General features: G+C 67.7%; 47 protein-coding genes (1 of these 47 running past the window's edge). 19 read left to right on the forward strand and 28 right to left on the reverse strand.

Annotated elements, in window-relative coordinates; all coding sequences use genetic code 11:
* The first annotated feature begins 541 nt into the window (after positions 1–541).
* From OEJ36_RS23200 to OEJ36_RS23220, 5 genes are all read left to right on the forward strand, one after another.
* Entirely contained in the window at positions 542–3,010 is a 2,469-nt protein-coding gene (locus OEJ36_RS23200) for a TonB-dependent receptor plug domain-containing protein (RefSeq protein ID WP_263403537.1), read from the forward strand.
* Between the two features lie 452 nt (positions 3,011–3,462).
* Positions 3,463–4,026: an FMN reductase gene (gene msuE, locus OEJ36_RS23205; RefSeq protein ID WP_263403538.1), complete on the forward strand. Its 564-nt coding sequence runs from the start codon at positions 3,463–3,465 to the stop codon at positions 4,024–4,026.
* An 11-nt stretch (positions 4,027–4,037) separates the two neighbouring features.
* Positions 4,038–5,186, forward strand: coding sequence for an FMNH2-dependent alkanesulfonate monooxygenase (ssuD, locus tag OEJ36_RS23210; protein WP_263403539.1), 1,149 nt, complete (start codon positions 4,038–4,040; stop codon positions 5,184–5,186).
* Positions 5,187–5,251: 65 nt separating this feature from the next.
* Positions 5,252–6,436 carry an acyl-CoA dehydrogenase family protein gene (locus tag OEJ36_RS23215; protein ID WP_263403540.1) on the forward strand — a complete coding sequence of 395 codons (1,185 nt, stop codon included), beginning with the start codon at positions 5,252–5,254 and terminating at the stop codon, positions 6,434–6,436.
* Positions 6,433–7,557 (forward strand): sigma-54 interaction domain-containing protein, encoded by a 1,125-nt coding sequence (locus OEJ36_RS23220; protein ID WP_043245788.1) that lies wholly within the window; start codon positions 6,433–6,435, stop codon positions 7,555–7,557. The genes OEJ36_RS23215 and OEJ36_RS23220 overlap by 4 nt, the downstream gene beginning before the upstream one ends.
* 268 nt (positions 7,558–7,825) lie before the next feature.
* Here OEJ36_RS23220 and OEJ36_RS23225 read toward each other — a convergent pair whose 3' ends face one another.
* The 3 genes from OEJ36_RS23225 to OEJ36_RS23235 form a co-directional block, all read right to left on the reverse strand.
* Positions 7,826–8,539, reverse strand: a complete 714-nt coding sequence (locus OEJ36_RS23225; RefSeq protein ID WP_263403541.1) for an ABC transporter ATP-binding protein — start codon at positions 8,537–8,539, stop codon at positions 7,826–7,828.
* A gap of 2 nt (positions 8,540–8,541) precedes the next feature.
* Complete coding sequence (locus tag OEJ36_RS23230; RefSeq protein WP_263403542.1) at positions 8,542–9,378, reverse strand: ABC transporter permease; 837 nt, start codon at positions 9,376–9,378, stop codon at positions 8,542–8,544.
* Between the two features lie 79 nt (positions 9,379–9,457).
* The gene (locus OEJ36_RS23235; protein ID WP_263403543.1) at positions 9,458–10,468 is read right to left on the reverse strand and encodes an aliphatic sulfonate ABC transporter substrate-binding protein; all 1,011 of its coding nucleotides are present in this window, start codon (positions 10,466–10,468) and stop codon (positions 9,458–9,460) included.
* Positions 10,469–10,904: 436 nt separating this feature from the next.
* On the opposite strand from OEJ36_RS23235, the gene OEJ36_RS23240 reads away from it, so the two are divergent.
* From OEJ36_RS23240 to OEJ36_RS23250, 3 genes are all read left to right on the forward strand, one after another.
* The gene (locus OEJ36_RS23240; protein WP_263403544.1) at positions 10,905–11,558 is read left to right on the forward strand and encodes a gamma-glutamylcyclotransferase; all 654 of its coding nucleotides are present in this window, start codon (positions 10,905–10,907) and stop codon (positions 11,556–11,558) included.
* 470 nt (positions 11,559–12,028) lie between these two features.
* Positions 12,029–14,014, forward strand: a complete 1,986-nt coding sequence (locus OEJ36_RS23245; RefSeq protein WP_263403545.1) for a TonB-dependent receptor plug domain-containing protein — start codon at positions 12,029–12,031, stop codon at positions 14,012–14,014.
* Positions 14,015–14,016: 2 nt separating this feature from the next.
* A complete protein-coding gene (locus OEJ36_RS23250) occupies positions 14,017–14,559 on the forward strand; it encodes a molybdopterin-dependent oxidoreductase (protein ID WP_263403546.1) in 543 nt (180 codons plus the stop codon).
* 544 nt (positions 14,560–15,103) lie between these two features.
* Here the strand turns inward: OEJ36_RS23250 and OEJ36_RS23255 are convergent.
* From OEJ36_RS23255 to OEJ36_RS23315, 13 genes are all read right to left on the reverse strand, one after another.
* Positions 15,104–16,636 (reverse strand): YdgA family protein, encoded by a 1,533-nt coding sequence (locus OEJ36_RS23255; protein WP_263403547.1) that lies wholly within the window; start codon positions 16,634–16,636, stop codon positions 15,104–15,106.
* 163 nt (positions 16,637–16,799) lie between these two features.
* On the reverse strand, positions 16,800–17,873 hold the full coding sequence (locus OEJ36_RS23260; protein ID WP_263403548.1) for an AI-2E family transporter: 1,074 nt from the start codon (positions 17,871–17,873) through the stop codon (positions 16,800–16,802).
* Positions 17,874–17,948: 75 nt separating this feature from the next.
* Positions 17,949–18,773, reverse strand: coding sequence for a DUF4892 domain-containing protein (locus OEJ36_RS23265; protein WP_411861045.1), 825 nt, complete (start codon positions 18,771–18,773; stop codon positions 17,949–17,951).
* 2 nt (positions 18,774–18,775) lie between these two features.
* Positions 18,776–19,438, reverse strand: coding sequence for a glutathione S-transferase family protein (locus tag OEJ36_RS23270; protein WP_043246303.1), 663 nt, complete (start codon positions 19,436–19,438; stop codon positions 18,776–18,778).
* A 50-nt stretch (positions 19,439–19,488) separates the two neighbouring features.
* Positions 19,489–20,352, reverse strand: coding sequence for an alpha/beta fold hydrolase (locus OEJ36_RS23275; protein WP_263403550.1), 864 nt, complete (start codon positions 20,350–20,352; stop codon positions 19,489–19,491).
* Complete coding sequence (locus OEJ36_RS23280) at positions 20,349–21,170, reverse strand: alpha/beta fold hydrolase (RefSeq protein ID WP_263403551.1); 822 nt, start codon at positions 21,168–21,170, stop codon at positions 20,349–20,351. The genes OEJ36_RS23275 and OEJ36_RS23280 overlap by 4 nt, the downstream gene beginning before the upstream one ends.
* A gap of 109 nt (positions 21,171–21,279) precedes the next feature.
* On the reverse strand, positions 21,280–22,089 hold the full coding sequence (locus tag OEJ36_RS23285; RefSeq protein WP_263403552.1) for an AraC family transcriptional regulator: 810 nt from the start codon (positions 22,087–22,089) through the stop codon (positions 21,280–21,282).
* 61 nt (positions 22,090–22,150) lie between these two features.
* Positions 22,151–22,594, reverse strand: coding sequence for a hotdog fold thioesterase (locus tag OEJ36_RS23290; RefSeq protein ID WP_021220684.1), 444 nt, complete (start codon positions 22,592–22,594; stop codon positions 22,151–22,153).
* A gap of 55 nt (positions 22,595–22,649) precedes the next feature.
* Entirely contained in the window at positions 22,650–24,317 is a 1,668-nt protein-coding gene (locus tag OEJ36_RS23295; protein ID WP_263403553.1) for an AMP-binding protein, read from the reverse strand.
* A gap of 770 nt (positions 24,318–25,087) precedes the next feature.
* Entirely contained in the window at positions 25,088–25,522 is a 435-nt protein-coding gene (locus OEJ36_RS23300; RefSeq protein WP_263403554.1) for a hypothetical protein, read from the reverse strand.
* A 24-nt stretch (positions 25,523–25,546) separates the two neighbouring features.
* A complete protein-coding gene (gene sixA, locus OEJ36_RS23305; protein WP_263403555.1) occupies positions 25,547–26,011 on the reverse strand; it encodes a phosphohistidine phosphatase SixA in 465 nt (154 codons plus the stop codon).
* A complete protein-coding gene (locus tag OEJ36_RS23310) occupies positions 26,008–26,355 on the reverse strand; it encodes a DUF4389 domain-containing protein (RefSeq protein WP_263403556.1) in 348 nt (115 codons plus the stop codon). Before OEJ36_RS23310 ends, sixA begins: the two co-directional genes overlap by 4 nt.
* A 30-nt stretch (positions 26,356–26,385) precedes the next feature.
* Positions 26,386–27,408, reverse strand: a complete 1,023-nt coding sequence (locus tag OEJ36_RS23315) for an NAD(P)H-dependent glycerol-3-phosphate dehydrogenase (protein WP_263403557.1) — start codon at positions 27,406–27,408, stop codon at positions 26,386–26,388.
* Between the two features lie 374 nt (positions 27,409–27,782).
* Here OEJ36_RS23315 and OEJ36_RS23320 point away from each other — a divergent pair, with 374 nt between their 5' ends.
* From OEJ36_RS23320 to OEJ36_RS23335, 4 genes are all read left to right on the forward strand, one after another.
* On the forward strand, positions 27,783–29,711 hold the full coding sequence (locus tag OEJ36_RS23320; RefSeq protein WP_263403558.1) for an ATP-binding protein: 1,929 nt from the start codon (positions 27,783–27,785) through the stop codon (positions 29,709–29,711).
* Positions 29,712–29,921: 210 nt separating this feature from the next.
* On the forward strand, positions 29,922–30,437 hold the full coding sequence (gene fabA, locus OEJ36_RS23325; protein WP_021220691.1) for a 3-hydroxyacyl-[acyl-carrier-protein] dehydratase FabA: 516 nt from the start codon (positions 29,922–29,924) through the stop codon (positions 30,435–30,437).
* Positions 30,438–30,448: 11 nt separating this feature from the next.
* Positions 30,449–31,666, forward strand: a complete 1,218-nt coding sequence (fabB, locus tag OEJ36_RS23330) for a beta-ketoacyl-ACP synthase I (RefSeq protein WP_021220692.1) — start codon at positions 30,449–30,451, stop codon at positions 31,664–31,666.
* Between the two features lie 275 nt (positions 31,667–31,941).
* Positions 31,942–33,504: a methyl-accepting chemotaxis protein gene (locus OEJ36_RS23335; protein WP_411861046.1), complete on the forward strand. Its 1,563-nt coding sequence runs from the start codon at positions 31,942–31,944 to the stop codon at positions 33,502–33,504.
* Between the two features lie 146 nt (positions 33,505–33,650).
* Here OEJ36_RS23335 and OEJ36_RS23340 read toward each other — a convergent pair whose 3' ends face one another.
* The 7 genes from OEJ36_RS23340 to OEJ36_RS23370 all read right to left on the reverse strand — a co-directional run bounded on the left by OEJ36_RS23340 (position 33,651) and on the right by OEJ36_RS23370 (position 44,257).
* A complete protein-coding gene (locus OEJ36_RS23340) occupies positions 33,651–34,382 on the reverse strand; it encodes a hypothetical protein (protein ID WP_263403560.1) in 732 nt (243 codons plus the stop codon).
* A gap of 91 nt (positions 34,383–34,473) precedes the next feature.
* Positions 34,474–37,299 carry a PAS domain S-box protein gene (locus OEJ36_RS23345; protein ID WP_263403561.1) on the reverse strand — a complete coding sequence of 942 codons (2,826 nt, stop codon included), beginning with the start codon at positions 37,297–37,299 and terminating at the stop codon, positions 34,474–34,476.
* Positions 37,300–37,488: 189 nt separating this feature from the next.
* Positions 37,489–38,223, reverse strand: coding sequence for a response regulator (locus OEJ36_RS23350; protein ID WP_263403562.1), 735 nt, complete (start codon positions 38,221–38,223; stop codon positions 37,489–37,491).
* 125 nt (positions 38,224–38,348) lie between these two features.
* Positions 38,349–39,719, reverse strand: a complete 1,371-nt coding sequence (locus tag OEJ36_RS23355; RefSeq protein ID WP_263403563.1) for a DUF1329 domain-containing protein — start codon at positions 39,717–39,719, stop codon at positions 38,349–38,351.
* 55 nt (positions 39,720–39,774) lie between these two features.
* A complete protein-coding gene (locus tag OEJ36_RS23360) occupies positions 39,775–41,730 on the reverse strand; it encodes a DUF1302 domain-containing protein (RefSeq protein ID WP_263403564.1) in 1,956 nt (651 codons plus the stop codon).
* 480 nt (positions 41,731–42,210) lie between these two features.
* Positions 42,211–42,675 carry a DUF3859 domain-containing protein gene (locus OEJ36_RS23365; protein ID WP_043246178.1) on the reverse strand — a complete coding sequence of 155 codons (465 nt, stop codon included), beginning with the start codon at positions 42,673–42,675 and terminating at the stop codon, positions 42,211–42,213.
* Between the two features lie 550 nt (positions 42,676–43,225).
* A complete protein-coding gene (locus tag OEJ36_RS23370) occupies positions 43,226–44,257 on the reverse strand; it encodes an amidohydrolase family protein (RefSeq protein ID WP_263403565.1) in 1,032 nt (343 codons plus the stop codon).
* Between the two features lie 94 nt (positions 44,258–44,351).
* Here OEJ36_RS23370 and OEJ36_RS23375 point away from each other — a divergent pair, with 94 nt between their 5' ends.
* The 4 genes from OEJ36_RS23375 (at position 44,352) to OEJ36_RS23390 (ending at position 48,186) form a co-directional block, all read left to right on the forward strand.
* On the forward strand, positions 44,352–45,239 hold the full coding sequence (locus OEJ36_RS23375) for a substrate-binding periplasmic protein (protein WP_263403566.1): 888 nt from the start codon (positions 44,352–44,354) through the stop codon (positions 45,237–45,239).
* Positions 45,240–45,476: 237 nt separating this feature from the next.
* Positions 45,477–46,757 (forward strand): methyl-accepting chemotaxis protein, encoded by a 1,281-nt coding sequence (locus OEJ36_RS23380; protein WP_411861047.1) that lies wholly within the window; start codon positions 45,477–45,479, stop codon positions 46,755–46,757.
* Between the two features lie 78 nt (positions 46,758–46,835).
* Entirely contained in the window at positions 46,836–47,255 is a 420-nt protein-coding gene (locus OEJ36_RS23385) for an OsmC family protein (protein ID WP_263403568.1), read from the forward strand.
* Between the two features lie 67 nt (positions 47,256–47,322).
* The gene (locus tag OEJ36_RS23390; RefSeq protein ID WP_263403569.1) at positions 47,323–48,186 is read left to right on the forward strand and encodes a pirin family protein; all 864 of its coding nucleotides are present in this window, start codon (positions 47,323–47,325) and stop codon (positions 48,184–48,186) included.
* On the opposite strand, the gene OEJ36_RS23395 is transcribed toward OEJ36_RS23390, so the two are convergent.
* Positions 48,183–48,983, reverse strand: a complete 801-nt coding sequence (locus tag OEJ36_RS23395; protein ID WP_263403570.1) for an AraC family transcriptional regulator — start codon at positions 48,981–48,983, stop codon at positions 48,183–48,185. The two genes, OEJ36_RS23390 and OEJ36_RS23395, sit on opposite strands and share 4 nt — an antisense overlap.
* An 85-nt stretch (positions 48,984–49,068) precedes the next feature.
* On the opposite strand from OEJ36_RS23395, the gene panB reads away from it, so the two are divergent.
* Complete coding sequence (gene panB, locus OEJ36_RS23400; RefSeq protein WP_263403571.1) at positions 49,069–49,899, forward strand: 3-methyl-2-oxobutanoate hydroxymethyltransferase; 831 nt, start codon at positions 49,069–49,071, stop codon at positions 49,897–49,899.
* A gap of 57 nt (positions 49,900–49,956) precedes the next feature.
* Here the strand turns inward: panB and OEJ36_RS23405 are convergent, their stop codons facing one another.
* The 3 genes from OEJ36_RS23405 to OEJ36_RS23415 form a co-directional block, all read right to left on the reverse strand.
* Positions 49,957–50,964 carry an HD-GYP domain-containing protein gene (locus OEJ36_RS23405; protein WP_263403572.1) on the reverse strand — a complete coding sequence of 336 codons (1,008 nt, stop codon included), beginning with the start codon at positions 50,962–50,964 and terminating at the stop codon, positions 49,957–49,959.
* Between the two features lie 5 nt (positions 50,965–50,969).
* Positions 50,970–54,656, reverse strand: a complete 3,687-nt coding sequence (locus tag OEJ36_RS23410; protein WP_263403573.1) for a PAS domain S-box protein — start codon at positions 54,654–54,656, stop codon at positions 50,970–50,972.
* A gap of 153 nt (positions 54,657–54,809) precedes the next feature.
* Positions 54,810–55,535, reverse strand: coding sequence for a dienelactone hydrolase family protein (locus tag OEJ36_RS23415; RefSeq protein WP_263403574.1), 726 nt, complete (start codon positions 55,533–55,535; stop codon positions 54,810–54,812).
* A 264-nt stretch (positions 55,536–55,799) separates the two neighbouring features.
* Between OEJ36_RS23415 and OEJ36_RS23420 the strand changes: the two genes are divergently transcribed.
* Together OEJ36_RS23420 and OEJ36_RS23425 are read left to right on the forward strand one after the other, a co-directional pair.
* Complete coding sequence (locus OEJ36_RS23420; protein ID WP_263403575.1) at positions 55,800–56,402, forward strand: hypothetical protein; 603 nt, start codon at positions 55,800–55,802, stop codon at positions 56,400–56,402.
* Positions 56,399–56,986: a hypothetical protein gene (locus tag OEJ36_RS23425; protein ID WP_263403576.1), complete on the forward strand. Its 588-nt coding sequence runs from the start codon at positions 56,399–56,401 to the stop codon at positions 56,984–56,986. Before OEJ36_RS23420 ends, OEJ36_RS23425 begins: the two co-directional genes overlap by 4 nt.
* 197 nt (positions 56,987–57,183) lie before the next feature.
* Here the strand turns inward: OEJ36_RS23425 and htpG are convergent, their stop codons facing one another.
* Positions 57,184–57,671: the 3' portion of a molecular chaperone HtpG gene (htpG, locus tag OEJ36_RS23430; RefSeq protein WP_263403577.1), read on the reverse strand. Its footprint extends 1,411 nt past the window's final position; 488 of the gene's 1,899 nt are visible here — the last part of the coding sequence; its start codon lies beyond the right edge, outside the window; it ends in the stop codon at positions 57,184–57,186.

Below are 57,671 nucleotides of genomic sequence, written 5' to 3' on the forward strand. Positions count from 1 at the left end.
CAGTGCGGCCCGAAGGGCGAGCGTAGCGAGTAACGGCGATGGAGTGAGGGAACCCCGGCGAAGCCGGGGCCGGATGATGGGGCAAGCCCTTTTGGTTCCTTTTCTGGCGACTGAGAAAAGGGACTCGCCCGGGTGGGCGAAACCAGAAGCACCAACAAAACTCGGCAATCAGCTGGGCTCAATTCTTCTAGCAACACTTAACGCAGATAGAGCCAATCCATTTCCGTAGGTCGGGTGAAACCCGACGCCCATGCACGCGCCACACGCGGGTTTCACTCGCCCTACCCATGCCGCCCATTGCTGCCCCGTTGCGGGTCCGCTGTTGCGCCTCCAGCAGCCCCCGTGCAAGGGCCGCAACACCGCCCCAAAACAAGCCATAACCCATTGATTCAACTGGATTTTAAATAAACGAAAAACCACGCAACCCCTGGCACAACCGTTGCTCTGGAGGAACGGAGAAAGAGGCGCAGGAAGGGAAAACCCATAAGCGCCCGGGAAACGAGAAACGCCAATACGTCCTTCCTGAACAGGGGTAAACCAGATGTACCGTCCTTCCCTTCTGGCCAGCGCCATCGCCCTGGCCACCAGCAGCCTTGCACTTCCCGGCCTCGCCGCAGAATCCGCCACAAAACCCACCGCCAACGGCGAACGCCTGGACACAGTGGTGGTGGTCGGCACCCGCCGCAGCGACCTCACCGCACTGGAAAGCGCCGCACCGGTGGATGTGCTCAGCGGCGAACAATTGCAGGAGACCGGCGCCCAGGACCTTTCCGGCGCCCTCACCGCGCTGTCGCCGTCCTTCAGCTTCCCGCAGGCGCCCCAGGGTGCCTTCTCCGGCTCCATCGCCCAGGGCGCCTCGCTGCGCGGGCTGGCCTCCGACCAGGTGCTGGTGCTGGTCAATGGCAAGCGTCGCCACACCAGCGCCAACGTTACCCGCCAGGGCCTGGTCAACGGCCGTGGCGCGGCGGCAGTGGACCTCAGCCTGATCCCCCTGGCGGCCATCCAGCGCGTGGAAATCCTCCGCGACGGCGCCGCCGCCCAGTACGGCTCGGACGCCATCGCCGGGGTGATCAACATCGTGCTCAAGGAGAAGGACGACGGCGGCAACATCGGTTACCGCTTCGGCGGCTACGACAAGGGCGACGGCCTGCAGCGCAAGCTCAGTGGCTGGAAGGGCTTCGCCCTGCCCAACGACGGCTTCGTCACCCTCGCCTTCGACGCCGGCAGCCAGGACCCGGCCAGCGACACCAACCCGGACAACCGCCTGTTCTACCCCGGCTCCACCAGCATCAATACGCCCCTGGAGCAGAACAACCCCAACCGCACCTGGCGCTGGGGCTCGGGCAACGTCTCCGACCAGTACAACTTCACCCTCAACAGCGAGATCGGCCTGGGCCAGGGCCTGACCGCCTACGGCTTCGCCAGCTACGCCCACAAGAACACCGACGCGGAAAGCTTCTTCGATCCGCCCACCGCCCTGCGCAACAACTACGGCAGCGTGGCCCTGGCGCGCTTCCCCGATGGGCGCATCCCCATCACCCGCTACACCCTGGAGGACTACGCGGCGACCGGCGGCCTGCGCTACGAGGACGAGGTCCTGGGCAAATTCGACCTGGCCCTCAACCACGGCGACAACTCGGTGAAATCCACCGACCGCAACGCCATCAACCCCAGTTGGGGCGCCAGCAGCCCGGAGAAGATCTACACCGGCGAGCGCGAGGCCGACCAGACCAACCTGACCCTGGACTGGACCCGCGACTTCCCCACCGACCTGCTGTACAAGCCGCTGACCCTTTCCGCCGGCCTCGCCTGGCGCAAGGAGAACTACGAGCTCAGCGCGGGCGAGGCGGCCGGCTGGCAGAACGGCGCGCTGTTCAACACCCTCGACCCGGTCACCGGCCGGCGCATCCCCGGCTACTACTCGGGCATCACCAACGTCGACGCCGTGTCCCTGGAACGCAAGGTCTGGGGCGCCTACCTCGACGTCGAAGGCCAGGTCACCGAGCAGTTCCAGGCCGGCATCGCCGCGCGCACCGAGCACTACTCGGACTTCGGCGACACCACCAACGGCAAGCTCTCGCTGCGCTACGACTTCACCCCCCAGGTCGCCGCCCGCGCCACCGCCAGCACCGGCTACCGCGCACCGTCCCTGGTGCAGAGCGGCCTGTCGTCGTTCAGCGTGCAGGTGGTCGAGCAGCCCTCGGGCAGTGGCAACTGGGTGGAGGTGCAGCAACGCACCCTGCGCGCCGACAGCGCCGAGGCCCGGCTGCTGGGCGGCAAGGCGCTGAAGCCGGAGGAGTCCACCAACTACTCCCTGGGCCTGGTCTGGCGGCCGCTGGACAACGCCTCCTTCACCGTCGACGCCTACCGCATCGACATCGAGAACCGCATCACCCTGTCCGACCAGCTGCCCGCCACCGTGGTCGGGCCGATCTTCGCCGGCACGCCCTACGCCAACATCCAGAGCGCGGCCTTCTACACCAACGTCGCCGACACCCGCACCCGCGGCATCGAGTTCACCGGCAACTACCAGTGGGACCTGGAACAGGCTGGGCGCCTCAACCTCAGCGCCGGCTACAGCCGCAACCGCACCGAGATCACCAAGCTGCGCGACGTCGGCAGCATCCGCGGCTCGCAGATCGTCGGGCGCAACACCCAGGGCCTGATCGAGGAAGGCACCCCGGACGACAAGCTCACCCTCAGCGCCAACTGGCTCTACGAGGGCTGGGGCCTGACCCTGGCGCAGCGCCGCTACGGCGAATGGAAGTCGCTCAACGCCAGCAACCCGGCCCTGGACCAGACCTTCAGCGCGCAATGGGTGACCGACCTCGACCTCAGCTACAGCTTCCAGCAGGGGCTCAAGGTCTCGGTGGGCGCGATCAACCTCTTCGACAGCCACCCCGACAAGCTCGAAGGCGCGCAGCTCTACGGCGTCTCCAAGTACAGCATCACCTCCCCCGAAGGCGCCCAAGGAGCGTTCTACTACACCAGCGTCAGCTACGACTTCTGACCCAACGCAAGGGCCCCACGCGGGGCCCTTCCTTTAGAGGCGAACTCATTCGCCCCCCCCAACCACCCACCCCGCAAGGAGCACCCGTAGGATGGCGTAGAGCGCAGCGAAACCCATGCTGCCGACGTCGCCCCGAACGCCGCACGGAGGAGGTAAAAAGCGACCTCCACCCTACACAGCCCCCTGCTCCATCCCTGTAGGAGCGAATTCATTCGCGATGGCCACGTGCAAGGGCATCGGGTTTCACCCGGCCTACGCCGCCATTCATTCGCGATGCCCGCAACCCCGCAAAGTGTTTCCACAGCAACACCCGATCAGCAGAAGTGTTGCCCACCTGGCAGGTTTTCCTGCGGCCAACCCGCCCAACTGCCCTGTTTCCGCACACTTCGGCTCTTGGTACGGCCCTTGCTCTGTCCCTCTGTACATAGCGCAACATCACAAGGGACAACCCCATGAGCAACGCCATCAACGTGGTCGCCGTCTCCGGCGGCACCTTCCGCCCCTCGCGCACCCTGGTGCTGACCCAGGCCCTGGTGGCCGAGCTGGGCAAGCACCTGCCGGTCAACGTGCGCATCATCGAACTCGGCGATATCGCCCGCCCCGTCGGCGGCGCGCTGTCGCGCAAGGAGCTGCCGGAAACCGTCGAGCACGAGCTGCGCGCCATCGAGACCGCCGACCTGCTGGTGGTGGCAGCGCCTGTCTACCGGGGCTCCTACCCGGGCCAGTTCAAGCACCTGTTCGACCTGATCGACATGAACGCCCTGATCGACACCCCGGTGCTGCTCGCCGCCACCGGTGGCAGCGAGCGCCACGCGCTGGTCATCGACCACCAGCTGCGCCCGCTGTTCAGCTTCTTCCAGGCCCTCACCCTGCCCATCGGCGTCTACGCCTCCGAGGCCGACTTCGTCGATTACCAGGTCACCAGCGAGCCGCTGAAGGCCCGTATCACCCTGGCCGCCGACCGTGCCGCCAGCCTCTTCGGCAGCCGCGCCGACGCCCTCAAGAAGATCGCCTGAAGGACAGCCCCATGAACGTGTTCTGGTTCCTCCCCACCCACGGCGACGGCCACTTCCTCGGTACCAGCCAGGGCGCACGCCCGGTGTCGCTGCCCTACCTCAAGCAGGTGGCCCAGGCCGCCGACAGCCTCGGCTACTACGGCGTGCTGATCCCCACCGGCCGCTCCTGCGAGGACTCCTGGGTGGTCGCCTCGGCCCTGGCGCCGCTGACCGAGCGCCTGCGCTACCTGGTGGCGATCCGCCCCGGGATCATCTCGCCCACCGTCTCCGCACGCATGGCCGCCACCCTCGACCGCCTCTCCGGCGGCCGCCTGCTGATCAACGTGGTGACCGGCGGCGACCCGGACGAAAACCGTGGCGACGGCATCCACCTCAGCCACGCCGAGCGCTATGAAGTGACCGACGAATTCCTGCGCATCTGGCGTCGCGTGCTGCAGGGCGAGTCGGTGGACTTCGAGGGCAAGCACCTGCAGGTGCAGAACGCCAAGGCGCTCTACCCGCCGATCCAGAAGCCCTACCCGCCGCTGTATTTCGGCGGCTCCTCCGACGCCGCCCACGACCTCGCCGGCGAGCAGGTGGACGTCTACCTGACCTGGGGCGAACCACCGGCCGCCGTGGCCGAGAAGATCGCCGACGTGCGCGAGCGCGCCGCCCGCAATGGCCGCACGGTGAAGTTCGGCATCCGCCTGCACGTGATCGTCCGCGAGACCGCCGACGAGGCCTGGCAAGCCGCCAGCAAGCTGATCGAGCACATCAGCGACGAGACCATCGAGGCGGCGCAGAATTCCTTCTCGCGCTTCGACTCCGAAGGCCAGCGGCGCATGGCCGCGCTGCACAACGGCCGCCGCGACAACCTGGAGATCGCCCCCAACCTCTGGGCCGGCGTCGGCCTGGTACGCGGCGGTGCCGGCACCGCGCTGGTGGGCGACCCGCAGCAGGTGGCCGAGCGCATCAAGGAGTACGCGGACCTGGGTATCGAAAGCTTCATCTTCTCCGGCTACCCGCACCTGGAAGAGGCCTACCGCTTCGCCGAGCTGGTGTTCCCGCTGCTGCCCGAGCCCTACGCCAGCCTCGCCGGCCGGGGCGTCACCAACCTCACCGGGCCCTTCGGCGAAATGATCGCCAACGACGTGCTGCCGACCAAGGTCGCCGCCCACTGAACCGCCCGCCCCTCCCCGTGCGGAGGGGCGCACCCGACAAGCCCCCATCAGAAGAGGACCCGAGCGTGAATGCCCCTCAGCATCTCGCCACCCCCACGCCGCTGCAGATCGCCCGCGAGCTGGCCGCCGGCTTCGCCGTCAGCGCCGCCGAACGCGACGCCCAGGGCGGCACCCCCAAGGCCGAGCGCGACGCCATCCGTCAGAGCGGCCTGCTGTCGCTGGTGATCCCCGGCGAATACGGCGGCCTCGGCGCCGACTGGCAGACCACCCTCGCCGTGGTCCGCGAGTTCGCCCGGGTCGACAGCTCCATCGCCCACGTCTTCGCCTTCCAGCACCTGATGCTGGCCACCGTGCGCCTGTTCTCCCGCCCCGAGCAGTGGCAGCCCTGGTTCGAACTCACCGCACGCAACCGCTGGTTCTGGGGCAATGCCCTCAACCCGCTGGACACCCGCACCACGGTGCGTCGCTTCAACGGCTACCGCGAATTCTCCGGCAAGAAGAGTTTCTGCTCCGGCGCCCTGGATTCGCAGATGCTGATCGCCTCCGGCCTCGACGAAGAAAGCGGCAAGCTGCTGATCGCCGCCATCCCCACCGCCCGCAGCGGCATCAGCCTGGCCGAAGACTGGGACAACATGGGCCAGCGCCAGACCGACAGCGGCAGCGCCACCTTCGAACGGGTGCGGGTGGAGGAGAACGAACTGCTGCTGGAGCCCGGCCCGCTGAGCACGCCCTTCGCCTGCCTGCGCCCGCTGATCGCCCAGCTGATCTTCAGCAACATCTTCCTCGGCATCGCCGAGGGCGCCTTCGAGGAAGCCCGCGCCTACACCCTGCGCGAAGCCCGCCCCTGGTTCCGCTCCGGTGTCGAAAGCGCCAGCGAAGACCCCTACGTGCTGGCCCGCTACGGCGACTTCTGGGTGGGCCTGGAAAGCGCCCGCGCGCTGATCCAGCGCGCCAACCAGCTGCTGGACGCCGCCTGGAACCAGGGCACCGCCCTGGGCGAGGCGCAGCGCGGCGAGCTGGCCCTGGCCATCGCCACCGCCAAGGTCGCCACCACCCGCAACGGCCTGGAACTGTGCAACCGCATGTTCGAGGTCACCGGCGCCCGCTCCACCCACGCCGCCCTGCGCCTGGACCGCTACTGGCGCAACCTGCGCACCCAGACCCTGCACGACCCGGTGGACTACAAGGTCCGCGAGCTGGGCGACTGGGCCCTGAACCAGAACCTGCCACAGCCGACCTTCTACTCATGAAAGCACCCCGTCCGAACGGCTCCGGCCTGCTCACCCTGCCCCCCTCCCCGGCCCTGGCCACCTCGGTGCGTGCCACCGCCCAGGTGTTCGAGGACCCGAAATCCCAGGCCCTGCTCGAACACCTGCAGCAGGTGGCGCCAAGCGAGGCCAGCGTGCTGGTGATCGGCGAGACCGGCACCGGCAAGGAGCTGGTGGCCCGCCACATCCACAACCTCAGCGCGCGCCGCGACGGCCCCTTCGTGGCGGTCAACTGCGGGGCTTTTTCCGAATCGCTGGTGGAGGCCGAGCTGTTCGGCCACGAGAAAGGCGCCTTCACCGGCGCCCTGGCGGCCAAGGCCGGCTGGTTCGAAGCGGCCAACGGCGGCACGCTGTTCCTCGACGAGATCGGCGACCTGCCCATGCCCATCCAGGTCAAGCTGCTGCGGGTGCTGCAGGAGCGCGAGGTGGTGCGCCTGGGCTCGCGCAGCAGCATCCCCATCGACGTGCGCGTGCTCGCCGCCACCAACGTGCAACTAGAAAAGGCGATCAACGCCGGGCACTTCCGCGAAGACCTCTACTACCGCCTCAACGTCGTCAGCCTGGAACTCTCGCCGCTGCGCGAGCGCCCCGGCGACATCCTGCCGCTGACCCGGCACTTCATCGGCGAATACAGCCGCCGCCTGGGCTACGGCCAGAGCGAGCTCAGCCCCGAGGCCGCACAGAAGCTGCGCACCTACTCCTGGCCCGGCAACATCCGCGAGCTGGAGAACGTCATCCACCACACCCTGCTGATCTGCCGCGACGGCGTGATCCAGGCCGACGACCTGCACCTTTCCAACCTGCGCATCGAACGCCCGGAAGAACCCCGCGGCCACGACGGCTCGGCCGAGGCGCAGATGCTCCACGCCTTCCAGCGCCTGTTCGAGGAACAGGGCGGCGACCTGCACCAGAAGGTCGAAGACGCCCTGCTGCGCGCCGCCTACCGCCACTGCCACTGCAACCAGGTGCACACCGCCAACCTGCTCGGCCTCAGCCGCAACGTCACCCGCAGCCGCCTGATCGCCATCGGCGAACTGGTGGTCAACCGCCGCGGCAACGACGCCCGAATCGATGGCGAGCGGGTGGTGCAGCTCACCGTCTAGCCACCCGGCAACGCCCGGCTCATGCAGCCGGTGCGTTGCCATGTTTCGGGATGCTCCCATCGCGAATGAATTCGCTCCCACAGGGTGGCGGCGCTGCGCACCGCTGGGCGAATGAATTCGCCCCTACACAAACACCCGAGCGTGCTGTCGTGGGAGCGGATTCATCCGCGATTGTGGGTGGACCGAAGCGGGTGGTCACAAGGAGCGACCTGTAGGGGCGACTTCAGTCGCCAAGCAGCCCGAAGGGCTGCCAAGCCCGGCCCCCTCCTCAAATCACATGCGCCAGATGCAGCTCGGTCAGTGCCTCGGCCTTGAGCCGTGCCAGCTCCGGGTCACGCCGGTCGCGGGGGCGCGGCAGGGGCACGGCGAGTTCCTGGCGCACGTTGCCCGGGCGGGCGCCCATCACCAGCACGCGGTCGCCCAGGTAGAGCGCCTCGTCGATGTCGTGGGTCACCAGCAGCAGGGCGATGGCATGGCGCTCCGCCAGTTGCAGCAGCAGGTCCTGCAGCTTCATGCGGGTGAAGGCGTCCACCGCGCTGAAGGGCTCGTCCAGCAGCAGCACGCGGGGCCGCGAATAGAGGCCACGGGCGATGGCCACGCGTTGCGCCATGCCGCCGGAAAGCTGCTTGGGCAAGGCGTCGGCAAAGCCCTCCAGGCCGACTTCGCGGATCAGCCGCGCCACGCGCTCGCGGTCATAGCCACGGTCGTCGGCGAAGCCGATGTTCTGCGCCACCGTCAGCCAGGGCATCAGCCTCGGCTCCTGGAACACGAAGGCCACCTCGCCCTCGCCGCGCAGGGTGCGCCCGACGTAGTCGCGCTCCAGCCCGGCGACGATGCGCAGCAGGGTGCTCTTGCCGCAGCCACTGGGGCCGAGCAGGCTGACCACCTCCCGCGCCTGCAGCTTCAACTGCACGTTCTGCAGCACGGTGTGGCCGGCGAACTGCTTGCGCTCGACCTGGATATCCAGCAATGCGTCACTCATGTTCAACCCTCCCCGCCCTGGCCGGCGAAGGCGTCACGCCAGGCCAGCAGCCGTGTTTCCAGCGCCGCCAGCAGGCCGTCGCTGAGTTTGCCCAGCAACGCCAGGACGATGATCGAGGCCAGCACCAGGTCGGGTCGCGAGGTTTCGCGGCCGTCGGTGAGCAGGTAGCCCAGGCCCTTGGTGGCGGCGATCAGCTCGGCGGCGACGAGGAACATCCAGGCCAGGCTGAGGCCGCTGCGCAGGCCGGTGAACAGCCCCGGCAAGGCCGCCGGCAGGAGGATGCGCCAGGCCAGGCGCGCCGGGCCGAAGCCGTACATCTGCCCCACCTCCACCAGCTTGCGGTCGATGTTGCGGATCGCCGCCACGCCGTTGAGGTAGACCGGGAAGAAGGCGCCGATGGCGATCAGCACCACCTTGGAGGTTTCGTCGATGCCCAGCCAGAGCAGCAGCAAGGGCACCCAGGCCAGGCTGGGGATGGCGCGCAGGGCAGCGAAGGTGGGTTCGAGATAGGCCTCGGCCTCGCGGCTCAGGCCAACCCAGGCGGCAACGCCCAGGGCCAGCACCGCGCCGATGGCGAAGCCCGCCGCCACCCGCGCCAGGCTGACGCCTATGTGGCTCCACAGGGAGCCGGTGGCGAGGTCGCGCAGGGTGAGGAAGATCTCGCTGGGCGCGGGCATCTGGTAGGACGGCACCCAGCCGATGCGCACCAGCACCTCCAGCAGGGTGAGGGCCAGCAGCGGGATCGCCAGGCCCTTGAGGCGCCGCCGCAAGGCAACGCCGGAGAAGGTCGGTTTCCAGGGGCCGACGGCGAGCGCCGGCAGGGTCTTGCTCTTGCTCATGTCTCTGCTCCCGGCGCCGGGGTGGTCCCGCAGGCGCCAATGCCGGGGCGGCTTGCGCACACCCCGGCGGACGTGCGGATCACTGCCTGGCGATGGCCTGGGCGCTGAAGGCCGGGTCGATCAGCTGGTCCACCACCTGCTCGACCTGCACGCCACGGCGCACCAGTTCCTCGGTGACCAGGATGGGCGCAGCGGCCTTGAGTGCGGCGATGTGCTCCGGGCCCGGCTGAGCGTTGGAGAAGTCGGTGCGCGACAGTTGCAGGCGCGCCACCTCCAGCGGCAGGCCGGATTCCTTGGCCAGCAGCTGGGCCAGCTCCTCGGGGTTCTCCCGGGCCCACTTGCGGGCTTTCTCGTAGGCGCCGAGCACGGTGGCGATGGCCTGCGGGTGCTCCTTGGCGAAGCGCTCGGTGACGCTGAGCACGCCGTAGCTGTTGAAGGCGACGTTGCGGTAGAGGATGCGCGAGCCGGCCTGCACCTGGCTGGCGGCCAGGTGCGGGTCGAGGCCGGCCCAGGCGTCGACGTCGCCCTTCTCCAGGGCCACGCGGCCATCCGGGTGCTGCAGGTGCACCAGCTCGACGTCGTCCTTGCTCAGGCCGGCCTGCTCCAGGCTGCGCAGGGCGAACAGGTAGGGGTCGGTGCCCTTGGTGGCGGCGATCTTCTTGCCCTTGAGGTCGGCGACGCTCTGGATGGGCGAGTCCTTGCGCACGGCGAGCGCGGTCCATTCCGGGCGGCTGGCGATGTACACCGTCTTGATCGGGCTGCCGTTGGCGCGGCTCAGCACGGCGGCAAGGCCGGCGGTGGAGGCGAAGTCGATGCTGCCGCCGTTGAGGTATTCCAGCGAGCGGTTGCTGCCCTGGCTGAGCACCCAGCTGACCTGGGTGCCGGCGCCCACCTCCTGTTCCAGCCAGCCGAAGTGCTTGAGCACCAGGCTGGTGGGCGAGTAGTAGGCGTAGTCGAGGCGCAGCTCCTTTGGCAGGGCTTCGGCCTGGGCGGCGGAGGGGCCGAAGGCGAGGGCCGCCGAGGCGCCGAGCAGGCCGAACAAGCGGGCCAGTTTGCCGGGCTTGCGGGCCCGCGAGGTGAAGGTGTGCATGGTGTCGCTCCTTGCCGCTGGATGGGTGGGCTCGGCGCGCCGTGCTTATTCTTTCGAGTAAGGTCCGACTACGCTTTCGCTTTCTGCAAGGAATATTGCAGCACTCGTGCCAGCAGGCCCGGTGCCCGTCCCACGGGGCTTGGCGACGTGCCCCGCAGCGCCCCACTGTCGCTGCAGCGACAGCCTGCTGATCACCTGTTCGCCCAGCAACAGTTGCCCCTTTCGCTTATGCACCCTGGTTATCAAGGCATCGCTATTCATTCCTTTGTAGCAGGGATAAGCGCGTGTTTAGCTGACCCGGCAGCAACAGCGGCCCTTGCCGACGAAAAAATCACGCCCAGGCGACGATTGCCCGTTCCTCCGCAGGCCCCGCAACTGGTACAACGAAGGCGCGGCCCCAGCAGCGTCGCGCACCACCGAGAGATACGCGTCATCCATGTCAGTCCAGCACGATATTCACCCGCCCTACCCGCCCCAGCTGGATCAGCCGGTGCGGTTGACCCCCGGTGAATTGCTGGCCTCCCTCGAAGCGACGATGAAGGCCCACCGTGGCGGGCCGGTCTGGCTGTTCGCCTACGGCTCGCTGATCTGGCGCCCCGAGTGCCCCACGGTGGAAACCCGCCGCGCGCGCATCCACGGTTACCACCGCGGGCTTTACCTCTGGTCGCAGATCCACCGCGGCACCCCGGAATCCCCCGGCCTGGTGCTGGGCCTCGATCGCGGCGGTTCCTGCGCCGGCTTCGCCTATCGCCTGCCCGACGAGCAGTTGCACGAACACCTCTTCGCCCTCTGGCAACGGGAAATGCCCGATGGCGGCTACGAGCCGCGCTGGCTCAACTGCCACCTGGCGGACGGCCAGCGCGTGCAGGCCCTGGGCTTCGTCCTGCGGCGCAACCTCCCCTGCTACGCCGGCGCCCTGCCGGACCACGTGCTCACCCAGGTCTTCGCCGGGGCTTGCGGGCACTACGGCACCACCCGGGATTACGTGGAAAAGACCGTCAACAGCCTGCGCGCCCATGCGATGCCGGATCGCAAGCTGGAAGCGGCGTTGATGAGGTGCTGCAAGCAGGGGAATTTGAGTCTGGGGTGATCACCGTAGGATGGGGCGGGCGGCGTTCCGCGAGCTCCGCGAAACCCATCAATGCGAGGCCCCGGCATAAGCCTGTGCCGATCCCGACTCCGCCTGGTGGATGAAAAAAGCGCCATCCACCCTACACGACGGTCATGTCCGTGCCGGGCCTTCGCAGGGGGCGACTTCAGTCGCCAAGCGGCGCGCAGCGCCGCACTGTGGGAGCGAATTCATTCGCGATCGGACGCCCAGGCGAGCCCCCCAGAAGGCCCGGTTTTCGCGGCCCTTTCTCCCCTGAAACCGTTATGCATAAAAATATATAGCGCTGCGCAAACGGCTCGATTACTCTGTCGCTCGCCGGGCCTTCCCTCCCGGCGCAAGGCCGGTCAGCCAACGCCGGTCGCATTCCCCGAGCTCAAGCGTTTGCCGGTCGTACCGACCCTGTAGAAGTCACGGCAATCGCTATATACAAAAATACATAGCGAGCATCCATGAACGACAAGATCCTCTCCCGCTGCCTGGCACTGGGGCTTCTCACACCGGGCATCTTCGCCCCACCGCTGCTGGCCGCCGGCCAGACCGAAAGCCAGGTATTCAGCCTCGGCGAGCTGCTGATCCGCGCGCCGTCCAACCGCAGCGACGGCTTCGGCGACCAGGTCTCCTCCTCGGTCAGCGCCCGCGACATGCAGCGCTTCGAGCGCCACAACGTCACCGAGGCGCTGGGCCTGCTCAGCGGCGTCAGCACCTCCACCAACGCACGCAACGAGGGGACCATCAGCCTGCGCGGCTTCGACTCGCGCCAGGCGCCGATCTTCATCGACGGCATCCCCGTGTACGTGCCCTATGACGGCTACGTCGACCTCGACCGCTTCACCACCGGCGACCTCGCGGCGATCCAGGTGGCCAAGGGCATGAGCTCGACCCTGTACGGCCCCAACACCCTGGGCGGCGCCATCAACCTGGTGACGCGCAAGCCGGTGAGCGAGTTCGAGGGCGATGTCAGCCTCGGCGCCGGCAGCAGCGGCCTGCTGCGCCGTGGCGTCAACCTGGGCAGCAACCAGGGCAGCTGGTACGTGCAGGCCTCCGCCTCCCAGGACGAAGCCGACTACTACCGCCTCTCCGACGACTTCGAGCCGACCCTCCGCGAGAACGGCAACAAGCGCGAGAACTCCGACTTCAAGGACCGCAAGCAGTCGCTGAAGATCGGACTCACCCCCAACGAGACCGACGAGTACGCCTTCGGCTACGTGCGCCAGGACGGCCAGAAAGGCCAGCCGCCGAGCACCGACCCGGCCGCCACCCAGCGCTACTGGCGCTGGCCGTACTGGGACAAGGAGAGCTACTACTTCATCGGCAACCACGCCCTGACCGACTACGAGACCCTGCGCGTGCGCGCCTTCGCCGACCACTACGCCAACGGCCTGGACGGCTACACCAACGCCACCTACACGCGCCTGGCCACCAGCGGCAACAACCCGCAGTCACTCTCCAGCACCGGCAGCAGCAACTACGACGACCACAGCCGCAGCGGCTCCATCCAGCTGCAGAGCGACCGCCTCGACGGCCACCAGATCAAGGTGCAGTACTCCCTCAAGCAGGACCGCCACGAGGAAGACGACGGCGTACGCACCACCAAGCGCCTGGAAGACCGCCTCACCTCCATCGCCCTGGAGGACACCATCCGCCTCGCCGACCGCTGGCACCTGTCCCTCGGCGCCAGCCGCGACAGCCTCAAGCCGCTGGACGCCGACGTCTACGCCAAGCCCGACGAGCAGCACGCCAACAACTGGCAGGGCGCGCTCTACTTCGACCCGACGCCGGACCACCGCCTCTACGCCAGCATCGCCCGCAAGAGCCGCCTGCCCACGCTCAAGGACCGCTACTCCCTGCGCTTCGGCACCTTCATCGAAAACCCCGGCCTCGCCCCCGAGCACGCCACCCACTACGAGCTGGGCTACCAGGGCCAGCCCTGGGCCGGCGGCCAGCTGGAAGCGGCGCTGTTCCGCAGCGAGATCGAGGACCTGATCCAGCGCGTGCGCAACGTGCAGCCCGGCCGCGACCAGATGCAGAACATCAACAAGGCGCGCCATGAAGGCGTCGAGCTGAGCCTGCGCCAGGAACTGGGCGAACAGCTGGAAACCGGCTTCGCCTACACCTACCTGGAGCGGCGCAACCTCAGCTCCTCCACCCGCCTCACCGACACCCCGCGCAACAAGCTCAACCTCTGGGCCGACTTCGCGCCCATCGAGCGCCTGCACCTGATCGCCATGCTCGAACACGCCGACCAGCGCTGGTCCTCGGACACCGCCAAGGTCTCCAGCTTCACCCGCGTCGACCTCAAGGCCAGCCTGGCGCTGACCCGTGAGCTGAGCGTCGAGGCCGGGGTGAGCAACCTGGGCGACGAGGACTACGAGCTGTCCGACGGCTACGCCGAAGCCGGCCGCCAGTACTTCACCAACCTGCGCTACGAGTTCTGACCATGGACCTGAGACTTAACCTGCGCATCGCCCTGCTGGCCCTGTTGAGCCCGACGCTGCACGCCGCCGAATTCGTCCCCGACAACCCCAGCACCTACGTGACCGAAACCCTGGAAATGACCGGCGAGGTGCAGAACCCGCTGCGCTTCACGGTCGACGACCTCAAGCGCCTGCCCTCCTACGACTACCAGGCCGTGGCTGCCGCCTGCGGTGGCGATGTGGCCAACGCCGAGTACAAGGACTACCGCGGCGTGCTGCTGCGCGAACTGGTGCAGAAGGCCGCGCTGGCCGGCGACGACCCCAAGGGCTGGAAGCGCGCCTACGTCATCGCCCATGCGAGCGACGCCTACATCGCGCTGTTCAGCTGGAACGAACTGCTCAACACCCAGGTCGGCGACGGCGTGCTGGTGGTCTACGCCCAGCACGGTGAGGCGCTGCCACCGGAATCCGGGCGCATTGCCCTGGTCTCCGGCTGCGATCGCCACGCCGGCCCGCGCCACGTGAAATGGCTGCAAAGCATCGAATTGAAAACCGTACCGCAGTAATTCAACCCCAGGGCTCGGTGGAGGCCCGACCCCGCAGCAAGGCCTCCATCCCTTTCAGACCGTCGACTTCGACGGTCTTTTTTTGTCTGCAGGAAAGCAGCTTGAAGCTTGAAAGAATGGTGCCGCGGATCGGCGTAGGTTGGCGCCGAGCGTAGCGAGGCCCAACGCAACGCTGCAGGCCCGCGCACGCCAATCACCGCAATGATGGGCTTCGCTTCGCTCGCAGAACGCCGCCTGATCCATCCTACGAAAGCCCGTGCGCGTCACGTCGTGATGCGCTAGGCGAAGAAGACAAACGCCCCTTTCAGGAGGCCGAGCGCAATCGTCGTTTCAAGGGTTGAGCGACATGGATGTCGCGAGAGCCCCGATGGGCCAGGGATGGCCCTTCGAGGCGTGCCCCTTAAACGATGATGGAGCTCAAGAAGAGCGGTGGGCTGAAGCGGAGCGACGCCCGGCCCGCCCTACGGAGCGCAAGGCGGTATTCCGCCCATGAAAAAGGGCCGGCGCCTGGTAGCGGCCGGCCCTTGGGAATACCGAGGGAGGATTATTCCTCGATCGGCATCGGGGTTTCTTCGTCCGGGAAGGCCGGCTGTTCGCCGCCCATGGCGCCGCCCAGGCCACCGGCGCTGGCCATGACCAGGCCGGCGAATTCCTCGACCGTCATCTTCTTGCCGTTGAAGTCCACCTGGCCGTCGGCGTAGTGCAGGCGGGCGCGGATGTCGTTGCCTTCCAGGGCCACGAGCTGGGTGGACAGCAGCATGCCGCTGGCCATCTCGGTGGTCATGGAGGCCTGCTGGGCGATGGCTTCCTGGTCGTCCTGGCCCTGGAGCACGGCCTGCACGGTGACCAGGTCGCTGATCATCGGCTTGGACAGGCTCAGGTCGAGGTCGAGGCTGGTGATGGCTTCGCGGGCGATCTGGTCCGGCGGCAGGTCGAAGGACGCCGGCTTGGCCAGTTGCATGGCCAGGCTGAATCGGCTCTCGCCATTGGCGGTTTTCAGGCTCAGGCGCTCGAGGGCGAACTGCGGCTTGCCTTCCAGCAGCTTGATGAGGTCGGCCTTGGCCTGCTCCTGCTGGGCTTCGGTCAGGTCCTCGAGGGTCGACTCGCCGGCCTGGCCAACCTGGCCGACCTGCTGGTACAGCGCGCCGTAGAAGTCAGCCAGGGACTTCAGCGCCACCGAGTCGAGGCTCTTCATGGTCCAGACCATCTGCGCGCTGCCGATGGGCTTGTCGGCGTAGCTGATGCTGCCGGCGTCCAGGGTCAGGCTGCCTTCGATGTTGCTGCCGTTTTCGCGGGTGTCCTGGCGCTGGGCCAGGTCGGCGAGCACCACGGCCGGGTTTTCGCCGATGGCGACTTTGGCGGTCTTCAGGCTGAAGTCGCTCTTGCCCACGTACAGGCCGCTGGCGGCGCGGCTCTGGTCGCTGGCCAGGGACAGGCCCTGGAACAGCACGTGCACCGGCTCGCCCTGCTCGGAAACGGCGTCGACCTTGAGGCTGTCCATGGTGCCGATGGCGGCGACGCGGTTGCCGCCGGCATCGCTGCGCACTTCCAGGTTCAGGCCGGAGAAGCTCAGGTGGGACTCGTCCTCCATCTGCATGTCCAGGGGCAGCAGGGTCAGGCTGCCGCTCATGGAGCGGTCGTAGCCGATGCTGACGTCTCCGACCAGGGGCGCGGCGCCCTTGCTGGCGGCGAACCACTTCTCGACGCTGGGGCTGGATTCCAGGGCGTAGTTGCTGGCAGCCATCACCGGCGCCAGCTTGAAGGCCTTGAGGCGCGACAGCGGGAAGGGGCCGTGCTCGATCTTGTCGACGAACAGCAGCTCCGCGCCCTCGCCTTCCCCACCGACGTGCAGGCGGTAATGCGCGGTGCTGGTGAACACGCCCTGCTCGAGGGAGACCAGTTCCAGGGTGGCGGAGGTGCCGAAGGCCGGCGCGGACTGCTTCAGTTGCGCGTTGGCTTCCTTGATGGAGGTGTCCAGCACAGCGGGCAGCTGGGTGCCGGTGTACCAGGCACCGGCGCCGGAAACGGCGGCGATGGCGACGACTGCGCCCAGGGCTATCTTTGCGGTTTTGCTCATGGTTCGACTCGCGGAATATCCGTGTGAATTGTTGCTTCCCTGCATCCGCAAGCGGAGCCGATGCAAAGCGGCGCGGAAAATGCGGCGAAAAGGCTATCACCGTGCCACTGCGCTTCCAAGCCAGCAGAGCCCCCAGATTGCGGTTCTGCTGGCCAGTCGTGGTTTAGCTCGGGTCCGGCTCCCGGGGCTTGCCGGTCGCCTCGGGCAGGGGCCGGCCGATCCAGTCGGAAATCAGGCTGTAGGCCACCGCCAGCAGGGTCGGGCCGAGGAACAGCCCCATGAAGCCGAAGGCGAGGATGCCGCCGAACACGCCGAGCAGCACCACCACCAGCGGCAGGTTGCCGCCCCGGCTGATGAGGTAGGGCTTCAGCACGTTGTCCACGCCGCTGATGATGAAGAAGCCCCAGATCGCCAGGAACACGCCGTAGCCGTACTCGCCATGCCAGAACAGCCAGGCGGTGGCGGGCACCCACACCAGCGGCGGGCCCATGGGGATCAGGCTCAGGGCGAAAGTGACCAGGCCCAGCACCAGCGCCCCCGGCACACCGGCGATCCAGAAGCCGATCAGCGCCAGCAGGCCCTGGGCGGCGGCGGTGCCGATCACGCCGTTGACCACCCGCTGCACGGTGCCGGCCACCAGCTCCAGGTAGTGCGGTGCACGGTCGCCGATCAGGCGTTCCAGGGCGCGCTCGGCGAACAGCGCCATGCGCGGGCCGTCGCGGTAGAAGAAGAACACCAGCACCAGGCTCAGGGCCAGCTCCAGCATGCCGCCACCGAGCTGGGCGCTGCGCGCCAGGATCCAGTTGCCGGCCTGGCCCATGTAGGGCTTGAGGCTGGTGAAGAAGGCCGCGCCCTGGGCGTCCACACGCTGCCACAAGGCCACAAGGCGCTCGCCCACCAGGGGCATCTCGGCCAGCCACTCCGGCGGCTGCGGCAAGCCCTCCACCTGAACGTTCTTCACCAGTTCGTTGGCATCGCGGATGTGGTCGGCGAGGTTGAAGCCCACCCACACCAGGGGCACCGCCACCAGCAGCATCCAGCCGGCGGTGAGCACGGCGGCGGCCAGGGACACGCGCCCGTCCAGCCCGCGGGTGAGCAGGCGCATCAGCGGCCAGCTGGCGAAGGCCAGCACGGCGGCCCAGAACAGCGCCGACCAGAACGGCGCCAGCACCCAGATACAGGCCCCCAGCAAGGCGAGCAGGAGTATCTGCACCAACAGGCGATCGTTATTCAGCATGAACAAAATACTCCGTGGAAAAACGCAAACGTGGCGCCATCGGGCGCCACGTCAAGCAAGCATGGACGCTGTGCCTCAGCGCAGCCACTCCAGGTGCAGGCCGTCGTTGGCCGCATCCCCCAGTTCCAGGCGCGCGGCGCGCACGCCCTGCTCCACCAGGGCCTGGCGCCAGGCTTCGGCGCCCTCGCCGGAGAGGCTGGCGCGCAGGGTGCTGTCGAGGTTGAGGCTGCGCGCCAGCAGCGTCGCCCAGGCGGGGGTCGGCGCTGCCGGCAGGCCGGTCAGGTGCAGCTCGCCGCTGGTCTTCAGCTCGCGCATCAGGGTCGCGGGTGTGGGCAGGATTTCGCCCAGCGGCGCGGCTGCGTCCAGTTGCTCGGCATGCAGGTAGGCGCGGCGGTTGCCCCGGGTGATGGCGTAGAGCGCCAGCAGGCTGTCCTGCTGCGGCTCGGCCAGGCGCACCAGCAGGTAGGCCTGCTGTTCGTCCGGGCCATAGAGGCGCGCGTTGCCGAACACCGAGTTGGCCCACAGGCTGCTGGAGCCGCAATCACGGCCCTGGCACCAGTAGAGCGGCACCGCGCCCTTGTCGAGCAGCGCGGTGCGCGCGCCGTCGAAGGCCTCGCCCGAGCTGTGGCCGCTGGGCAACAGATAGGTGACCGAGGTCTGCCGGCCCTGGGCGTCGATCTTCTGCTCGAAGCGCAGCTGGTTGCTGATGCGCCGGATCGAGCCCTGGGGGTAGATGCGTTCCTGATCGGCGGCTTCCTTGAAGTCGACGATCTCGGCATGGGGGAAGCGCGGCAAGGCGCTGAGGTCGTGGCTGTCGGGCAGGTCGGCGGCGTGGACGGCAGCCACCTGCAGGGACGCGGCCAACAGCAGGCCGGTAACGATGAGAGAGCGCATGCGCATCCTTAGCGAATCAACATGGACTGGCCGGTCTTGACCACCGTGTCGGCGGACTCCTGGCGCTTGGGTACCTGCAAGCCGCGCTGCACCGCCGGGCGGGCTTCGATGGCTGCGAGCCAGCGTTGCAGGTGGGTGAGCCCTTCCACCGACACACCGGCCCAATCATGCAGGCGCACCCAGGGGAAGGTGGCGATATCGGCGATGCCGTAGTCGCCCGCCAGGTACTCCACCAGCGCCAGGCGCGAGTCGAGTACCTCGTAGAGGCGGCGGGTCTCGTGCTGGTAGCGGTCGATGGCCGGTTGCAGGGTTTCCGGGAAGTAGCGGTAGAAGACGTTGGCCTGGCCCTGCATCGGCCCGACCCCGCCCATCTGGAACATCAGCCATTGCATGGCCACGGAGCGGCCCTTGGCATCGGTGGGCAGCAGTTGGCCGGTCTTTTCGGCCAGGTAGACGAGGATGGCGCCGGATTCGAACACCGCGAAGTCGCCGTTATCGCGGTCGACGATGGCCGGGATGCGGCCGTTGGGGTTGATCTCGAGGAAGGATGGCGCCTTCTGTTCCTTGCGCTCGAACGAGAGGCCATGGGCCCTGTAGGGCAGGCCCAGCTCTTCGAGGGCGATGGAGACCTTGTGCCCGTTGGGCGTGGCAGCGGTGTAGAGGTCGATCATCCGGGCTCTCCTTGGGAAGGCGCCCAGCCTTCCCGGTTGCCCCGATCAAGTCAAGGCGAGGCGAAGAAGCTATTGAAACAGTCTGCTACGGCCTGGGCACCGCTTTCATCGTTCAGGTGCAGGTGGTGGCCACCGGGTTTGTGATGCACCTCGAAGCCTAGACCCTGGAGCAGCTCGGCGATACGCGGCTCGGCACGGATCTGCCCCTCCTCCGCCAGTACCAGGGACGTGGGGCAGCGCACCGCGCGGACGAACTCGGTGGCGTGGGCAAAGGTCAGGCGCATCAGCGAAGGCAGGGTCAGGCGCATGTCTGTGCGCCAGGTGTAGCCGCCCGGCACCGGCATCAGGCCGCGCCCGGCGAGCAGTTCGGCGGCCTCGCGGCTGACCGCCACCACGCCCTTCATGCGTGCTTCCACGCCGCGCTCGACATCGGCGTACACCGGCTTGCGCTTATCGCGCAGCGCCAGCCGCGCCTTGAGCGCATCGCCCAGGCGCTTGGGCGCGCCGTCGGCTTCGCCGGTATAGGGGATCAACCCGTCGATCAGCGCCAGGCGCTCGATGCGCTCGGGCAGGGAGCCGGCCACCAGCACCGAGACGATGGCGCCCAGGGAGTGGCCCATCAGCGAAAAACGCTCCCAGCCCAGTTGCTCGGCCACCAGCAGCACGTCCTCGGCGTATTCCCACAGCTGGTAGCTGGAGCCCGGCGGGTAGTGCCCGGAATGGCCGTGGCCGGCGAAATCCAGGGCGACGATGCGCAGCCCCTGGAGCTTCGGCGCCAGGCGCGCGTAGGTCATGGCGTTGTCCAGCCAGCCGTGCAGGGCCAGCACCGGCTGGCCGTCCTCGGGCCCGAAGATGTGTGCCGCCAGCTCGACGTGGGGCAGGTTCAGGCGGATTTCCTCGACGTGCGCGCTCATGCGGGCTCCCGGTCGGTGCGCTGGCCCTGCCAGCGGTTGAAGAGGTTCTTCAGCAGTTCGGCGGTGTCCTGCGGGCGCTCCAGGGGGAACATGTGGCCGCCGGGCAGGGACAGGTACTCGCCCTTGGGCACGCATTTCACCAGGCGCGCATGGTGGGGCATGACCACGCGGCTGTGGCGCCCGCGCACCACCGCCAGGGGCACCGCGAGCTGCTGCGGGCGGCCCGGGCTGTTGTGGGGCACGCTGCGGTAGATGCTGATCTCGGTGGCGGGGTCGAACTTCAACCGCAGGCCGCTGCCGGTTTCGGTGAAGCCGTGGCGCACGTAGGCGTCCAGGCAATCCGGGTCGAAGCGGCGGAACAGCGACTTGCCGGAGAAGTACAGGCGCGCCTCGTCGAGGTCGGCGAACTCCTCACGCCGGCCCAGGGTGCGCCCGGCCGGGGTGATGCGGTCGATGAAGCCGAAGCGCTTGGCCGCACGAATGACGATGCGGTCGGCCAGGGTCAGCACCGGCGAGTCGAGCATGGCCACGCCGCGGTACAGGTCCGGGCGGCGCAGGGCCGCGTGGTAATGCAGCACGCCGCCGAGGGAATGGCCGACGCCGAACACCGGCTCGCCCTGGGCTTCGAGATGGGCTTCGAGGTGGTGGATGAGCTCGTCCACCAGGTTTTCCCAGTTGTCGTTGACCGGGAAACGCGGGTCATGGCCGTGCTGCTCCAGGTGCTGGATGCGGAAGTCCGGGCCCAGCGCCGCGAACAGCTTGGCGTAAGTGGCCGACGGGAAGCCGTTGGCATGGGCGAAGAAAATCGTCTGGGACATGGCAGTGCCGGCTGTTTGGGGACTGCCGGGGATTTTCCGGCAGCCCGGCGATGCCGGCAATGACCGTAACTGCCAGTGATGATGGCGCTATTGCCACCGCCGGGGTGCGTCAGTGCCCGGCGCGCAGGCGAGCGGGCGGCAGGCCGTAGGTGCGGCGGAACAGCCGGGAGAAGTGTGCCTGGTCGTAGAAGCCCAGCTGCAGCGCCACCTGGCTCAGGGGCTGGGTGCCGCGCAGCACCAGCGGCAGGGCCCGTTCCAGGCGCAACTGGGTCAGCCACTGCTGGGGCGGCAGGCCGCAGTGATGGCGGAAACGCCGCAGCGCCTGCCAGGGGCTGAGGCCGCAGAAACTCGCCAGTTCTTCCAGGGACGGCGGTGACTCCAGGCGTGACTCCAGCCACTCGCGCAGGCGTTGCCAGGTCAGTGCATCGAACCCTCGCTCCGGCTCACGCACCCGCAGTGTCGAGCCCTGCCCCAGCAGGCAGGCCAGGGCCGGCCACAGGGCGCTTTCCAGGGCCAGGGCCGAGCCCCCGAAGAACCCCTCATGCACCGCCTGCAGGTGCCGCTGCAACACCGGCTCGCGCAAGGTGCTGCTGGTCAGGCGCGGCGCACCTTGGCGGCCATCGCTGAGGCTGCGGCTGGCGGCGTCCAGCCAGTCCGGCTCGATGGCCAGGATGCGGATGCGGTAGCCCTCTCCGCCCAGGCTGGCGCCGTCGTGGATCTGCTCCGGCGCCATCAGCAGGGTATCGCCACGCCCGGCCAGACAGCGCTCGCCACCACTGACGAAACGCTGCTGCCCGCTCAGCAGCAGGCCCACGTGGTATTCCAGGTGGAAATGCCGGGGAAAGGCGAAGTCGTGGTACTCGGCGTCGATCAGGCGGACGCCGGGCAACAGGCTGGGAAGGTGGCTGGTGTGCTCCATGGCGCCACTCTACCGTGCGGAACGGGTGCTCGGCTTGGATGAAATTGCAGCCGGCCCCCACTCACCCCTTCGGCGGCTGCTCGCCCAGGGGGACGATGGCCATGGTCAGGCGCGAGATGCAGCTGGGCTTGCCGTCGTCGCCGCTGAGGCGGATGTCCCAGACGTGGGTGGTGCGGCCCAGGTGCACCGGGCGGGCGACGGCGGTGACGCGGCCGCTGCGCAGGCCACGCAGGTGGTTGGCGTTGACCTCCAGGCCCACGCAGTAGAAGCGGCTGGTGTCGATGCAGAGGAAGCTGGCGGTGGAGCCGAGGCTCTCGGCCAGCACCACCGAGGCGCCGCCGTGGAGCAGGCCATAGGGCTGATGGGTGCGGCTGTCGACCACCATGCTGGCGGTGATGGATTCGTCGTCGAAGGCTTCGAAGCGGATGTCCAGCAAGCCACCGATGGTGCCCTGCTGGGAGGCATTGAGTTTTTCGAGATCAGGGGTCTGGCGCCACAGGCTCATGTCGGCTCCTTGGAAGATTGCCGCCGGGGCGGCCAGGGCACCCGGCGGTCAGGGGTCACTCGTGCCAGAGCACCGCCTGGCGGCGCTCGATCCATTCGGGGAAGCGCGAGCCGTAGGTGCCTTCCACCACGCTGCGCTTGATCTTCAGGGTAGGCGTGAGGAAGCCGTTGTCGACCGCCCAGACCTCCTTCACCAGCACCAGGCCGAGCAGCCGTTCGTGCTTGTCGAGCGCCTCGTTCACCTGCTCGAGCAATTCGCGCAGGCTGCCCTCCAGTTCGGCGCGGGTGCCGTTGGCGGCTTCGTGGCGACCCACGTCGGAAAGCACGCACAGCGCCATCGGTTGCGGCAGGCCATCGCCCACCACGCACACCTGCTCGATGCGGGTGTGCACCGCCAGGCGGTTCTCGATGGGCGCCGGGGCCACGTACTTGCCCTTGCTGGTCTTGAAGATTTCCTTGATGCGGCCGGTGAGGCGCAGGTTGCCGGCGGCGTCCTGTTCGCCCTTGTCGCCGGTACGCAGGAAGCCGTCGGGGGTGATGGTCTCGGCGGTCTTCTCCGCATCCTTGTAATAGCCCTGCATGGTGGCGCCGCTGCGCACCTGCACTTCGCCATCGTCATGGATGCGCACTTCGACGCCGGGGCTGTTGCGGCCGATCCAGCCGGTCATCTGCTCACCGGGGCGGCACACGTGGGAATAGCCGCAGTTCTCGGTCATGCCGTAGACCTCGAGCACGTCCAGGCCCAGGCGCTTGTACCAGTGCAGCAGCGCCTCGGGCACCGGCGCGGCACCGCACAGGGCCACGCGCACGGCATCCAGGCCAAGCCCGGCGAGCACCTTGCGGCCAACGATGCGGCCGATGATCGGCAGCTTGAGCAGGCGTTCGAGCTTCTGCGCCGGCATCTTCGCGTAGACGCCCATCTGGAACTTGGTCCAGATGCGCGGCACGCCGAAGATGGCCGTGGGCCGCGCACGCTTGAGGTCTTCGAGGAAGGTATCCAGGCTCTCGGCGAAGAACACCGTCTGCCCGGCATACAAGGAAGCCATCTCGACGAACATGCGCTCGGCCACGTGGCACAGCGGCAGGTAGGACAGCAGGCGGTCTTCTTCGCTGGTCTTGAACAGTTGCACGCCATGGCCGGCGGCGAAGGCGAAGTTGCCGAAGGTCTGCATCACGCCCTTGGGCGTACCGGTGGTGCCGGAGGTGTAGATGATGGTGGCCAGCTGATCGGCGCTGGTCTTGGGGTTGTCGCGGATCGGCGACTCCGCCTGCAGCTCGCTCCAGTGGTAGCTGAACTCGCCTTCGGGGTGGATCGGCAGGGCGATGGTGGCCACGCCTTCGGGAATGCCACCGGCCATGGCGGGCCAGTCGTCCAGCTTGCCGATGAAGGCCAGCGCCGTTTCCGAGTGGGCCAGCACCTGGTTCACCGACTCGGCGGTGAGGTTCGGGTAGAGGGGAACGGAGATGTGCCCGGCCATCCAGATCGCCAGGTCCGCGACTATCCAGTGGGCGCAATTCTTGGAAATGATGGCGATGCGGCTGCCGGGCGGCAGGTCGCGCCCTCTCAGCCAGCTGGCGGCGCGTCGCGCCTGGTCGCCGACATCACCCCAGGTCAGCTCCTCGACCCTGCCGCCGGACAGCGGTTGGACCAGGTAGCGTTTGTTGGGATGACGTGCTTCTCGCTCGAAAAACATCTCAAGCGGCAAACGGACTGCATCAGCCACAGGGCCTCCTCCTTTTTTGTTTTTCTGGGGACAACCAAGCACTTGCTTGGGCGAATATTCCACGCAGTACGGAGCGGCGCAAGTTAAGAAATGTATCGGGCTCGGACACAGCTTCCGAGAGGCTCTGGGGCGGGGGTTTCAGCGGGAAATATGGGAAAAGGCGGCGGCGCTGAGCGCCGCTTGGCGATTGAAAAGGCTATTTCCGCGTTAGCTGTTGCGGCTTCAAAGCAAGCTCTCAAGCACGGTGCGTTCCGCACGCCCAAGGGTTTCTGCCACCTCCACTGCATGGGTTTCGCTTCGCTCTACGCCATCCTACGAAAGCTGCCGCTACGCGCACGCTGGGCTGGTGCGTACATAAATGTGAGGATTCGAGCGAAGAAAGCTGGAGCAGCCGCCAACGCCCCTCCAGGAGGCCGAACGCAGTCGTTGCGCAGGGGGACGAGCGGCATGGATGCCGCGAGAGGCGCGCCAGGCCATGGATGGCCCATCGCGCCGGCCCCCGATAGCGACGATGGAGTGAGGGCACCCCGGCGAAGCCGGGGCCGGATGATGGGGCAAGCGTTTTTGGTTCCTTTTTTGGCGACTGAAAAAAGGGACTCGCCCGGGGGGGGGCGAAACCAGAAGCGTCACCAGAACTCGGCAATCAGCCGGGCTCAAATCCTCTAGCAGTACTTAACGCAGGCAGAGCCACTGAAAACGCTCCTACAGGAGCCCACCCATCGGAGGGTTCGATGGGTGCAGCCGGCGTATCCCGCCGGCAAGCGCGCCGATCAGTTCGAGGGGGAGATGAACCAGGCTTCCAGCCCGGGTTTGTCGGTTTGCTGGCCGGGCCGGTAGATATAGCCGGAGACCCGCGCGTAGTTATCCCAGTCGGTGCGCCAGAGCATGGTGCCCTGGTACTCCTGGCCGTTGCGCTTGAAGTCGATGCGCAGCCCCGAGGCGCCGTCCACCAGCTCGGAATCCTCGAAGTGCGCCTTGCCGGTCCAGCTTTCCTCGCCCACGGTCCAGGCCAGGGACAGTTCGCCCTCGTCCTGGTAGATGTCCAGCTCGCCGGTGTAGGGCTTGCCGGTGTCGATGTCGCGGCCGACGATCCAGTAGTTGCCGACGAAGAAGGACGCGTCGGGATGGTCCGCCGCCTGCACGGCGGAACCGGTGAACAGGGGTACCAGCGCCAGCAGGGCGCGGAGGGTGATGCGTCTGAGCATGGGGGTCGTCCTTGAGGGCGGGGGTCAGATCCGGTGGGCGTGGTGCAGGGAGCACAGTTCCATCAGCCCCGCCAGGGCCATGTCGCCCTCCAGCTCGGCGAGGCTGGCGGTGCCCATGGGCAGCGGTTGCTGGCGGTGGCCGTGGAGCAGCAGGCCGGCGAGTTCACCGACGAAGGGGTTGTGGGTCACCAGCAACAGCTCGCCCTCCTCCCGCTCGGCCAGTTGCGCAAGGGCTTCGCGCGGGTCGCTTTCGGGGGTCAGCCAGGGCAGCGTGATGATCGCGCCCTGGAAATCCAGCGCCTCGCGCACCAGTTCGGCGGTCTGCTGGGCACGCAGGTAGGGGCTGGCGATGATCCGCTGCAGCGGCCGGCCGGCCAGGCGTGCGGCGGCGTGCAGCACTTCCTGGCGGCCATTGCGGGTCAGCGGGCGCTCGGCATCGGTGGCGGCGCGGGGTTCGGCCTCACCGTGGCGCAGTAGCCACAGCCTCACAGCTTGGGCTCTTCGTCTCGTACCGGGTGCGGCGCCGGCGGCACCGAATGGGCGGCCTCGCCTTCCGGCGCGCGCGGTGCGGGCCAATCGGCGAAGGGCCAGGGCTTCTCTTCGGTGTTGAAGGTGCCGAAGCGGCCGATCTGCATCAGGTACTGGCTGAGGCTGTCGCCGAAGCCCATCAGGCCGCCATTGGGCGCGCCATAGAAGGCGCGGTAGCCAAGCTGCGCCAGGACCACCACGCCGAGGACGATCTCGGCCAGTTGCCAGACGACGACGAAGATCAGCATCCACAGCACGCGCAACAGGATGGACTCGCGCTGCAGGTCTTCGCGCTCTTCATTCATGGGAATCTCCTTGTCCTTGATCGGCAGGGCTCAGAAGCCGCTGGTGGGAATGAAGTCGACGTCGGTCTTGGGCTCGGCGCGCATCAGCGCTTCGATTACCTGGGCCAGCGTACGCCCCTCGAAAAGAATGGCATGCAGGCCCGCGACCAGCGGCATGTACACCTGCAGCTCTTCGGCACGGGCCTTGAGCACCTTGAGGGTGTTGACGCCCTCGGCCACCTCGCCGAGGCGCGCCACGGCGTCTTCCAGGCTCAGGCCTTCGCCCAGGGCATGGCCGACCTGGTAGTTGCGGCTCTTGGGCGAGGAGCAGGTGACGATCAGGTCGCCAACGCCGGCCAGGCCGAGGAAGGTCATGGGGTTGGCGCCGAGCTTGACGGCGAAGCGGGTCATTTCCGCCAGGGCGCGGGTGATCAGCATGCTCTTGGTGTTCTCGCCCATGCCCAGCGCGGCGGCCATGCCGGCGATGATGGCATAGACGTTCTTCAGCGCACCGCCCAGCTCGACGCCGAAACGGTCGGCACTGGCATAGACGCGGAAGGTCTTGCCGTGCAGCGCGGCCTGCACCTGCTGGCACAGCTCGGCGTCTTCACTGGCAACCACGGTGGCGGTCAGCGCGTGGTCGGCCACTTCGCGGGCCAGGTTGGGGCCGGACAGCACGCCGATGCGCGCCTCGGGGGCGATGTCTTCGAGTATCTGGCTCATCAGCAGGAAGCTCTGCGCCTCGATGCCCTTGGTCAGGCTGACCAGCATGCGGCCCTTCAGCTGGCCGGCCACCGGTTCGAGCACCTTGCGCAGCGCGCTGGAGGGGATGGCGACGAATATCAGCTCGCAGCTGGCGAGCACCGCGCCCAGGTCGGTGGTGGGCTCGACGCCGGGGTGGATCTTCACCCCCTTGAGGTAGCGCGGGTTCTCGCGGTTGGCGCGGATCGCCTCGGCCTGCTCCGGGTCGCGCATCCACTGCTGCACGCTCTTGCCGTTCTCGCCCAGGAGGTTGGCGATGGCGGTGCCGAAGCTGCCGCCGCCCAGCACCGCGATCGATTGCTGTTGAGTCATAACCAGTCCATGTAGAGCCATCGGGGATGGCGGGTTGCGCGCATTATACGGAGGGCCGAGCGACCAGCCAGTCTCAAACTCTCCATCTGCTACTGGTCAAGTCCGAATCCAGGCACGACAATCCAGCCCTTTATGACCCTGGCGAACGCCGACAGTGCCCTGCCCTCGCATTCACGCGAGCCGCAACGGCCAGCGGCCCCACGCCACGACGGAAACATTCGACCGGAACGCAGGCCCAGCTAGAGTTTCCCCATGCATTCACTTTTCCCATGGACGAGCCTGTCACGAGGCCCACGGATGATCCGCCGCCCCGCACCGCACCGTTCCCCTACCCGCCGTCGCTCGCCGGCCCCGGCTGCGATGGAGCGCTGCCGATGAGCCTGCGCCGTGGCTGGGACATCCACACCCGCACCCAGCTGATCAGCCTGGGCCCGGCCCTGCTGCTGACGCTGTTGCTCACCGGCTTCTTCACCTTCGCCCGCCTCCAGGACCTGCGCCAGGAGCTGAACCACACCGGCCAGCTGATCGCCAACCAGTTGGCGCCGGCCGCCGAATACGGCGTGATCGCCGGCAACCTGCCGGTGCTCGAAGGCCTGCTCAAGGCCACCCTGGACACCCCCCACGTGCGCTTCCTCGAAGTGCGCGACCGCGAGGACAACATCCTCGTGTATGTCGAGCAGCCGGGCAGCCTGGATCGCGCCGGGCCCCAGGTGGAGGTGTTCCACGCGCCCATCCGCATGCAGCAGATGAAGCTGGACAGCGAAACCCTGTTCCACAGCGAGCGCAGCAACGGCAAGCTCGCCAGCGGCTACCTGGGCCGCGTGGTGGTGGGCATGTCCAACGATGCGTTCAGCAGCCGCCAGCAGGAAATCCTCCTCAAGGCCACGGTGCTGGCCCTCTTCGCCCTGGTGCTCACCTTCCTGTTGGCACGGCGCCTGGCCACCCGCCTGTCGCAGCCCATCAGCGCCATGGGCGAGGCGGTGGAGGCCATCCAGGGCGGCAACTACCAGGCCAGCCTGCCGGTGGTGGACGAAGGCGAACTGGGCGACCTGGCCCGGCACATCAACAACCTCGCCAGCGGCCTGGACAAGGCCAGCCGCGAGCAGCAGCAAGCCATCGACCAGTTGATCACCGCCCGCGAAGAAGCCGAGCAGGCCAACCGTGCGAAATCCGACTTCCTGGCGATGATGAGCCACGAGCTGCGCACGCCCATGAACGGCGTGCTGGGCATGCTGCAACTTCTTGAAACAACGGAACTGAACCAGGAACAGGCGGAATACGCCGCCCTGGCCGCCGAATCCACCGAGCACCTGCTCAAGGTGATCAACGACATCCTCGACTTCTCCCGCATCGAGCGCGGCGCCCTGGAGCTGGAGCGCATCTCCTTCAACCTGCTGGAACTGGTGCAGGGCTCGGTGCAGGTGTTCCAGCACAGCGCCTCGCAGCGCGGCCTGGCGCTGACCCTGGACACCCAGGAAGGCCTGGAGCAGATCGAGGTACAGGGCGACCCGACGCGCATCCGCCAGATCCTGGTGAACCTGGTGGGCAACGCGCTGAAGTTCACCGAGGACGGCGGCATCCGCGTGCTCACCCAATGGCAGCCGCTGGATGACGAGGTGCTCTGGCTCACCTGCGCCGTGCACGACAGCGGCATCGGCATTCCGCCGGAACGCCTGGAGCACATGTTCGACGCCTTCCAGCAGGCCGACAGCTCCATCTCCCGGCGCTACGGCGGCACCGGGCTGGGCCTGCCCATCGCCCGCACCCTGGCCGAGCGCATGGGCGGCACCCTGCGCGCCGAAAGCCTGGAAGGGCGGGGCTCGATCTTCACCCTGGAAATCCCCCTGCCGTTCCGCCAGCAGGAGCGCCGCGCCAGCCAGGGCAACGGCAACGAGGCCGGCAACGGCTCGGGCCAGCAGGTGCTGCTGGTGGAAGACAACCCGGTCAACCAGACGGTGATCGAAGCCATGCTGCGCAGCCTCGGCTACCGCGTCAGCCTGGTGGGCGACGGCGCCCAGGCGGTGCAGAGCGCCTCGCGGCAACACTTCTCGGCGATCCTCATGGACTGCCGCCTGCCGGTGCTCGATGGCTACGAAGCCACCCGGCAGATTCGCAAGATGAATGGCGGCGCCCGCACGCCGATCATCGCCCTCACCGCCAACGCCCTGCAGGGCGACCGGGAAGCCTGCCTGGAAGCGGGCATGAACGACTACCTGGCCAAGCCCTTCAAACGGGCCGACCTGCAGCGCGTCCTGCAGCGCTGGCTGGGCGGCGCGACGGATTGCCCCCCCGACCTTCGGTGAGTGGGCAACAGTGCTAAAGTGCGGCAGGCTTGCGTCACAAAAGCGCCGGGGCAAAGGCGCAAGCGTCCCTGATTCAAGTGAACGACTGTACTCTGTGACTTTCACCGCAACGCAACAGTCTATGACTAGTCTGCCGATTCGACGCCTGTGCGCGCGGCGGTGTGGACGTAATGCCAAGCCCTGCAGTACGGGGACCATTGAGGAGCTCGCATGACAAAACAAAACGCCTATTCCCGGGAAGACCTGCTGCGCTGCAGTCGCGGTGAGCTGTTCGGCCCCGGTAATGCGCAACTGCCCGCCCCCAACATGTTGATGATCGATCGCATCGTCCATATCAGTGAAACCGGCGGGAAGTACGGCAAGGGCGAAATCGTCGCCGAGCTCGATATCAACCCGGACCTGTGGTTCTTCGCCTGCCATTTCGAAGGCGACCCGGTGATGCCGGGCTGCCTGGGCCTGGACGCCATGTGGCAACTGGTCGGCTTCTACCTCGGCTGGCAGGGCAACCCCGGCCGCGGCCGTGCCCTGGGTTCGGGCGAAGTGAAATTCTTCGGCCAGATCCTGCCCACGGCGAAAAAGATCACCTACAACATCCAGATCAAACGCACCATCAGCCGCTCGCTGATCCTCGGCATCGCCGACGGCACCGTCAGCGTCGATGGCCGCGAAATCTACAGCGCCGAAGGCCTTCGCGTCGGCCTGTTCACTTCCACTGACAGCTTTTAAGGGTTATCCGCATGCGTCGCGTCGTGATCACCGGCCTGGGCATCGTTTCCTGCCTGGGCAATGACAAGGAAACCGTTTCTTCCAACCTGCGTGCAGGCCGGGCCGGCATCCGCCACAACCCGTCCTATGCCGAAATGGGCCTGCGCAGCCACGTTTCCGGTTCGGTCGACCTGAACCTCGAAGAGCTGATCGATCGCAAGATCTTCCGCTTCATGGGCGACGCCGCCGCCTACGCCTTCCTGGCGATGGAACAGGCGATCAAGGACTCGGGCCTGCAACCCGAGCAGATCTCCAACCCGCGTACCGGCCTCATCGCAGGTTCGGGCGGTGCTTCCACCGTCAACCAGATGGAAGCCATCGACACCCTGCGCGAGAAGGGCGTCAAGCGCATCGGCCCATACCGTGTGACCCGCACCATGGGCAGCACCGTATCCGCCTGCCTGGCCACCCCCTTCCAGATCAAGGGCGTGAACTTCTCCATCTCCTCCGCCTGCGCCACCAGCGCCCACTGCATCGGCCAGGCCATGGAGCAGATCCAGCTCGGCAAGCAGGACGTGGTCTTCGCCGGCGGCGGTGAAGAAGAGCATTGGAGCCAGAGCTGCCTGTTCGACGCCATGGGTGCCCTCTCCACCCAGTACAACGACACTCCCGAAAAGGCCTCCCGCGCCTACGACGCCAAGCGTGACGGTTTCGTCATCGCCGGTGGCGGCGGCATGGTGGTGGTCGAGGAGCTGGAGCACGCCCTGGCGCGCGGCGCCAAGATCTACGCGGAAATCGTCGGCTACGGCGCCACTTCCGACGGCTACGACATGGTCGCTCCGAGCGGCGAAGGCGCGATCCGCTGCATGCAGCAGGCGCTCTCCACCGTCGACACCCCGATCGACTACCTGAACACCCACGGCACCTCCACCCCGGTGGGCGACGTCGCCGAAATCCGCGGCGTGCGTGAAGTGTTCGGCGACAAGGCTCCGGCCATCAGCTCCACCAAGAGCCTGTCCGGCCACAGCCTGGGCGCCGCCGGCGTGCACGAGGCGATCTACTGCCTGCTGATGATGGAAGGCAACTTCATTGCCGGCTCCGCCAACATCGACGAGCTGGACCCGGAAGTGGCCGACCTGCCGATCCTGCGTGAGACCCGCGAGAACGCCAAGCTGGACACCATCATGTCCAACAGCTTCGGCTTCGGCGGCACCAACGCCACCCTGGTGCTCAAGCGCTTCTCGGCCTGACACCCGCGCCGCAAGGCGAACGCAACACCCACCATGCCCGTATCGCTCGATACGGGCATGGTCGCGTCAGGGCCATGGAAAGTCCCGCTACCCCCGCCCCAGAGGCTCGCAAGCCCAGCGAAACGGTGAAGTTCACGCGTATTCCACAGGGCTTCCTATACTTTTTCCGAGCCTCCCTGGTTCGTCCCGCAGCCACCCCGGAGAAGTAACCCATGTTCCTGCGACAATTCCCCATCGCTCCCCGCGCGGCTTTCGGCTTCGCCATCATCACGCTGATGCTGGTGTTCACCGGCCTGTTCTCGCTGAACCGCATGTCGGTGATCAACGACGCTTCCACCGAGATCAGCCAGAGCTGGCTGCCCAGCGTGCGCACCATCGCCCAGATCAACCTGTCGCTGACCGAACTGCGCCAGGTGCAGCTCGGCCATGTCCTGGCGACCGACCTGCCGTCCCAGCAGTTCCTCGAAACGCGCATGCGCGAAATCATCGCCCAGCTCGACAAGGCTGAAAGCACCTACAAGGCCGGCATCGACCCGGGCCGCGACCAGCAGCTGTTCGACCGCTACACCCAGGAGCGCCAGGGCTTCATCGCCGGTGTCGACAAGCTGCTCGCCATGTCCAAGGGTGGTGAGAAGGCCGCCGCCACCGAACTGGTCCAGGGCCCGCTGCTGGACAACTACCGCACCACCCTCAAGGCGCTCAACGAACTCTCCGACTACAACACCCAGGGCGCCGACGCCGCCAACACCCAGGCGGACGAGAACTACGCCAGCGCCACCACCGCCGTCATCAGCGTGCTGGTGATCGCCGCACTGATCACCGTCGCCCTCGCCTGGGCCCTCACCCGCAGCATCACCGTGCCGCTGAGCGAAGCCGTGCTGGCGGCCGGCGTGGTGGCCAGCGGCGACCTCACCGGGCGCATCGACACCGCCGGCAAGGACGAACCGGCGCAACTGCTCACCGCCCTGCAGCGCATGCAGCAGCAATTGCGCGGCACCATCCAGCAGATCGGCACCTCCGCCACCCAGCTGGCCTCCGCCGCCGAAGAACTCAACGCGGTGACCGAGGAAGGCAACCGCTCCCTCACCCGCCAGCACGACGAAATCGAAATGGCCGCCACCGCCGTCAACGAGATGACCGCCGCCGTGGAAGAGGTCGCGCGCAACGCCAGCTCCACCTCCGACGCATCCCGTGCCTCCGAGGAGTCGGCGCAGGACGGACGCGACCGCGTGCAGCAAACGGTGCAGGCGATCCGCAGCATGAGCCAGGAAGTCGCCCACACCTCCACCCTGGTGGAAGGCCTGGCCGACCGCGCACAAAGCATCAGCAAGGTGCTGGACGTGATCCGCGCCATCGCCGAGCAGACCAACCTGCTGGCCCTCAACGCCGCCATCGAGGCCGCCCGGGCCGGTGAACAGGGCCGTGGTTTCGCCGTGGTCGCCGACGAGGTCCGCGCCCTCGCCCACCGCACCCAGGAATCCACCCGCGAAATCGAGCAGATGATCGGCAGCATCCAGAGCGGCACCGGCGAAGCCGTGGGCGCGATGAACCAGAACGACCAGCGCGCCCGGCAGATGCTGGAAATCGCCGAAGCAGCCGGCCGCGCCCTGGTGGAGATCACCGAGCAGGTCAGCCAGATCAACGAACGCACCCTGGTCATCGCCAGCGCCGCCGAAGAGCAGGCCCAGGTGGCCCGCGAGGTGGACCGCAACCTGGTGAACATCCGCGACATCTCGGTGCAGACCGCCACCGGCGCCAACCAGACCGCCGCCGCCAGCCACGAGCTGTCGCGCCTGGCCGTGGAACTCAACGGCATGGTCGCGCGCTTCACCGTCTGATCGCGCCCGCAAGGCCCATTGCCAGGGAGACGCAGGGCCGGCTGCAAACGAAGAACCCCAGCACCTCGCGGTGCTGGGGTTCTTTCGTATCGGCAGTGCTCGCATCCAGGCTAGAGCCTCGGCGCAGAGCGAGCGGGGCGGCCCGCTCAGGCGGCACGCACCGGGTCGATCGGTGCCCCGGCCTTGCGCGAGGCCACCAACACCGGGCGCCGGGGGTGGCTCGCTTCAGGTTGCTTGGCCGCCTCCAGCGGCTGGCCATCGAGCACCCGGCGACGAACCAGGTAAACACCCAGGCTCGCCAGCAGCGCCAGCACCAGGTGGGTGACGCTCAGCTCCGGCGTGGCCCAGGCCAGCAGCAGCACGCCCAGGCTCAGCGCATCACGGCGCTGGCGGCGCCATTCCTCGCGCGCCTCATCGCTGCCCTCGCCGGCCAGGCCGAACAGGCGCCGCGCGGCGGCATGCAGGCCGCCCGCTGCCAACTGGTCACTGAGCAGCACCCCATAGAGCAGCAAGGCCCCGCCGAAACCGAAGGCCGCCGCCAGCACCTGGCGCAGCGCCGGGCTCTGCAGGCGCCATGCCTCGCCGCTCAGCGGCTGCCACAGCACCAGCAACGCCAGCACCGCCAGGCTGCCCAGCAGTACCCGCCCGTTCTGGGTAACGGCACGGCTCGCCCAATAGACCAGGCCAACGGCGACGAGCAGCGCAGAGTCGACGGCCAGCGCCCAACCAAGCGCCAGCGCCGGCTCGCCGTCGAGACGGGCCGGCGCCCAGTGAAGATTGGCCACGAAGGCGATGGAAAGGCTGAACGCGGCGAGAAAGACCAGGTAGCTGATAACGCCGAAGGTAAAGGTCGCGGTACGTCCGAGTGTGCTGTTCATGATGCGGTCCTGCCAGGGGTCTGGGGCTGCAGGGCTCTGCAGTCAGGGCCAGATTGCCGCCCCCCTGTATCTGCCCGATGGCAGTAACCGCTCAGTTTGTTTCAGTCTGGTATCCGTGGCCCGCCGCCGGCAGCCAGGTGCGCAACAAGCGATGCAGGCGCGCCTGGTCCAGCGGCTTGGTCAGCAGCGCCTTGACGCCCTGGGCCTGCACCTCGGCCTCCACCAGGCTGTCGCTGAAGCCGGTGTAGAGCACGATGGGCAGGTCCGCCCGCGCTGCCAGCAGGCGCCGCGCCAGTTGCAGCCCGGTGAGGCGCGGCATGCTCTGGTCGAGGATGACGAAGTCCCAGGCATAGGCGTCGGCGCAGAGCTGCCGGCTGGCCTCTTCCGGGTCGCCGAACAGTTGCGCGGCCACGCCCCAGTTGGCCAGCAGCTCGCCCATGAACTCGCCGACCACGGGGTCGTCGTCCACCACCGCCACCCGCCCGCGCAGGGCCGAGCGCGGCGGCAGCGCCTCATGGCAGGCCGTGACGTTGAACGCGGCCTCCGGCGCCTGATGATGGGCCGGGATGAGGATGCGGAAGGTGGCGCCCTGCCCCGCCGGGCTGTCCAGCTGGATGTGGCCGCCGTACTCGTGGACGATGCCGTGCACCATCGACAGGCCCATGCCGCTGCCCTGGCCGCTGGCCTTGGTGGAGAAGAACGGCTCGAAGATCTGCGCCCGCAGCGCCCCGTCGATGCCCGGCCCGCTGTCGCTGACGGTGAGGGTGACGAACTGCCCGTCGATGCGCTGCTGGCACGAGGCGCACACGCCCGCCTGCACCTGCACCTGGCCCAGCCCCACCTGCAGGCGCCCCGCACCGCCCATGGCGTCGCGGGCGTTGATGCACAGGTTCATCAGCACCTGCTCCAGCTGCACCGGGTCTACCAGCACCGCCGGCAGGTCGTGGGCCAGGCGCGTCTCCAGTTCCACCGTGGCCGGCAGGGTGGAATCCACCAGGCGGATGAAGTTGCCCAGCAGCAGGTCCAGCGCCACCACCTGGGGCGTGCCCCGGCTGCCACGGCTGAAGGTGAGCATCTGCTGGATCAGGTCGCGGGCCTTCTCCGCCGAGCGCTGCACCCGCGTGAGGTACTTGCCCAGGCGCTCGTCATGGAGGGATTCGGCGTGCTCCTGGGCCATCACCGTGTAGCCCAGCATGCTGGTCAACAGGTTGTTGAAGTCGTGGGCGATGCCGCCGGTGAGGTGCCCGATGGCCTCCATGCGCTGGGCCTGGCGCAGCTGTTGCTCCAGGCGCGCCTTTTCCTCTTCGGCCTGGCGCCGCTCGGTGATGTCGCGCAGGTAGCAGATGTAGCGCGGGCCCTCGTCGCCGCGCACCTGGGTCAGCGCCAGCTCGGCGGGGAACTCCTCGCCCGAGGCGCGCTGGGCCACCACCTCCATGCGCTTGCCGAGGAAGTCGCCGGTGCCGGTCTGGGCGTAGCTCTCGAAGGCGCGCTCGTACACCTCGTGGAAACGCTCGGGGATGATCAGCTTCAACAGCCACTGGCCCAGGGCATCGTCACGGGCGATGCCGAAGCAGCGCTCGGCCGCCGGGTTGAAGGCGAGAATGCGCCCGGCACTGTCCATGCCGATGAAGCAGTCCAGCGCCGTGTCGGCGATGGCGCGGTGTTGCTGCTCGCTGGTGCGCAGGGCCTGCTCGGCCTCCTTGCGCTGGGTGATCTCGCGGCAGAACACCAGGATGCGGTCGACGCCGGACAGGGTCACGCGCTTGAGCGAGACGTCGTCCCAATGCAGGCTGCCGTCGCGGTTGCGCCGGTGCCACTCGAAGCGCTGCGGCTCGCCGGCCGCCGCGCGGGCCAGGAAGCCGGCGGCATGCCTGGCCGTGTAGGGCTCGTAGCCGGCGCTGAAGGCGTCCATGTCCAGCCCGAGCATCTCCTCGTAGCTGTAGCCGACGGTGGAACAGGCGCGGGGGTTGGCGTCCACCAGGGCGCCGCTGTCGATGTCCAGCACCAGGATGGCGTCCTCGGAGCCGGCGAAGATCGCCCGGTAGCTGGCCTCCGCCTCCAGCCGCTCCATCTCCGCCGCCGCCCGCACCGAGAAGATGCGCAGCACCGACTCGGCCCGTTCGCGCTCCTTCATCGGCCCCAGGCGCCCGGCGGCGATCAACCCCAGCGGGCGGCCGTCGCTGGCGAACAGCGGGTAGCCGGCGAAGCTGTCCACGCCCGAGGCGCGGAATACCGCATCCCCCGGGTAGCACTCCAGCAGGTTGCTGCCGACGAAGTGGAAAGCCTTGCCCAGCACGTCGCTGCAGGCGGTGCCTTCCAGGTCATAGGTGAAGTTGGCGCGCAGCTCGCCGGCGTAGTACATGGCCAGGGTGGTGAGCTTGTGCGGGCCCTCGTCGCTGATGCGGCTGACGTAGGCGAAATCGGCGTGCAGCGAACGCACCATGTAGCGGGCGATGGCCTCGAACACCTCGTTGCCGGTGGCCGCCGAGATGCCCAGGGCGACGTAGCGCAGCACCTCTTCCACGCTCTTGCGCGAGCTGATGTCGGTGGAGATGCCGCACACGGCGGTAACCCGGCCCTCGCTGTCGAACAGCGGGAACTTGCTGGACAGGTAGGTGCGCACCACGCCGTTGAACGGCAGGCGCTCCTCGAACTCCTGCTCCTGGCCCAGCTCCGCCACCTTGAGGTCGTTGGCGCGCAGCACATCGGCCAGTTCCCTGGGGAAGTACTCGTGGTCGGTGTGGCCGATCACCTCCTCCGCGCGCACCCGGAATAGCTGCTCGAAGGCACGGTTGACCAGGCGCAGGCGGCCTTCCAGGTCCTTCACGTAGATGACTGCGCTGCTGTTGTCGACGATCTGGCGCAGCTGGTGCTCGGCGGCACCATCGAACAGCGGGCGGGGTGCCGTCAGGCTCATCGGAAGGCCTCCACGAGCCTGGGTGATGGCTGGAGTATAGAGAGCCGGCCCCGGCCTTTAGAGGGGGTACAACGCGGTTGAAACAATTGAAACAAAGGCGGCCAACCGGCATTCCGAGGCTTAGGGAAACACAGGAGCTTCGCGAGCAGAGCTCGTTCCTACGGAGAGGGCGACGAGGGGGCCGGGTGATCAGCCCGGCACGAACATGTAGCCCACCCCGCGCAGGGTGCGGATTACCTGGGGTTTGTCGGGGTCGGTTTCCAGCTTGCGGCGCAGGCGGGCGATGCGGATGTCGATGGAGCGGTCGAAGGGATTCCAGTCGCGGTTCTGGGTGAGGTTGAGCAACTGGTCGCGGGACAGCGGCCGGTTGGGGCGCTGGGCGAAGGCCTGGAGCAGGTCGAACTCCATGGCGGTGAGGGGGATTTCCGCGCCGTTGCCGTCGAACAACTGGTGGCGGTCCAGGTCCAGGCGGCAGGCGCCCAGTTGCAGGCTGTTGCCGGCGTCTACAGGGACAGAAGGAGCGGCGACGGCCGGCACCCGCTGGTAGCGGCGCAGCACGGTCTTGACCCGCGCCAGCAGCTCACGCGGGTCGAAGGGCTTGGCCACGTAATCGTCGGCGCCCACTTCCAGGCCGATGGTGCGGTCCACCGGGCTGCCGGCGCCGGAGACCATGATCACCGGCAGGTCGTGGTGCTCGCGCAGGTAGCGAGCCAGGCTGAGGCCGTCCTCGCCGGGCAGGCCGACATCCAGCAGCACCAGGTCCGGCAGGCCGGCAGCCAGGGCCGCGCGCATGCCGGTGCTGTCGCAGGCCGGCTCCACCTGATAGCCGTGGCCACCCAGGTAGTCCTGCAGCAACTCACGTATCTCGGCGTCGTCGTCCACCACCAGAATCTTGACCTGCCCGGCCATGGGTCCCTCGCTCATCGGTCAATGCGAACGCGGGGAATATAGCGCGCCATTGCGGCGACGAGCAGCCTCCCGCGCGAATGACCCAACGATGATCACACCACCCTGTGGCCCGGGCTTGATACCGGGCCACAGGGTGCCCATCAACGCGAGGCTTTGCGTCGCAAGGCGGCCGGGTTGAAGGCGGCGTCACCCGGGGAGGGCTTGCTGAAGTCCACGGTGCCGGCCTCTTCGTTGTCCAGCCACTGCACGCCGTAGCGGCGCGCCTGCAGGTCGTGGAAGGTGTCCAGCGCGGTCCACACGGTGGGCAGCTCGTAGAAGTTCTTCAGGTAGGCCAGGGAGACGCGCCACAGGTCGCCACGGCCGTCGTACTGGTCCACCACCGCCGCGCCCCAGCTGTCCTCGTCGAGGTAGAGGGTGCGCTTGGAGTAGATGTGCCGCGCGCCGGCCTTGAGCTTGCCTTCCACCACCCAGACGCGGTGCAGCTCGTAGCGGGTGTATTTCGGGTTCACGTGGCCAGGCAGCAGCAGGTCCTTGTACTTCACCTCGGGGCTGGTGATCTTGTAGTTGTTGTAGGGGATGTAGATCTCCTTCTTGCCCACCAGGGTCCAGTCGTAACGGTCCGGCGCGCCGTTGTACATGTCGGTGTCATCGGCGGTGCGCAGGCCGTCGGTGGACTCGATCGGCGTGTCGTAGGCCAGGGTCGGCGCGCGGCGCACGCGGCGCTGGCCGGGGTTGTAGCCCCAGGCCTGGCGTGGCTCCTTGACCTGGTCGAGCATCTCCTGCACCAGCGCGCCGTTGCCGGCCAGGCGCGCCGGGGCGGTGGTGAAGGTCATGTAGTAGAACAGGGTGTTCTGCAGGTCGGCGTAGCTGCCCTTGGGGTCGTAGAAGCGAAACAGCGCCTCGTCCTCGGAGGTGACCAGGGAGTAGGCGCCGTTGCGCTGCACCCCCGCCTCCGCCGAGCGCCGCACGATGTAGGTGCCGCGGTAGCGGGTGATGTGGTTCCAGATCGCTTCCAGGCCGTTCTGCGGGATGGGGAACGGGATGCCGCCATAGGCGTCGGCGAAACCGTTGCCGCCATTGAGCAGCTTGCCCGTGGTGGCGTTCTTCAGGGTGTTGTCGTAGACCCACTGCGGTGCCGAGCCGGAGCGCCGGGTCGGGTAGACCGGCATCTGGAAGCTGTCCGGGTAGGCGTTGAACAGGGCGATCTCGCCATCGGTGAGGTTGGCCTTGTACTGCTCGAGGTTGGCCTTGGTGATGGTGAACAGCGGCTGGTCGGCGGCGAAGGGATCAACGTGGTGCTGGCCCGAACCCTTGTAGCCCGCCGGGGCCTGGGTGATGCCGCCGGTCCATTCCGGGATGGTGCCGGCGGCGTTGCCGGCGCGCTCCGCCCCCAGCGGGGTGAGGGTCGACTTGAGCGTGGCGGCCTGCTCGGCCGAGACCGCCGCCAGGGCGTCGGTGGCGCTGCCGGCGAGCACGATGGCAGCCAGCAGCAACGAGTATTTCTTCAACATGGGGTGCTTCTCCCTGTCTTGTACGGCCCGGCGCATCGCGGCCGGGCGCATGGCATCAGAACGAGTACTTGGCGGTGAGCGAAACGTTGTCGCGGTCGCGGGTGCTGTTGTTGCGCCCGGCGCCGTAGTACTCGGTGTACTGCAGGCCCACCTCGAAGCTGTTCAGGTAGGTGGCGTCGATCCCCAGGGTGTGCGCCTTGCGGCCTTCGATGAAGTTGCCGGTGCGGTCCGAGTTGCCCTGGAAGTCGTGCTGGAAGACGGCGTACGGCGAGAGTTTCACCCCCGCGTAGACGTCGTTCCAGCTGCCGGAAACCAGCAGCGTGTAGCCGTAGCTGTCGCGGCTGATCTGGTCGCTGTCGGTGGTGCGGTCGTCCTCGTAGGCCTTGTCGGTGGTGCTGGAGAACTTGCGCACCGAGCCGTCGAAGGCGGTGTACTTCAGGCTGCTGCCACGGATGTGCTGGGAGGCCACCTCGGCGACACCGATCACCGAGTCGAAGCTCAGGGCCGGGCCGAAGTTGTAGATGGTGGACAGAGAGATGTTGTAGGTCTCGGCCCGCTCGTAGTTGTCGAAGATCGAACTGCGGCAGAGCTGCTTGCCGGAGACGGCGGCGCAGGCGGCATCGTTGGCGACTCCGGAATTGACCAGGTCGGACCCATTGATGCCCTGGAGCAGCAGATCGCTCAGCAGGTCATCGGTGGCGGAAATGGAGATGGGCGCATTGGGCCGGTAGGAAAGCTCGCCGGAAACCGATGCATCCCCCACCGTGGTGTTGAAGCTGAAGCCGTACATGCGGATGTCTTCGACGTAGCGGCGACGGGCCTGGGCGTTGCTGGCCAGGTCGAAGGTCGCCAGCGCGCCGGCATACTCGGGCGGCAGGCTGTTGCCCGCCAGTGCACCGCCCAGGGTGGCCAGGTCGACGCCCTGGTAGCCATTCAGGTCGATGGCGATCTGCGGCTCCTTGGCGTGGTAGTTGACGAAGTAGAAGCCGAATTCGGTGGAGTTGAGTTCCTCGGCGATATAGCGGAAGGCCACGCCGAACTGGCCGCTGTCGTCCGCCTGCAGGTCCTTGCCGATATTGGCCACCTTGAATACACCGGTATCGCTATTGAGGTAGGCGTTCGGGCCATTGGCGCCGTTGCCGAGCAGGCCGGCACCAGCGAACAGGTCATACAGGGGCATCAACGGCGCCAGGTCCGTCGAGGTCGTATAGGCCGTGTGCCCCCCATCGGCGAACAGGTCGGTCTCGGAGAAGTAGGTGCCCACCGGGTCCAGGCGGGTCTCCTTCCACTTCCACTGGTAGAAGGCTTCCATGGACAGGTTGTCGGTCAGCCCCAGGTTGAAGCTCAGTGCTTCCATGGGCACCAGCACTTCCTTGAGTTCGGAGCCTGGCAGGTGGAACTTGGCCGCGTCCACCGGGTTCACCGTGTTGACCCCGCCGCGGTAGAACACGCCCTCGCCCCAGTTGATCACCTGGCGGCCCACCTTGGCGCCGAGGGGCATGGCGCCCACATCCCAGCTGCCGTAGAGGTAGGCGTCGAGGATCTCGCCCTTGCGCCCGGCGATGTGGCGGGTGTCCTGGGTGAAATGGTCGTCATCGGGGAAGGACTGGCTGGGCCGCTCCACGCCACCGGTGGTGCCGTAGTAGTCGTTGCGCTTGTCCATGATCTGGGTGTCGTAGTACGCCGTGCCACGGACGAAGGCGCCGTAGTTGTCGTACTTCAACGAGAGGTCGGAAGTGGCCTTGTACACCTCCGATACCAGGCCGGTATCGAAGTTGCGGTTGCCGTCATCGGCGTTGATATCGCTGATGTTGTCCGCGTCGCGCCCCTGCACCCGCCACATGGCGCCGTAGGAGAGCGTGGTGTCGATGGAACCGCTGAGCTGGTTGTCCAGCAGGCTGAACTCGACGGCCTGCGCGGAGCCGGCGATCAGCAACGGCAACAGCCCGAAAGCTGCTCCCGCCTGCAGGGGCCTGCACCCGATCGCGGATAAGCGGATATGCCTCTTCATAGCAAACGTACCTCCCTTGACGGCCAAGATTTCTGGGCTGGATCTATGTCCGGCCCTTTTGTTGTTTTCTCTCGGCTGCGGAGCGGCGTCCGGGCGGTTCAGGCAGGCCTCGGCGGCGCTCTCGCAGGTATCCATCTTCGTCGCGGGAATGCACGCCGGCGACGGTCACGCTGTTGTTCTTGTAATGAGCGGGAATCGTTAATTGGTACGATAGTGCAGGCAAGGTAACAAAGTGTGTACGCACTGCCAACCGTCCATTTCAGCTAGAAACGGTAAATTTTCAAGAAAGAACTCACGGGAAAATGCCGCTTGAAAGCAGTGCGGCCGGTGATAGGCGGCCAGCGCCCTCTTCCACCGGTTGAGCCGCCCGAGCAACCGCGCAGCCCGCACTCAAACGTGGCGAGGGATGAATCGCGGCCGCCGCCCGCCGAAACGAACAGACCCGGCGCATGGCCGGGTCCCGTTCGACGCGAAGGTCGATCAGCGCACGTCGAAGCTCTTCTCGGCCAGCAGGCGGTCGCCCTGGAACACCAGGAAGCGCCACTCGCCGGGGACCACTTCGTGGGTCTCGGTGAACTCGTAGGCCATCACGTCCTGGGGCGCGCCGGGTGCCATCTTCTGGATCACCTCGAATTTGTCGTGGCGCACGCCGTCGGGGGTGGTCACGCCCGGGGTGAGGTACAGCAGGGTCAGCGGGGTGTCGTTCTCGTGCTTGCCCACCAGCTTGTAGCGCATGCCGAACTTGGTGCCGAGCTTCGCCGGAACCTGGTCGGTGGGCAGGATGTTCTGGGTGCTGCTGGTGAGCACGCGCTCACCGGGCTGGTAGTCCTGGTAACGGCTTTCGAATACGCCGAACTCGATCGGCCCTTCGACCCGCACGTCGGCCATCGCCACGCCGGATGCCAGGCCGAGGGCGATCAATGCACTCAGTCGGGTTGCTTTCATGTCTCGCTCCTTGGTTGGGATGGCGCGAGGCTATGACACCTTCATGACTAACTGATGACAGGTTGAGACCCGGCTACCGGGTAGCACAGCGCCCCGTAGGTTGGGCTGAGGTACGAAGCCCAACGCAGCAGACCCGAACCTCGCTCCGTTGGGCCTCGCTGCGCTCGGCGCCAACCTACGGCACGGTGCCGTTGTAGGTCGGGTGCATCCCGGCAAAGTCCGTGTACAAAGGCGACGCGGGTTTCACCCGCCCTACGAGGCGCCGGGGAGCACGTGCCCCGTAGGTTGGGCCGGGCGGCGTTCCGCTGAGGCACGAAGCCCAACGCAACAGACCCCGCTCCGTTGGGCCTCGCTGCGCTCGGCGCCAACCTACGGCACGGTGCCCAACCGGAACCACGAAACCGACCGATGCGTAGGGTGGATGGCGCTCTTTTCATCCACCGGCGGAGTAGCCGGGAACGCTGTGCGTGGGCAGCCCTGCGGGCTGCTTGGCGACTGAAGTCGCCCCTACAGCGCCCCTAATAAGCCCCCTACAGCACCTGCAGGGGCGCTACGGGGCGGCGACGTGTTGCAGGTGTTTGGGGTTGCGCGGCAGCACGGCGAGGAAGTTGTCCCGGGCCACGCGCTTGGCGACGTCGGCAGGCAGGGCGTCGAGGAAGGGGTCGTAGGCGCGCAGGTAGTCGCCCAGGCCTTCGAAGCGCCCCACCACATCGGAGCCGAGCATGAAGCGCTCGGGGTACTTCTCCACCAGCTTCAGCCACTCCGGGTCGGGCTTGCCGTTCTTGTCCAGGAGGTAGGGCTGGAGCACGGTCCAGGAGAGGTCGACGTAGAGGTTGGGGTAGTCGCCGAGCATGCGCTTGAGGGTGGGCAGGAGGAAGTCGAGTTTCTTCTGGTGGCGGTGGATTTCCATGCTGGTGCCGGCGTGGGCCCAGATGAAGCGCACGTGCGGGTGGTTGCGCAGGGGTTCTTCGATCTCCTGCAGGTACAGCGGGTTGCGCTCGCGCTTGGAGGTGATGTTGGAGTGCAGCATCACCGGCAGGTCGTACTCGGCGGCGAGGTGGTAGATGCGCGCCATGGCCTCGTTGTTGGCGCGCGGAGTGTCGCCGTCGATCAGCGCGGTGAGGTCGTCGTGGCGGGTGAAGACCTCGCCTATGCCCTGCCACAGCCCAGGGTCCAGCTCCAGCATGCGGCGGATGTGCGCGTCGGAGTTCTTGTCGTTGGGGTTGAAGCCGCTGAGGAAGGGATGGAAGCGGTGGCGCTGGTCCTCCGGCAGCTTCTTCAGGGCGGCGGCCACCAGTACGTCGGTGGCGGTGTACCAGTAGGCATCGGCATCGTCGCCGGCGTAGTAGCGCGGGCGCTTGGGTTCGTCTTCGTGCCACTTCTTGGCCACCGGGATGCCGGAGATCATCACGTGGTCGATGGCCCCCTCATCCATGGCTTTCAGCAGTCCCTGCATGCCCTCGCTCTCCTGGAAGAAATCCACGTAGTGCAGGTGCGAGTCGCTGTAGTGGTAGTCCCGCGCCTGGCTGGCGCAGGCACTGAGGGCGAGGATGGCGGCGAGGCAGTGGCGGGCGATGGGCAAGGGGCGTCCTCCTGACGATCATTCATGGCAAAGGTAGACCGGCGACACGCTTGGCGGGTTCAGGCGGATGCTCTGATGGCCTTCTGAGACTATGATGCAGCAGGCCCGCCACAAGAACGCCAACATGCCGCGCAGCGCCTTTCTCCTGCTCTGCTTCGTCGCCCTCGCCTCGACCGCCGGCGAGCGCCTGGTCTATCCCCTGCACTCCAAGGGCGAGGACCCGGAAGCTTATGTCGTCGAACTGCTGCAACTGGCCCTGGCGCACAGCGGCGGCGACTACCAACTCGAGCCCACCCTCGAACCCATGCCGCAATCCCGCGCGCAGCTGTCCCTGGAGCGCAACGACGGGCGCGTGCAACTGATGTGGAGCATGACCACCCGCGAGCGCGAAAGCGCCCTGCTGCCGGTGCGCATCCCCATCTACAAGGGGCTGATCAGCTGGCGCGTGTTCCTGGTGCGCGCCGACCAGCGCGACCTGCTCGCCGGCGTGACCCGACGCGAGCAGTTGCAGGCCCTGCGCATGGGCCAGCGCCACGACTGGCCCGACACCGCCATCCTGCGCGCCAACGGCCTCAACGTGGTGACCACGCCGGGCTACGAGAGCCTGTTCCGCATGCTCGACGCCGGCCGTTTCGAGCTGTTCCCCCGCGAGGTGGTGGTGGCCTGGGACGAGCAGCGCCGCGCCGCAGCCGATGGCCTGCACCTGGCGGTGGACGAGCACCTGGTGCTGCACTACCCGACGGCCTTCTACTTCTTCACCTCGCGCCAGCGCCCCGAGCTGGCCGCCGCCATCCAGCGCGGCCTGGAAGCGGCCATCGCCGATGGCAGCTTCGAGCGCCTGTTCCAGCGCTATCACGGCGAGACCCTGCGCCGTGCACGCATGGACAAGCGCCAGGTGATCGAACTGGACAACCCCGACCTGCCGGAAGAAACCCCCATCGACCGCGAGGCGCTCTGGTACCGCCCGCTTGCACCCAAGTAGCGCCTGAGCGCCCCGGCCGACCCGTGCCGGTGCAGCGCGCGCCCTCCCCCGCCACGCAACGCCTGGCGCCGCCGTAATGGCACTTCGCTTGCAGCACTCCTCGAAAACCGAGAAGAGAGGGAGATCGCCATGCTGCAGCTTCTGCGTCCCGCGCGCCGCGCCACGGATGAAGGCGCGCTCGACGCGTTGTTCACCGCCCACGACCTGACCACCCGCCTGCCCGCCGGCAGCCCGCTGATGGGCCGCCTCAACGGCTTCGTCGAGGGTTTGCAGCAGCGCATCCGCACCAGCCTCGGCGCCGCCGTCGGCATCGCCGCCCACGCCCCGGAGCTGGCGCGCATCGCCGCCGCCAACCAGCAGAGCGGGCAGCTGCTGGCGCAATCCTCCGAGCTGATCGCCAGCGCCAGCGAAGAGGTCACCACCACCCTCGACGCCGAACTGGTGCCCGGCGCCGCCGAGGTGGCACGGCTCTCCGGCGACGTTTCCAGCACCCTGCGCCAGTGCCAGCGCAACGGCCAGGACGTGCTGCGCCAGGTGGACGCCATCGGCACCAGCGAGCAGCAACTGGGCAGCGTGATCGGCAACCTCACCGGCCAGCTGGAGGAAGTCAGCAAGGTGATAGGCGTGATCGCCAGCATCTCCCAGCAGACCAACCTGCTGGCACTCAACGCCGCCATCGAGGCCGCCCGCGCCGGCAGCCACGGCCGAGGCTTCGCCGTGGTCGCCGAGGAGGTGCGGCGCCTGGCCGGGCACACCACAGACGCCACCACCCAGGTGAGCGGCATCATCGAGCGCTTCCGCGATGGCATGGCGCAGCTGGCCGAGGCCGGCGAGCGCATGCACCAGGCGGTGGCCGAGGGGCACCAGGGCATGCTCCAGGTGGGCGCCGGGCTGGACAGCACCCGCGCGGCCATGGACAAGCTGGACGGCCGCGTCGGCCAGATCGCCTCCGGCACCGAGCAGATCGGCCAGGCCGTGCGCTCGATCAACGGCGACGTGCAGAACATCGCCCAGGTGGCCGCCGAGCTGCTGGGCAAGGCCGGCCAGGTGCTGCGCCACAGCCAGGCAGTGCGTGAGGATGGCGACCGCCTGCTGCAGGGCCTGGGCGGCTTCCGCCTGGAGATGCACTGCGACATCCAGCGCAGCATCGAGCGCCTGGCCTGCGAGCCGGCGCTGCTGGGCGACGCGGCCCAGGCCGAGCAGCTGCTGGCCGAGACCCTGAAGCGCGATGCGCGCATCGAACTGTTCTACCTGGTGGACCGCACCGGCACCCAGCTCTCGGAGAATGTCTTCGCCCTCGACGTGCCGCACCAGGGCGAATCCTGCAAGGGCCGCAACTGGGGGCAACGCCCGTGGTTCCGCGCGGTCGCCGATGGCCTCGCCAGTCACATCACGCCGGTGTACCGTTCGTCCGCCACCGACGACTTCTGCTTCACCGTCTCGGTGCCGGTTTTCGGACCCCGTGGCGAACTGCAGCGCGTGCTCGGTGCCGATGTGCGCCTCAGCGCGCTGATCTGAACGGTCACGGGAACACTCAGGAGGTGGGCGGCCTCTAACCAGCAGGACCGCCTACCCAAACCACGCAGAGGACTGCCCATGACCATTACCGTCACCACCGAATCCGCAGATGGCTACCGCCACAGCATCAACGTCGGCGAAGAGCACCAGCTGTTCACCGACCTGCCCAAGGCCCTGGGCGGCGAAGGCAGCGCGCCGGAACCCCACGACTATTTCGACGTCGCCCTGGGTGCCTGCAAGGCCCTCACCGTGACCCTCTACGCCCGCAGCCATGACATCCCGCTGACCGGCATCGGCGTCGACGTGACCCACGACAGCAGCAAGGAGAAGCAAGGCCAGTACGGCATGAGCGTGAAGCTGACCCTGCGCGGCGCCCTCACCGATGACCAGCGCGCCACCCTGTTGCGCATCGCCGACAAGTGCCCGCTGCACAAGCTGATGACCACCACGGAAGTGACCATCGAGACCCGCCTGGCCGAAGGCGATTTCAGCCAGTAAGCCTGCCCCTCTGGGCTTCCCGCGTGGACGCGTTATGCTTGCGCCTCCACCGCGCCGGAAGCCCAGCATGAACGACATCCTCACCCTCCGCCCCCGTGCCGAAGAAGTCGCCGGGCTGCCCATCCTCCGCCCCCTGCCGTCGGCCCAGTGCCGCAGCGTCGGCCCCTTCGTGTTCTTCGACCACATGCTCGCCAGCGCCTACCCGGCCGGCCAGGGCATGGACGTGCGCCAGCATCCGCACATCGGCCTTTCCACTCTCACCTACCTGTTCGAAGGCGAGCTGCAGCACAAGGACAGCCTCGGCTCCGACCAGCGCGTGCAACCCGGCGACGTGAGCTGGATGACCGCCGGTGTCGGCGTCGCCCACGTCGAACGCACCCCGGCGGAACGCGTGGCCAGCGGCTCGCGCATCCATGGCCTGCAGGTGTGGCTGGCGCTGCCCCGCGAGGAAGAGGAACGCGCGCCCAGCTACAGCCACCATCCCGCCGCCAGCCTGCCGCAGCAGGACGCCCTCGGCGTGCGCATCCGCCTCATCGCCGGCAACGGCTTCTGCCTGGAATCCCCGGTGCCGGTGCTCTCCCCCACCCTCTACGCCGACGTGCAGATGGAGGCCGGCACCACCCTGCAGGTGCCCACCGAGCACCCACAGCGTGCTGTCTACCTGCTGGAGGGCGAGGTGCTGCTGGACGACCAGCCCCTGGCCATCAACACCCTGACCGTGCTGCCCGAAGGCGTGGAGTACAGCCTCGCCGCCTGTGGCAGCGCGCACCTGGTGATCATCGGTGGCGCGCCGCTGGACGGCCCCCGGCGGATGAACTGGAACTTCGTGTCCAGCGACCCGCAGCGCATCGACGCGGCACGCGCCCGCTGGGCCGCCGCCGACTGGCCGCAGGTGCCGGGCGAAACCAGCCGCATCGAACTGCCGCGCTAACTGCGCAAGCGATTGCCGTAGGCGCCCGGCGTGCAGCCGTAGTGGCGCTGGAACAGGGCGATGAAGGCCGAGGTGGAGTCGTAGCCCAGCTCGCTGGCCAGGGTGGTGACGCTCATGCCGTCGGCCAGCAGGGGCAGCGCCGCCAGCAGGCGCAGACGCTGCCGCCACTCGCGGAACGACAGCTGCGTCTCGGCCTGGAACAACCGCACCAGGGTGCGCCGTGACGCCCCCACCTGCCCCGCCCACGCCTCGATGCCCCGGTCGTCCGCCGGGTCGGCGCGCAGCGCGTCGGTGATCCGCCGCAGCCGCGCATCCCGGGGCAGCGGCAGGCTGAAGGGCGCAGCCTCCAGGTTACGCACCTCGTCCACCAACACCCGCAGCAGCCGGGCCTCGGCGCCCTGCTCCGGGTAGTCGCGGGGGAAGCCCGAAGCGCGCTCCATCAGCTCGCGCAGCAGCGGCGTCACCTGTAGCACGGCGCACTCGCGCTGGTAGCCGTCCAGCACCGAGGCGTCCAGGTACAGGCTGCGGAATTCGATGGCCCGCTCGCTGTAGGCGGTGTGGCGCACCCCGGCGGGAATCCACAGCGCGCACTGCGGCGGCAGCAGGTAGCTGTGCCCCTCGGTGAGCACCTGCATGACCCCGGCGCGGGCGTAGGTGAACTGCACCCAGTCGTGGCTGTGCATCTCGATGGGGTGGCCGGCGGGAATGTCGAACATGCGCAGGTACACCGGGCGCGGCAGGCGCGGGTACTCCGGGATCGGGGGAATGGCGGGCGGCACTTGTCTCGCTTGCAGCATCGGCTGTCCCTTTTGCTCAAGTGAGCGGGAAAACGCCGATGGTAGCCTGCGCCACGCCAATCCGTGCACTGCCCAGGAGTCCCCCATGAGCACCCATGCCCCCATCGCCCGCCTCACGGTCCCGGCCATCCGCCAGCGCAAGGGCGCCGGCAGCCTGGTGTCGCTGACCGCCTACAGCACGCCCATGGCGCGCTGGGTGGATGCCCACGCGGACCTGATCATCGTCGGCGACTCCGTCGGCATGGTGCTCTACGGCATGCCCAGCACCCTGGGCGTGACCCTGGAGATGATGATCGCCCACGGCCAGGCGGTGATGCGCGGTTCCAGCCGCGCCTGCGTGGCGGTGGACCTGCCCTTCGGCAGCTACCAGGCCAGCCCCGAGCAGGCCTTCCTCAGCGCCGCGCGGCTGCTGCGCGAGACCGGCGCGGCGGCGGTGAAGCTGGAAGGCGGCGAGGAGATGGCCGCCACCGTGGCATTCCTGGTGAGCCGGGGCGTGCCGGTGCTGGCCCACATCGGGCTGATGCCGCAGCAGGTCAACACCATGGGTGGCTTCAAGGCCCAGGGCCGCGATGCGGCCGGCGCCGAACGGGTGCGCCGCGATGCCCTGGCGATGCAGGCGGCCGGCGCCTTCGCCGTGGTCATCGAGGGCACCGCCGAGCCACTGGCGCGGCAGTTGAGCGAAGAGCTGGAGATCCCCACCATCGGCATAGGCGCCTCCCCCGCCTGCGACGGCCAGGTGCTGGTGACCGAGGATCTGCTGGGCCTGTTCGGCGACTACCAGCCGCGCTTCGTCAAACGCTACGCCGAGCTGGCGCCGTGCATCGAACAGGCGCTGGCCGCCTATGCCGGGGACGTGCGCGCGGGGCGCTTCCCGGAGCTGGGGCATTGCTTTGGCGTGAAGGCTGTTTCGAGGTGAAGCGAGCGGTGGGCTGAAGCGGAGCGCCGCCCGTCCCACCCTGCGGCACCCGGGCGGCTAGTCCATCCGCCCTTCGGCCCAACGCTCCTTGACCTCCAGCACCGCCGGCATCTGGGTAATGAACAGCTCCACCAGGCTCGGGTCGAAGTGGCTGCCGCTTTGCTCGCGGAGGAAGGCGATAGCCTCCTCCACCGGCCAGGCCTTCTTGTAGGGGCGCTCGCTGGTGAGGGCATCGAATACATCGGCGATGGCGACGATGCGGCCCTCCACCGGGATGGCCTCGCCCTTGATGCCGTTGGGATAGCCGCTGCCGTCCCATTTCTCGTGGTGGGTCAGGGCGATGCTGCGGGCCATGCGCAGCAGACCGCTGGGGTGCTCGCCGATGATCTCGGCGCCGATGCGCACGTGCTCGCGCATCACCACCCACTCGTCATCGTCCAGCTTGCCGGGCTTGCGCAGCACCGCGTCGGGGATGCCGATCTTGCCGACGTCGTGCATGGGCGCGGCGTTGAGCAGGTCCTCGCAGGCGGCTTCGCTCCAGCCCAGGGCGCGGGCGAGGATGCGCGCGTAGTGGCTCATGCGGATGACGTGCAGGCCGGTCTCGTTGTCCTTGTACTCGGCGGCCAGGCCGAGGCGCTGGACGATCTGCAGGCGCGTTTGCTTGAGCTCGTCGAGGCGCACCAAGGACAGGTGGGTGCGCACCCGCGCGCGGACGATGGGCGGGCTCACCGGCTTGGTGATGTAGTCCACCGCGCCCACTTCGAAGCCGCGCGCTTCGTCGTCGACGTCGGCCAGGGCGGTGACGAAGATCACCGGGATGGAGGTGGTGGCTTCGTCGGCCTTGAGCCGCGCGCAGACTTCGTGACCGGTCATGCCCGGCATCATCACGTCCAGCAGCACCAGGTCCGGCGCCTCGCGCTGGGCCAGCTCCAGGGCCTTGGCCCCGTCCTTGGCGAACAGCAGGCGATAGTCATCCTGAAGGATGTGACGCAGTACCTGGAGGTTGGTGGGCTCGTCGTCCACCAGCAGCAGGCAGAGCCGGGAATCGGCGGTTGTAGCGGTCATGCAGGTCAGTCTCCTGTCTCGAGCCAGGCCAGCAGGCCATGCAGGTGCTCAAGGGCCTGGTCGAAATCGAAATCATCCAGCGCGCGCTGCAGGTCCTGCAGCCGCGTATGGCCGGGCCGGCCGTCGAGGCCACGCTGCAACACCTCCAGCGCCGCGTCGTCGAGGCCGCCACGGGCCAGCTCCTGTGCCAACGCCTGGCCGGCCTGCAGCAGCCCGGCGCGGTCCAGCTCGGCACCGGCGCCTGGGTTCGTCTCGCTGGCGGTGGGGAATAAGGGTAGCGCTTCGCGCACCGTGTCGAGCACCCGCTCCAGGGCGTGCAGCAGCGGTTCCAGGTCGGCCAGCTTGCCGGCCAGGCCGCCGCGCTCCAGGTCACCGGCGCACCCGGCCATCTGGCTGAGGCCGAGGTTGGCGGCGGCACCGCGCAGGCGATGGGCCATGGCGGCGACATCGTCCAGGGCCTGGCGTTCCAGGGCGTCGCGCAACTGGCTGAGCAGGTCGTCCTGCTCGCTAAGGAAGCGGCCGATGGCGGCGGCCATCTGCACCGGGCCACCCCAGAGTTCCTTGCCGCGGTTCCAGTCGAACAGCGCAGCGACCTCACGCTCCATGGGCGCGGTGTCGAGGGCCGTCGCAAGCTGGCGGCCCTCCAGCAGGCGCGCCATTTCGGCCACCAGCTCGGGCACGTCCAGGGGCTTGCTGGCGAAGCCGTTCATGCCGGCGTCCAGGGCGTTCTGCCGATCGCGGTCGAGCACGCTGGCGGTCAGCGCGATGATGGGCACGGCCGGGCGCTTTTCGCGCTGCTCGAATTCGCGGATCAGGTGCGTGGCTTCCAGCCCGTCCATGCCGGGCATCTGCACGTCCATCAGCACCAGGTCGAAGGGCTGCGCGGCGTAGGCGTCCACGGCGGCGCGGCCATCGTTGACGCTGTGCACCTCGTGGCCGAGGCGCTGCAGGTTGAGTTCGAGCAATTCCAGGTTCTGCGCCACGTCGTCGGCGGCGAGGATGCGCAGGCGCGCGAGCACCGGCACCGCCGAGCGCTCGCTCTGGCGCACGCGGGTGCCGCGGCTGAGGGGCAGCTCGACGGTGAATACGCTGCCCTCGCCTTCCCGGCTCTGCACACGGATATGCCCGCCCATCAGCTCCACCAACTGGCGAGAGATGGTGGTGCCGAGGCCGGTGCCGCCGAAGCGCCGGCTCATGGAGGCGTCGGCCTGGGCGAAGGGGTCGAAGATCTTTTCCAGGCGGTCCTCGGCGATGCCGATGCCGGTGTCGTGGATGGCCACGCGCAGCGCACCGGGCGCGCCGTCCACCACCAGCCGCACCTCGCCACGCTCGGTGAACTTCACGGCGTTGCCCAGCAGGTTGGTGATCACCTGCTGCAGGCGCAGCGGGTCGCCCTTGAAGAAGTCGTCCAGGTGCGCGGCGTATTCCAAGTGCAGGGCCAGGCCCTTCTTCTCGGCGCCCAGGCGCTGGGCCGCGCAGACCTGCTCGCAGAGCTCGCGCAGGGAGAAGTCCAGGTGCTCCAGTTCGATGGCGCCGCGATCCAGCTTGGCGGTGTCGAGAATGTCGTTGAGCAGCCCCAGCAGCGAGCGCGAGGAGTGCTGCACGGTGCGCAGGTGGCGACGCTGGCTCTCGCTCAGGGGCGTGTCCAGGAGCAGCTCGGAGAAACCGATGATGGCGTTCATCGGCGTGCGGATTTCGTGGCTCATGTTGGCCAGGAAGCTGCTGCGCGCGGCGGCGGCCTGCTCGGCGCGGTCGCGGGCGTTGCGCAGGTCCTGCTCCATGAGGCGGCGGGGCGTCAGGTCGGTGGCCAGCTTGACCACCTTGAAGGGCCTGCCGTCGGCATCGAGGATGGGGTTGTAGGTGGCCTGGATCCAGACGTCGCGGCCGTCCTTGCCGATGCGCCGGTACTCGCCGGAACGGAACACGCCCTGGCGCAGGTCGGCCCAGAAGCTGCGGTAGCGCTCGCTGTGCACCAGCGCCTCGTCACAGAACAGGGCGTGGTACTGGCCGATCAGCTCTTCACGGCTGTAGCCGAACAGGTCGAGGAAGTTTTCGTTGGCCTCCAGCACGCGCCCCTGGAGGTCGAACTCGATCATCGCCATGGCCTTGCTGATGGCGGTCACCTTGCCCTCGTACTCGGCATTGCGCAGCTTGGTTTCGGTCTGGTCCAGCAATACGCCGTCGATCCAGCGCGGCTCGCCGCTCTGGTCGTATTCGGCGCTGCCGCTTTCCCAGACCCAGTGCTCGCGGCCGTCACGGTCGAACAGGCGGTACTCGACTACATAGCTGCGCCCCTTGGCGACGGCGGCGTAGACCTCGTCGATCACCCGTTCCAGGTCATCGGGGTGGTACAGGGCGGTGAAGGAACGGCCGTTGATGAACTCCTCCGCCGGCCAGCCGGTGAGGCGTTTGACCGCGTCGCTGATGAACAGCGTGGTCCAGTCGTCGTTGAGCAGGCAGCGGAACGACACACCCGGGATGTTGCGGATCAGCGAGCGGTACTGCTGCTCGCTGTCGCGCAGGGCGGCCTCCATGGCCTTGCGATCGCCGATGTCGGCGACGAAGACCACGAACCAGGGTTTGCCGTCCCGGTGGGTGACACCAAGGCTGAGGCGCACCGGTATCTCGCGGCCGTCACGGGCGAGGCCCATCAGCTCCAGCTCGGAGCCGGACAGCCGGGTCTCGCCACTGCGTGTGTACTGCTCCAGGGCCTCGCCGAATTCGCGGGCGTATTCCGGCGGCAGCAGCAGGCTCATGTGCTGCCCGATCAGTTCCTCGGGCTGCCAGCCGAACAGCTCGAACACCGCGTGGTTGACCGAGCGCACCATGCCCTGGTGGTCGATGGTGAAGATGGCTTCGAAGGCGGCGTCGAGCAGCGAGCTGAGGTGATTGCGCCCGGCCTCCAGCTCGCGGAACAGGTGGCGGTAGCGCAGCAGGCCGTTGGCGGCGGCGACGAACACGCTGAGGGAGATGGTGGCCATGGCCACCGCAAGTGCCAGGTAGAAGCTGCCCCGCACGCCCTGGGGCGCAGCGAACTCCTCGACGCCGACGAAGCGGGCGGCCGCCATGCCGATGTAGTGCATGCCGGCGATGGCCAGCCCCATGACCACGCCGCTGAGGAGAATCGCCACCCAGCCCTGCACCCAGCGACGCAGGCCGAAGCGCACCCAGAGGGCGATGATGGCCAGGACCACGGCCACCAGTATCGACAGGCCGAACATCCAGGGGTCGTAGCGCAGCAGCGGTGCCATCTGCATGCCGGCCATGCCGCTGTAATGCATGGCGCCGATGCCGGCACCCACGAGCACGCCGCCACCGATGAACTGGGCGGCGCTGACCTGGCTGCGTGCCAGGAGGTTGAGCGCCACCCAGGAGGCGAAGAAGCTGGGCAGCACCGAGAGCACGGTAATGGCCGGGTCGTAGCTCACCGCGGCGCACAGCTGGAAGGCCAGCATGCCGATGAAGTGCATGGCCCAGACGCCGCCGCCCAGGGCGATGGCGCCCGTGGCGATGGCCACCTGGCGGTAGAGGCTACTGCTGCTCAGGCGGGCGACACCCGCCAGCTGCAGCGCCATGGCCGAGGTGAAGATGGCGATGAGGACCGACAGCAGCACCATCCAGGCATTGTGCTCGCCGAAGACCAGCAGGGTGGGCTGGCCGGCGTCGAAGAAGAACAGGGACAGATCGAGCATCGAATCCGGGTCTCGCGGCAGGGCGAAGGGCGTGGAATTGAATCAACACTGTCCCGGCGCGGCAGTCAATGCTGGCGCCGATTCAGGAAGGCCATCGGGAAACGGCAAAATGCCATCATCCATGGGCGATTGCAAAACCTCCTGTCCGATCGGTCAGGTGAAGACTTCGTCCAGCAGCGCATCCATGGCGGCGAACGCGCGCCGGGCCACCCTGGCGTTGTACTCGGCCACGCCGGGGCGCTTGGCCTCGGGGTCGGTAAATGAATGCACGGCACCGCCGTAGCTGAGCAGTTGCCAGTCCACCCCGGCTGCACTCATCTCGGCGGCGAAGGCCGGCAGTTGCTCGCGGGGCACCAGAGGATCGGAGGCGCCATCGAGCACCAGCACCGCGCCCTTGATGCGCTTGGCGTCGGCGGGGTCGGGCGTATCCAGCGCGCCGTGGAAGGAGACGAAGGCCTTGAGGTCCGCGCCGGCGCGGGCCAGCTCCAGGGCGCAGGTGCCACCGAAGCAGAAGCCGAAGGCGGCCTGGCGGGCTGGGTCGATATTCACCGCGTGCTGCTCACGCAGGGCCTGCAATGCGGCGAGCATGCGCCGGCGCAGCAGTTGGCGGTCTGCCTTGAGCGGCGCCATGGCGGCACCCGCTTCGCTGGCGTCGGCAGGCCGCACCCCGGCGCCATAGAGATCGACCACCAGCACCACCCTCCTCTCCTCGGCCACCTGGCGCGCGGTATCGATGGCGCTGTCGGTGATGCCGAACCAGTTGGGCGCCATCAGCAAGGCCGGCCGCGGGTCTTCGACATTGGGGTCATAGACCAGTTGCCCCTCGAAGACCTGGCCGTCGACTTCATAGCTGATGGCGTGGGCGCGGATCTGACTCATGGATCACCTCGTTTACCGTAGATGGAATCGGCCGTCCGCTCTGGCCTGGGACTTCTGGCCCAAGCGCAGGAGCTTAGCCGTGCTTGGCGGCGAACGCACGGGTTGGCTGACGATTGCTCGGCCCTGAAGTCGTGGGACCGATCGCGTTTCGGGTACAAGAACGGAGCGGCGACTTGCGATTGCGCCATCAGAACGGCATCATCCCGCCGCCGGTTTTCCGGCACCGATGATTTCCAACCAAACTCTTCTCACAAGGAGCGTGACATGAAGGGGCCTTTCGCCGCTGTCCTTCTTTCCCTGTCCCTGCTGGGGGGCTGCGTGACCGTGCCCCAGGGCACCGACTTCCCCGCCCCCGACAAAGCCGCCAGCCCTGCCCAGCAGAGCGTCGCCCTCGCCCCGGTCGAAGTGACCGACAAGACCTTCGTCAAATGGAATGCCGGGCAGACCCAGTCCAGCGGCATGACCCTGAGCCTGGGCAACTACCTGAAGGCCAGCAACCGCTTCAGCAACGTGCGCATGCCCGGTCAGACCCTCGCGGCCGACGACCAGGTGCTGTCGTTCAGCTTCGACACCTACAACGTCCACCGTCGTCCCTATGGCGGCTACTTTCCCTTCGCCCTCGTCACCCTCACGGGCTACATCTGGTTCGGCGGCACCTCCCACATCGACGAATCCAACGTCAGTGGCCGCCTCCAGGTGAGCGATGCCCAGGGCAAGCTGCTGCACAGCTACCAGACCCGCCAATACGGCGAGCGCAGCATCTCGCTTTATTCCATGGGCCCGGTGAACGGCAGCCCTGAGCGCCAGAGCGCCGTTGCCGACCTGCTCGACCAATACCAATCCGATCTTGGAAAACAAACCAAATGACCCACTTCCTGCGCATCACCACCCTCTTCCTGGGCCTGGCCCTGCTCACCGGCTGCGCCGGCTTCCGTTCGGGCGAAACCGCTGACCTCGGCACCTGGCCGCAAGCCAAGGAGCAGAAGCCCTCGCTGCGCTACGTGGTGGAAGGCAAGGTCAAGATGAACGACGTCGATGGCGCCGTGCAGCCGGCCACCGTGAAGGCCTGGTCCGACATCACCGGCAAGGCTTACAAGGAATCCAACCTGTTCTCCTCGGTCAACGAAGGCTTCGGCGACGCCGATATCACCGCCGAGGTGAAGGTGACCAACGACGGCCACGGCAGCATGGCGCTGGCCTTCATCAGTGGCCTGACCCTGATGGTTATACCGTCCACCGCCGAGGATCGCGTGATCACCCAGACCACCTACCGCAACCGCGACGGCAAGGTGCTGGCCGAGGTGACCAAGCAGGACAGCGTGCGCACCTGGATGCAGATCCTGCTGTTCCCCGGCGTCGTGGTCGCCAACCCCTTCAGCAAAATCAACGCGATCCACTACGACAACAACAAGGCGACCATCCTCGACGCCAGCAAGAACGGCGTGTTCTGAACGCCTGCCCTGCCATGAAAAAAGGCCCGCACTTGCGGGCCTTTTTCGTTTGGGGTGATGTGCCGGCGAATGGGTGAGCCTGGGGCTTTGCAATGGTGGGTTTCGCTGCGCTCTACCCACCCTACGAAGAGCACCGTCATTCTGTGCCCATGAAAAAGGCCCGCTGATGCGGGCCTTGTTCTTGAGCCTTGCAAGCCTTAGGCAGAGAGTTCCACCAGTAGCTTGTTGAGGCGGCGCACATAGGCGGCCGGGTCCTTGAGGCTGTCGCCAGCGGCCAGGGCAGCCTGGTCGAAGAGGATGTGCGAGAGCTCGCCGAAACGGTCTTCGTCCTGCTCGCCATCGAGCTTCTCGATCAGCGGGTGGGCCGGGTTGAACTCGAAGATCGGCTTGGAATCCGGGACCTTCTGGCCGCTGGCTTCGAGGATCTGGCGCATCTGCAGGCCAAGGTCCTGTTCGCCGATAGCGAGGATCGCCGGGGAGTCGGTCAGGCGGTGCGAGACGCGCACTTCCGAGACTTCCTCGCCGAGGGCTGTCTTGAGGCGCTCGACCAGCCCTTCCTTGGCCTTGGCGACTTCTTCCTGGGCCTTCTTGTCTTCTTCCGAGTCCAGCTTGCCGAGGTCGAGGTCACCGCGTGCCACGTCGGCGAAGTGCTTGCCGTCGAACTCGGTGAGGTAGCTCATCAGCC

Source organism: Pseudomonas sp. PDM13 (assembly GCF_025685765.1).
GTDB classification, from domain to species: domain Bacteria; phylum Pseudomonadota; class Gammaproteobacteria; order Pseudomonadales; family Pseudomonadaceae; genus Metapseudomonas; species Metapseudomonas solani.

Bases quoted from the DNA above. Each gene is read 5' to 3' on its own strand.
- OEJ36_RS23200 (WP_263403537.1), top strand. From the start codon at position 542: ATGTACCGTCCTTCCCTTCTGGCCAGCGCCATCGCCCTGGCCACCAGC.
- msuE (WP_263403538.1), top strand. From the start codon at position 3,463: ATGAGCAACGCCATCAACGTGGTCGCCGTCTCCGGCGGCACCTTCCGC.
- ssuD (WP_263403539.1), top strand. From the start codon at position 4,038: ATGAACGTGTTCTGGTTCCTCCCCACCCACGGCGACGGCCACTTCCTC.
- OEJ36_RS23220 (WP_043245788.1), top strand. From the start codon at position 6,433: ATGAAAGCACCCCGTCCGAACGGCTCCGGCCTGCTCACCCTGCCCCCC.
- OEJ36_RS23225 (WP_263403541.1), bottom strand. From the start codon at position 8,539: ATGAGTGACGCATTGCTGGATATCCAGGTCGAGCGCAAGCAGTTCGCC.
- OEJ36_RS23230 (WP_263403542.1), bottom strand. From the start codon at position 9,378: ATGAGCAAGAGCAAGACCCTGCCGGCGCTCGCCGTCGGCCCCTGGAAA.
- OEJ36_RS23235 (WP_263403543.1), bottom strand. From the start codon at position 10,468: ATGCACACCTTCACCTCGCGGGCCCGCAAGCCCGGCAAACTGGCCCGC.
- OEJ36_RS23240 (WP_263403544.1), top strand. From the start codon at position 10,905: ATGTCAGTCCAGCACGATATTCACCCGCCCTACCCGCCCCAGCTGGAT.
- OEJ36_RS23245 (WP_263403545.1), top strand. From the start codon at position 12,029: ATGAACGACAAGATCCTCTCCCGCTGCCTGGCACTGGGGCTTCTCACA.
- OEJ36_RS23250 (WP_263403546.1), top strand. From the start codon at position 14,017: ATGGACCTGAGACTTAACCTGCGCATCGCCCTGCTGGCCCTGTTGAGC.
- OEJ36_RS23255 (WP_263403547.1), bottom strand. From the start codon at position 16,636: ATGAGCAAAACCGCAAAGATAGCCCTGGGCGCAGTCGTCGCCATCGCC.
- OEJ36_RS23260 (WP_263403548.1), bottom strand. From the start codon at position 17,873: ATGCTGAATAACGATCGCCTGTTGGTGCAGATACTCCTGCTCGCCTTG.
- OEJ36_RS23265 (WP_411861045.1), bottom strand. From the start codon at position 18,773: ATGCGCATGCGCTCTCTCATCGTTACCGGCCTGCTGTTGGCCGCGTCC.
- OEJ36_RS23270 (WP_043246303.1), bottom strand. From the start codon at position 19,438: ATGATCGACCTCTACACCGCTGCCACGCCCAACGGGCACAAGGTCTCC.
- OEJ36_RS23275 (WP_263403550.1), bottom strand. From the start codon at position 20,352: ATGAGCGCGCACGTCGAGGAAATCCGCCTGAACCTGCCCCACGTCGAG.
- OEJ36_RS23280 (WP_263403551.1), bottom strand. From the start codon at position 21,170: ATGTCCCAGACGATTTTCTTCGCCCATGCCAACGGCTTCCCGTCGGCC.
- OEJ36_RS23285 (WP_263403552.1), bottom strand. From the start codon at position 22,089: ATGGAGCACACCAGCCACCTTCCCAGCCTGTTGCCCGGCGTCCGCCTG.
- OEJ36_RS23290 (WP_021220684.1), bottom strand. From the start codon at position 22,594: ATGAGCCTGTGGCGCCAGACCCCTGATCTCGAAAAACTCAATGCCTCC.
- OEJ36_RS23300 (WP_263403554.1), bottom strand. From the start codon at position 25,522: ATGCTCAGACGCATCACCCTCCGCGCCCTGCTGGCGCTGGTACCCCTG.
- OEJ36_RS23310 (WP_263403556.1), bottom strand. From the start codon at position 26,355: ATGAATGAAGAGCGCGAAGACCTGCAGCGCGAGTCCATCCTGTTGCGC.
- OEJ36_RS23315 (WP_263403557.1), bottom strand. From the start codon at position 27,408: ATGACTCAACAGCAATCGATCGCGGTGCTGGGCGGCGGCAGCTTCGGC.
- OEJ36_RS23320 (WP_263403558.1), top strand. From the start codon at position 27,783: ATGAGCCTGCGCCGTGGCTGGGACATCCACACCCGCACCCAGCTGATC.
- fabA (WP_021220691.1), top strand. From the start codon at position 29,922: ATGACAAAACAAAACGCCTATTCCCGGGAAGACCTGCTGCGCTGCAGT.
- fabB (WP_021220692.1), top strand. From the start codon at position 30,449: ATGCGTCGCGTCGTGATCACCGGCCTGGGCATCGTTTCCTGCCTGGGC.
- OEJ36_RS23335 (WP_411861046.1), top strand. From the start codon at position 31,942: ATGCTGGTGTTCACCGGCCTGTTCTCGCTGAACCGCATGTCGGTGATC.
- OEJ36_RS23340 (WP_263403560.1), bottom strand. From the start codon at position 34,382: ATGAACAGCACACTCGGACGTACCGCGACCTTTACCTTCGGCGTTATC.
- OEJ36_RS23345 (WP_263403561.1), bottom strand. From the start codon at position 37,299: ATGAGCCTGACGGCACCCCGCCCGCTGTTCGATGGTGCCGCCGAGCAC.
- OEJ36_RS23350 (WP_263403562.1), bottom strand. From the start codon at position 38,223: ATGAGCGAGGGACCCATGGCCGGGCAGGTCAAGATTCTGGTGGTGGAC.
- OEJ36_RS23355 (WP_263403563.1), bottom strand. From the start codon at position 39,719: ATGTTGAAGAAATACTCGTTGCTGCTGGCTGCCATCGTGCTCGCCGGC.
- OEJ36_RS23360 (WP_263403564.1), bottom strand. From the start codon at position 41,730: ATGAAGAGGCATATCCGCTTATCCGCGATCGGGTGCAGGCCCCTGCAG.
- OEJ36_RS23365 (WP_043246178.1), bottom strand. From the start codon at position 42,675: ATGAAAGCAACCCGACTGAGTGCATTGATCGCCCTCGGCCTGGCATCC.
- OEJ36_RS23375 (WP_263403566.1), top strand. From the start codon at position 44,352: ATGCAGCAGGCCCGCCACAAGAACGCCAACATGCCGCGCAGCGCCTTT.
- OEJ36_RS23380 (WP_411861047.1), top strand. From the start codon at position 45,477: ATGGGCCGCCTCAACGGCTTCGTCGAGGGTTTGCAGCAGCGCATCCGC.
- OEJ36_RS23385 (WP_263403568.1), top strand. From the start codon at position 46,836: ATGACCATTACCGTCACCACCGAATCCGCAGATGGCTACCGCCACAGC.
- OEJ36_RS23390 (WP_263403569.1), top strand. From the start codon at position 47,323: ATGAACGACATCCTCACCCTCCGCCCCCGTGCCGAAGAAGTCGCCGGG.
- OEJ36_RS23395 (WP_263403570.1), bottom strand. From the start codon at position 48,983: ATGCTGCAAGCGAGACAAGTGCCGCCCGCCATTCCCCCGATCCCGGAG.
- panB (WP_263403571.1), top strand. From the start codon at position 49,069: ATGAGCACCCATGCCCCCATCGCCCGCCTCACGGTCCCGGCCATCCGC.
- OEJ36_RS23405 (WP_263403572.1), bottom strand. From the start codon at position 50,964: ATGACCGCTACAACCGCCGATTCCCGGCTCTGCCTGCTGCTGGTGGAC.
- OEJ36_RS23410 (WP_263403573.1), bottom strand. From the start codon at position 54,656: ATGCTCGATCTGTCCCTGTTCTTCTTCGACGCCGGCCAGCCCACCCTG.
- OEJ36_RS23415 (WP_263403574.1), bottom strand. From the start codon at position 55,535: ATGAGTCAGATCCGCGCCCACGCCATCAGCTATGAAGTCGACGGCCAG.
- OEJ36_RS23420 (WP_263403575.1), top strand. From the start codon at position 55,800: ATGAAGGGGCCTTTCGCCGCTGTCCTTCTTTCCCTGTCCCTGCTGGGG.
- OEJ36_RS23425 (WP_263403576.1), top strand. From the start codon at position 56,399: ATGACCCACTTCCTGCGCATCACCACCCTCTTCCTGGGCCTGGCCCTG.